66 protein-coding genes are annotated in these 53038 nt (G+C 61.8%); 34 read left to right on the top strand and 32 right to left on the bottom strand.

Annotated elements, in window-relative coordinates; all coding sequences use genetic code 11:
- Positions 1-43: 43 nt before the first annotated feature.
- Positions 44-307 (bottom strand): metal-sensitive transcriptional regulator, encoded by a 264-nt coding sequence (locus AC1Q61_RS23390; protein WP_042925979.1) that lies wholly within the window; start codon positions 305-307, stop codon positions 44-46.
- Between the two features lie 115 nt (positions 308-422).
- Positions 423-2603, bottom strand: a complete 2181-nt coding sequence (locus AC1Q61_RS23385; RefSeq protein WP_347873410.1) for an MMPL family transporter — start codon at positions 2601-2603, stop codon at positions 423-425.
- Positions 2604-2737: 134 nt separating this feature from the next.
- On the opposite strand from AC1Q61_RS23385, the gene AC1Q61_RS23380 reads away from it, so the two are divergent.
- The 3 genes from AC1Q61_RS23380 to AC1Q61_RS23370 are packed head-to-tail and all read left to right on the top strand — an operon-like array spanning position 2738 to position 4050.
- Entirely contained in the window at positions 2738-2983 is a 246-nt protein-coding gene (locus tag AC1Q61_RS23380; protein WP_347873411.1) for a YgaP family membrane protein, read from the top strand.
- Entirely contained in the window at positions 2980-3411 is a 432-nt protein-coding gene (locus AC1Q61_RS23375; RefSeq protein ID WP_347873412.1) for a DUF5313 family protein, read from the top strand. The genes AC1Q61_RS23380 and AC1Q61_RS23375 overlap by 4 nt, the downstream gene beginning before the upstream one ends.
- 3 nt (positions 3412-3414) lie before the next feature.
- On the top strand, positions 3415-4050 hold the full coding sequence (locus AC1Q61_RS23370; RefSeq protein WP_347873413.1) for a class I SAM-dependent methyltransferase: 636 nt from the start codon (positions 3415-3417) through the stop codon (positions 4048-4050).
- Here AC1Q61_RS23370 and AC1Q61_RS23365 read toward each other — a convergent pair.
- From AC1Q61_RS23365 to AC1Q61_RS23345, 5 genes are all read right to left on the bottom strand, one after another.
- On the bottom strand, positions 4029-5171 hold the full coding sequence (locus tag AC1Q61_RS23365; protein ID WP_347873414.1) for a site-specific integrase: 1143 nt from the start codon (positions 5169-5171) through the stop codon (positions 4029-4031). The genes AC1Q61_RS23370 and AC1Q61_RS23365 overlap by 22 nt on opposite strands.
- An 8-nt stretch (positions 5172-5179) precedes the next feature.
- Positions 5180-6346, bottom strand: coding sequence for a site-specific integrase (locus AC1Q61_RS23360; RefSeq protein WP_492651358.1), 1167 nt, complete (start codon positions 6344-6346; stop codon positions 5180-5182).
- Between the two features lie 207 nt (positions 6347-6553).
- A complete protein-coding gene (locus tag AC1Q61_RS23355; RefSeq protein ID WP_006898167.1) occupies positions 6554-7765 on the bottom strand; it encodes a TniQ family protein in 1212 nt (403 codons plus the stop codon).
- 17 nt (positions 7766-7782) lie between these two features.
- Positions 7783-8721, bottom strand: coding sequence for a TniB family NTP-binding protein (locus AC1Q61_RS23350; protein WP_094610788.1), 939 nt, complete (start codon positions 8719-8721; stop codon positions 7783-7785).
- Between the two features lie 4 nt (positions 8722-8725).
- Positions 8726-10405: a TnsB C-terminal domain-containing protein gene (locus tag AC1Q61_RS23345; RefSeq protein WP_006898165.1), complete on the bottom strand. Its 1680-nt coding sequence runs from the start codon at positions 10403-10405 to the stop codon at positions 8726-8728.
- A gap of 347 nt (positions 10406-10752) precedes the next feature.
- Here AC1Q61_RS23345 and AC1Q61_RS23340 point away from each other — a divergent pair, with 347 nt between their 5' ends.
- Positions 10753-11079, top strand: coding sequence for a hypothetical protein (locus AC1Q61_RS23340; protein ID WP_475845837.1), 327 nt, complete (start codon positions 10753-10755; stop codon positions 11077-11079).
- A 42-nt stretch (positions 11080-11121) separates the two neighbouring features.
- Here AC1Q61_RS23340 and AC1Q61_RS23335 read toward each other — a convergent pair whose 3' ends face one another.
- From AC1Q61_RS23335 to AC1Q61_RS23310, 6 genes are all read right to left on the bottom strand, one after another.
- Positions 11122-11841 (bottom strand): YwaF family protein, encoded by a 720-nt coding sequence (locus AC1Q61_RS23335; protein WP_475845835.1) that lies wholly within the window; start codon positions 11839-11841, stop codon positions 11122-11124.
- 88 nt (positions 11842-11929) lie between these two features.
- The gene (locus AC1Q61_RS23330; protein ID WP_475845833.1) at positions 11930-12349 is read right to left on the bottom strand and encodes a QcrA and Rieske domain-containing protein; all 420 of its coding nucleotides are present in this window, start codon (positions 12347-12349) and stop codon (positions 11930-11932) included.
- The gene (locus AC1Q61_RS23325; RefSeq protein WP_021334393.1) at positions 12346-13608 is read right to left on the bottom strand and encodes a ZIP family metal transporter; all 1263 of its coding nucleotides are present in this window, start codon (positions 13606-13608) and stop codon (positions 12346-12348) included. The genes AC1Q61_RS23330 and AC1Q61_RS23325 overlap by 4 nt, the downstream gene beginning before the upstream one ends.
- On the bottom strand, positions 13605-14672 hold the full coding sequence (locus tag AC1Q61_RS23320) for a multicopper oxidase domain-containing protein (RefSeq protein ID WP_003944615.1): 1068 nt from the start codon (positions 14670-14672) through the stop codon (positions 13605-13607). Before AC1Q61_RS23320 ends, AC1Q61_RS23325 begins: the two co-directional genes overlap by 4 nt.
- Before the next feature lie 240 nt (positions 14673-14912).
- Complete coding sequence (gene lspA / locus AC1Q61_RS23315) at positions 14913-15440, bottom strand: signal peptidase II (RefSeq protein ID WP_208722143.1); 528 nt, start codon at positions 15438-15440, stop codon at positions 14913-14915.
- Positions 15437-16357, bottom strand: a complete 921-nt coding sequence (locus AC1Q61_RS23310; RefSeq protein WP_003944635.1) for a cation diffusion facilitator family transporter — start codon at positions 16355-16357, stop codon at positions 15437-15439. Before AC1Q61_RS23310 ends, lspA (AC1Q61_RS23315) begins: the two co-directional genes overlap by 4 nt.
- 179 nt (positions 16358-16536) lie before the next feature.
- Between AC1Q61_RS23310 and AC1Q61_RS23305 the strand changes: the two genes are divergently transcribed.
- The 5 genes from AC1Q61_RS23305 (at position 16537) to ctaD (ending at position 22695) form a co-directional block, all read left to right on the top strand.
- Complete coding sequence (locus AC1Q61_RS23305; protein ID WP_064113082.1) at positions 16537-18468, top strand: bifunctional copper resistance protein CopD/cytochrome c oxidase assembly protein; 1932 nt, start codon at positions 16537-16539, stop codon at positions 18466-18468.
- A gap of 139 nt (positions 18469-18607) precedes the next feature.
- A complete protein-coding gene (locus tag AC1Q61_RS23300; protein WP_234552570.1) occupies positions 18608-19486 on the top strand; it encodes a M23 family metallopeptidase in 879 nt (292 codons plus the stop codon).
- Positions 19487-19518: 32 nt separating this feature from the next.
- Positions 19519-19878, top strand: a complete 360-nt coding sequence (locus AC1Q61_RS23295; protein ID WP_003944627.1) for a BlaI/MecI/CopY family transcriptional regulator — start codon at positions 19519-19521, stop codon at positions 19876-19878.
- On the top strand, positions 19879-20829 hold the full coding sequence (locus AC1Q61_RS23290; RefSeq protein WP_475845828.1) for a M56 family metallopeptidase: 951 nt from the start codon (positions 19879-19881) through the stop codon (positions 20827-20829).
- A gap of 117 nt (positions 20830-20946) precedes the next feature.
- Positions 20947-22695, top strand: coding sequence for an aa3-type cytochrome oxidase subunit I (ctaD, locus tag AC1Q61_RS23285; protein ID WP_475845826.1), 1749 nt, complete (start codon positions 20947-20949; stop codon positions 22693-22695).
- A gap of 701 nt (positions 22696-23396) precedes the next feature.
- Here the strand turns inward: ctaD and AC1Q61_RS23280 are convergent.
- The 3 genes from AC1Q61_RS23280 to AC1Q61_RS23270 form a co-directional block, all read right to left on the bottom strand.
- Positions 23397-23591: an antitoxin gene (locus AC1Q61_RS23280; RefSeq protein ID WP_021334386.1), complete on the bottom strand. Its 195-nt coding sequence runs from the start codon at positions 23589-23591 to the stop codon at positions 23397-23399.
- Between the two features lie 151 nt (positions 23592-23742).
- Entirely contained in the window at positions 23743-24405 is a 663-nt protein-coding gene (locus AC1Q61_RS23275; protein ID WP_475845825.1) for a vitamin K epoxide reductase family protein, read from the bottom strand.
- Positions 24402-25058, bottom strand: a complete 657-nt coding sequence (locus AC1Q61_RS23270) for a DsbA family protein (protein WP_021334384.1) — start codon at positions 25056-25058, stop codon at positions 24402-24404. Before AC1Q61_RS23270 ends, AC1Q61_RS23275 begins: the two co-directional genes overlap by 4 nt.
- 183 nt (positions 25059-25241) lie before the next feature.
- Here AC1Q61_RS23270 and AC1Q61_RS23265 point away from each other — a divergent pair, with 183 nt between their 5' ends.
- The gene (locus tag AC1Q61_RS23265; RefSeq protein ID WP_234552571.1) at positions 25242-25784 is read left to right on the top strand and encodes a copper resistance CopC family protein; all 543 of its coding nucleotides are present in this window, start codon (positions 25242-25244) and stop codon (positions 25782-25784) included.
- 40 nt (positions 25785-25824) lie between these two features.
- Positions 25825-26760 carry a cytochrome c oxidase assembly protein gene (locus AC1Q61_RS23260; protein ID WP_021334382.1) on the top strand — a complete coding sequence of 312 codons (936 nt, stop codon included), beginning with the start codon at positions 25825-25827 and terminating at the stop codon, positions 26758-26760.
- A 56-nt stretch (positions 26761-26816) separates the two neighbouring features.
- On the opposite strand, the gene AC1Q61_RS23255 is transcribed toward AC1Q61_RS23260, so the two are convergent.
- Genes AC1Q61_RS23255 through AC1Q61_RS23225 form a run of 7 tightly spaced genes read right to left on the bottom strand, consistent with a single transcriptional unit; the run spans position 26817 to position 33489 of the window.
- Positions 26817-27521, bottom strand: a complete 705-nt coding sequence (locus AC1Q61_RS23255; RefSeq protein WP_134771760.1) for a DUF305 domain-containing protein — start codon at positions 27519-27521, stop codon at positions 26817-26819.
- Positions 27522-27552: 31 nt separating this feature from the next.
- Positions 27553-28353, bottom strand: coding sequence for a thioredoxin-like domain-containing protein (locus tag AC1Q61_RS23250; protein WP_475845822.1), 801 nt, complete (start codon positions 28351-28353; stop codon positions 27553-27555).
- Between the two features lie 46 nt (positions 28354-28399).
- Positions 28400-30016 (bottom strand): apolipoprotein N-acyltransferase, encoded by a 1617-nt coding sequence (gene lnt, locus AC1Q61_RS23245; RefSeq protein WP_475845821.1) that lies wholly within the window; start codon positions 30014-30016, stop codon positions 28400-28402.
- Positions 30013-31644, bottom strand: a complete 1632-nt coding sequence (resB, locus tag AC1Q61_RS23240; protein WP_475845819.1) for a cytochrome c biogenesis protein ResB — start codon at positions 31642-31644, stop codon at positions 30013-30015. Before resB ends, lnt begins: the two co-directional genes overlap by 4 nt.
- On the bottom strand, positions 31641-32447 hold the full coding sequence (locus AC1Q61_RS23235; RefSeq protein WP_475845817.1) for a cytochrome c biogenesis CcdA family protein: 807 nt from the start codon (positions 32445-32447) through the stop codon (positions 31641-31643). Before AC1Q61_RS23235 ends, resB begins: the two co-directional genes overlap by 4 nt.
- Positions 32444-33088: a TlpA disulfide reductase family protein gene (locus AC1Q61_RS23230; protein ID WP_475845815.1), complete on the bottom strand. Its 645-nt coding sequence runs from the start codon at positions 33086-33088 to the stop codon at positions 32444-32446. The genes AC1Q61_RS23235 and AC1Q61_RS23230 overlap by 4 nt, the downstream gene beginning before the upstream one ends.
- Positions 33085-33489: a TlpA family protein disulfide reductase gene (locus AC1Q61_RS23225; protein ID WP_475845813.1), complete on the bottom strand. Its 405-nt coding sequence runs from the start codon at positions 33487-33489 to the stop codon at positions 33085-33087. The genes AC1Q61_RS23230 and AC1Q61_RS23225 overlap by 4 nt, the downstream gene beginning before the upstream one ends.
- A 366-nt stretch (positions 33490-33855) precedes the next feature.
- Between AC1Q61_RS23225 and AC1Q61_RS23220 the strand changes: the two genes are divergently transcribed.
- Positions 33856-34221 carry a DUF4229 domain-containing protein gene (locus AC1Q61_RS23220; protein WP_475845812.1) on the top strand — a complete coding sequence of 122 codons (366 nt, stop codon included), beginning with the start codon at positions 33856-33858 and terminating at the stop codon, positions 34219-34221.
- A 448-nt stretch (positions 34222-34669) separates the two neighbouring features.
- On the opposite strand, the gene AC1Q61_RS23215 is transcribed toward AC1Q61_RS23220, so the two are convergent.
- Genes AC1Q61_RS23215 through AC1Q61_RS23195 form a run of 5 tightly spaced genes read right to left on the bottom strand, consistent with a single transcriptional unit; the run spans position 34670 to position 38205 of the window.
- Complete coding sequence (locus tag AC1Q61_RS23215) at positions 34670-35008, bottom strand: alkylmercury lyase (protein ID WP_475845811.1); 339 nt, start codon at positions 35006-35008, stop codon at positions 34670-34672.
- A 9-nt stretch (positions 35009-35017) separates the two neighbouring features.
- On the bottom strand, positions 35018-35365 hold the full coding sequence (locus AC1Q61_RS23210; RefSeq protein WP_475845809.1) for a DUF3703 domain-containing protein: 348 nt from the start codon (positions 35363-35365) through the stop codon (positions 35018-35020).
- Positions 35365-35877: a signal peptidase II gene (gene lspA / locus AC1Q61_RS23205; RefSeq protein WP_475845807.1), complete on the bottom strand. Its 513-nt coding sequence runs from the start codon at positions 35875-35877 to the stop codon at positions 35365-35367. The genes AC1Q61_RS23210 and lspA (AC1Q61_RS23205) overlap by 1 nt, the downstream gene beginning before the upstream one ends.
- On the bottom strand, positions 35874-37832 hold the full coding sequence (locus tag AC1Q61_RS23200; RefSeq protein ID WP_475845805.1) for a heavy metal translocating P-type ATPase: 1959 nt from the start codon (positions 37830-37832) through the stop codon (positions 35874-35876). The genes lspA (AC1Q61_RS23205) and AC1Q61_RS23200 overlap by 4 nt, the downstream gene beginning before the upstream one ends.
- On the bottom strand, positions 37825-38205 hold the full coding sequence (locus AC1Q61_RS23195; RefSeq protein WP_475845803.1) for an ArsR/SmtB family transcription factor: 381 nt from the start codon (positions 38203-38205) through the stop codon (positions 37825-37827). Before AC1Q61_RS23195 ends, AC1Q61_RS23200 begins: the two co-directional genes overlap by 8 nt.
- A 427-nt stretch (positions 38206-38632) precedes the next feature.
- Between AC1Q61_RS23195 and AC1Q61_RS23190 the strand changes: the two genes are divergently transcribed.
- The 13 genes from AC1Q61_RS23190 (at position 38633) to AC1Q61_RS23130 (ending at position 44260) form a co-directional block, all read left to right on the top strand.
- Entirely contained in the window at positions 38633-38773 is a 141-nt protein-coding gene (locus tag AC1Q61_RS23190; RefSeq protein ID WP_475845801.1) for a hypothetical protein, read from the top strand.
- Positions 38774-38811: 38 nt separating this feature from the next.
- Entirely contained in the window at positions 38812-38955 is a 144-nt protein-coding gene (locus tag AC1Q61_RS23185; protein WP_020971538.1) for a hypothetical protein, read from the top strand.
- A 32-nt stretch (positions 38956-38987) separates the two neighbouring features.
- The gene (locus AC1Q61_RS23180; RefSeq protein ID WP_475845800.1) at positions 38988-39197 is read left to right on the top strand and encodes a hypothetical protein; all 210 of its coding nucleotides are present in this window, start codon (positions 38988-38990) and stop codon (positions 39195-39197) included.
- Positions 39198-39270: 73 nt separating this feature from the next.
- On the top strand, positions 39271-39525 hold the full coding sequence (locus tag AC1Q61_RS23175) for a hypothetical protein (protein WP_475845798.1): 255 nt from the start codon (positions 39271-39273) through the stop codon (positions 39523-39525).
- Positions 39526-39611: 86 nt separating this feature from the next.
- Entirely contained in the window at positions 39612-41171 is a 1560-nt protein-coding gene (locus tag AC1Q61_RS23170; RefSeq protein ID WP_475845796.1) for a ParB/RepB/Spo0J family partition protein, read from the top strand.
- 569 nt (positions 41172-41740) lie between these two features.
- Entirely contained in the window at positions 41741-41971 is a 231-nt protein-coding gene (gene nrdH, locus AC1Q61_RS23165; RefSeq protein ID WP_475845795.1) for a glutaredoxin-like protein NrdH, read from the top strand.
- A 33-nt stretch (positions 41972-42004) separates the two neighbouring features.
- Positions 42005-42325 carry a hypothetical protein gene (locus AC1Q61_RS23160; RefSeq protein WP_030537340.1) on the top strand — a complete coding sequence of 107 codons (321 nt, stop codon included), beginning with the start codon at positions 42005-42007 and terminating at the stop codon, positions 42323-42325.
- 6 nt (positions 42326-42331) lie between these two features.
- Positions 42332-42907, top strand: a complete 576-nt coding sequence (locus AC1Q61_RS23155; protein WP_172932388.1) for a DnaB-like helicase N-terminal domain-containing protein — start codon at positions 42332-42334, stop codon at positions 42905-42907.
- On the top strand, positions 42904-43149 hold the full coding sequence (locus tag AC1Q61_RS23150) for a hypothetical protein (protein WP_172932389.1): 246 nt from the start codon (positions 42904-42906) through the stop codon (positions 43147-43149). Before AC1Q61_RS23155 ends, AC1Q61_RS23150 begins: the two co-directional genes overlap by 4 nt.
- Entirely contained in the window at positions 43149-43316 is a 168-nt protein-coding gene (locus tag AC1Q61_RS23145) for a hypothetical protein (protein ID WP_166502855.1), read from the top strand. Before AC1Q61_RS23150 ends, AC1Q61_RS23145 begins: the two co-directional genes overlap by 1 nt.
- Positions 43317-43385: 69 nt before the next feature.
- Positions 43386-43604 carry a hypothetical protein gene (locus AC1Q61_RS23140; RefSeq protein WP_172932390.1) on the top strand — a complete coding sequence of 73 codons (219 nt, stop codon included), beginning with the start codon at positions 43386-43388 and terminating at the stop codon, positions 43602-43604.
- Between the two features lie 69 nt (positions 43605-43673).
- Positions 43674-44021 (top strand): hypothetical protein, encoded by a 348-nt coding sequence (locus tag AC1Q61_RS23135; RefSeq protein WP_030537346.1) that lies wholly within the window; start codon positions 43674-43676, stop codon positions 44019-44021.
- Positions 44018-44260, top strand: a complete 243-nt coding sequence (locus AC1Q61_RS23130; protein WP_030537347.1) for a hypothetical protein — start codon at positions 44018-44020, stop codon at positions 44258-44260. Before AC1Q61_RS23135 ends, AC1Q61_RS23130 begins: the two co-directional genes overlap by 4 nt.
- A gap of 130 nt (positions 44261-44390) precedes the next feature.
- Here AC1Q61_RS23130 and AC1Q61_RS23125 read toward each other — a convergent pair whose 3' ends face one another.
- Both AC1Q61_RS23125 and AC1Q61_RS23120 read right to left on the bottom strand, forming a co-directional pair.
- On the bottom strand, positions 44391-44966 hold the full coding sequence (locus AC1Q61_RS23125) for a hypothetical protein (RefSeq protein ID WP_172932391.1): 576 nt from the start codon (positions 44964-44966) through the stop codon (positions 44391-44393).
- A gap of 127 nt (positions 44967-45093) precedes the next feature.
- Positions 45094-46266, bottom strand: coding sequence for a hypothetical protein (locus tag AC1Q61_RS23120; protein WP_475845792.1), 1173 nt, complete (start codon positions 46264-46266; stop codon positions 45094-45096).
- Positions 46267-47132: 866 nt separating this feature from the next.
- Here AC1Q61_RS23120 and AC1Q61_RS23115 point away from each other — a divergent pair.
- From AC1Q61_RS23115 to AC1Q61_RS23105, 3 genes are read left to right on the top strand one after another with little or no spacing between them, the layout of a single operon-like run.
- On the top strand, positions 47133-47354 hold the full coding sequence (locus AC1Q61_RS23115) for a hypothetical protein (RefSeq protein ID WP_475845779.1): 222 nt from the start codon (positions 47133-47135) through the stop codon (positions 47352-47354).
- Positions 47351-48259: a Fic/DOC family protein gene (locus tag AC1Q61_RS23110; RefSeq protein WP_475845775.1), complete on the top strand. Its 909-nt coding sequence runs from the start codon at positions 47351-47353 to the stop codon at positions 48257-48259. The genes AC1Q61_RS23115 and AC1Q61_RS23110 overlap by 4 nt, the downstream gene beginning before the upstream one ends.
- Complete coding sequence (locus AC1Q61_RS23105) at positions 48256-48819, top strand: recombinase family protein (protein ID WP_475845773.1); 564 nt, start codon at positions 48256-48258, stop codon at positions 48817-48819. The genes AC1Q61_RS23110 and AC1Q61_RS23105 overlap by 4 nt, the downstream gene beginning before the upstream one ends.
- On the opposite strand, the gene AC1Q61_RS23100 is transcribed toward AC1Q61_RS23105, so the two are convergent.
- Positions 48788-49057 (bottom strand): HAD-IA family hydrolase, encoded by a 270-nt coding sequence (locus AC1Q61_RS23100; RefSeq protein ID WP_475845857.1) that lies wholly within the window; start codon positions 49055-49057, stop codon positions 48788-48790. The genes AC1Q61_RS23105 and AC1Q61_RS23100 overlap by 32 nt on opposite strands.
- A 147-nt stretch (positions 49058-49204) precedes the next feature.
- On the opposite strand from AC1Q61_RS23100, the gene AC1Q61_RS23095 reads away from it, so the two are divergent.
- Together AC1Q61_RS23095 and AC1Q61_RS23090 are read left to right on the top strand one after the other, a co-directional pair.
- Complete coding sequence (locus AC1Q61_RS23095) at positions 49205-49690, top strand: Het-E N-terminal domain-containing protein (protein WP_475845771.1); 486 nt, start codon at positions 49205-49207, stop codon at positions 49688-49690.
- Positions 49691-49872: 182 nt separating this feature from the next.
- Positions 49873-50355: a hypothetical protein gene (locus AC1Q61_RS23090; RefSeq protein WP_475845770.1), complete on the top strand. Its 483-nt coding sequence runs from the start codon at positions 49873-49875 to the stop codon at positions 50353-50355.
- A gap of 176 nt (positions 50356-50531) precedes the next feature.
- Here AC1Q61_RS23090 and AC1Q61_RS23085 read toward each other — a convergent pair whose 3' ends face one another.
- Positions 50532-51155: a hypothetical protein gene (locus AC1Q61_RS23085; RefSeq protein ID WP_492651359.1), complete on the bottom strand. Its 624-nt coding sequence runs from the start codon at positions 51153-51155 to the stop codon at positions 50532-50534.
- A gap of 216 nt (positions 51156-51371) precedes the next feature.
- On the opposite strand from AC1Q61_RS23085, the gene AC1Q61_RS23080 reads away from it, so the two are divergent.
- From AC1Q61_RS23080 to AC1Q61_RS23065, 4 genes are all read left to right on the top strand, one after another.
- On the top strand, positions 51372-51614 hold the full coding sequence (locus tag AC1Q61_RS23080; RefSeq protein ID WP_492651360.1) for a hypothetical protein: 243 nt from the start codon (positions 51372-51374) through the stop codon (positions 51612-51614).
- 279 nt (positions 51615-51893) lie between these two features.
- A complete protein-coding gene (locus AC1Q61_RS23075) occupies positions 51894-52145 on the top strand; it encodes an antitoxin VbhA family protein (protein ID WP_492651361.1) in 252 nt (83 codons plus the stop codon).
- Entirely contained in the window at positions 52142-52342 is a 201-nt protein-coding gene (locus tag AC1Q61_RS23070) for a hypothetical protein (protein WP_099699056.1), read from the top strand. The genes AC1Q61_RS23075 and AC1Q61_RS23070 overlap by 4 nt, the downstream gene beginning before the upstream one ends.
- Before the next feature lie 170 nt (positions 52343-52512).
- Positions 52513-53038, top strand: a 526-nt coding sequence (locus tag AC1Q61_RS23065) for a Fic/DOC family protein (RefSeq protein ID WP_492654905.1), incomplete at its 3' end; no start/stop codon positions are given.

Genomic DNA, 53038 nt, shown 5'->3' with positions numbered 1-53038 from the left:
CCGATCACCCCCGTACATCGATGCGGGGGTGATCGGACCGTTGTCAGGCGAGGGCGAGAAAGAGCTTCTCGAGCTCCGCTTCGGTCATCTTCTCCCCTGTTTCCGCTCCGGTGATGCACTCACGCAGTCCGGTGGCGACGATCTTGAAGCCTGCCCGGTCGAGAGCCTTCGACACCGCGGCCAGTTGGGTGACGACGTCCTTGCAGTCACGACCGCTCTCGATCATCGAGATCACTCCTGCGAGCTGACCCTGCGCACGCCGCAGACGGTTCAATACCAATGCGATGCTTTCGGTGTCACCGGTCATGTCGTTCAGTCCTTCGTTCGATGAAACTCCAGGTTACCCCTAGGGGTAAGGGTGGTCGTGGTGGCCGACGCCGGACGGTATCGGCCACCACTGTGTTGCTCGAGATTGCTGACACTCAGCTGTGCGAGAAGCCGATCTTGGGTAGTACTGCTCGTAGCCACGTGGGTGACCACCATGCGGCGTGGCCGGTCAGGCGCAGGAGAACCGGCAGCAGAACCAAGCGGATGAGAATGGCGTCCAACAGTACGGCGACACCCAGAATGATGCCCATCTCCTTGGGTGGCAGTGGTTCGGCGAGCGCGAACGAAAAGAACACCGCGATCATCACCGCTGCCGCCGCGAAGATCACCCGACCCGAATGCGCCATTCCGTCGACCTGAGAACCGTGCGGATCACCGGTGTTCTCGTAGTGTTCCTTGACGCTCGACAGCAGAAACACCGTGTAGTCCATCGCGATTGCGAAGATCATCGCGAAGAAGAACACCGGGCCCCAGCCGTTCAGGAATCCCTGCGGGGTGAATCCGAGTAGCGACGAGCCGTGACCGTCTTGGAAGATCAGCTTCGCCACACCGAATGCCGCTCCGGTGGACAGCAGGCTGACCACGGTCCCCAGCAGGGCGATCAGCGGTGCCTGTAGCGCGATCAGCAGCAGCAGGAATCCGAGTACGAGGATCACCGACACCACGATCGGCAGATACTCGTTCAACGCGGTCTGCAGGTCCAGGTTCTCTGCGGGTGCACCGCCGACGATCGCTCCCTCGGGCAGCTCGGCACGCAAGGCGTCGAGTGTGGTCTCGAGTGCGGGGTCCGACGGGTCCACGTTCGGGATGGCCTGCAGCATGACGAAGTCGGATCCGTCCATGGCGGGCATGGGCGGCGTCACCATCGATACGCCGTCGACGCTCGCTGCGATCTGCGCGGTCTGCTCCGCCTCCGATGTGGGGGCGATGATCTGCAGCATGCCTGGTGCACCTTCACCCATCTGTGCCTGCACCAATTCGTAGCCCTGCCGGACCGGAGCGTCCTCGGGCACAACCGAAATGGACGGCATGGCGACCTTGAGACCGAGTGCCGGAATCGACAGCGCCACCAGAATCAACAGCGAGCCGATGGCGAACGGCCACGGATGCTTGTGCAGCAACTGACCCCAGGACGCGAATTTCGGCGAACGGTGCACCTGACGCTTCGCGTACGGGAGGGAGCCGGCATTGACCTTGGCTCCGAGCTTGCCCAGCACTGCGGGGAGCAGTGTGAGGGTGGCCGCGAGCACGAACACCACCGCGAGCATGATGCCCACGGCCATCGTGCGTACCGCAGGTGCTGGTACGAGAAGCACGGCAGATAAGCTGATCAGCACGGTCAGACCGGACAGCAGGACTGCTTTGCCTGCCGTGTCCATAGTTTCTGCCACTGCACGCTGCGGGTCGATCCGTCCGGCGTCGATGGTCTTTCGGAGCGCATCCCGGAATCGAACGACGAGGAAGAGCGCGTAGTCGATACCGAGCGCCAGCGCGAACATCATCGCAAAGTTCATGGCCCACACCGAGATCGGCGTGATTTCGTTCAGCAGAACCAGGCCACCCGCGGATGCGACCAGACCGGCCAGCGTCAACAGCAGGGGCAGACCTGCCGCGACGAGGGATCCGAACGCGAGCACCATGATCGCCAATGTGACGGGCCAGGAGATGATTTCGGCCTTGATCATCGCGTCGTGGTTGGCCTTGTTGAAGTCACTCCACAGTGCCGATGCTCCGGTCGGGTAGACCTCGATCGAGTCCGTGGAGGCTGCGGTCAAGTCGCCCTTGAGATCGTCGACGGCCTTCACCATCTCGTCGGTCGTCCCGTTCGCTCCACCGATGAGGATTCCGGTGTGCCCGTCGGGACTGATCGACATCCCCGGTTGCGGGGCGATCACCTCGGAAATCCGCGAGTCAGCGGCCAGAATGTCGGTGACCTCGGAAATGACAGCCGCGACAGCGGGATCGGTCACCTGCTCGGTGTCCGAGTGCACGACCACCTGTATCGCGGCAGAAGAGTTCCCGCCGAAGTGCTCCTGTGCGAGTTCGCGAACCTGGACCGACTCCGATCCGTTGGATTGCCAACCGGCACCGGCGAGAGAGCCGAACACCGACGGGGCAAACGCTCCCAATCCGATGATGACCACGAGCCACGCGGTGACCACCCACTTGAAATTGCCTGCCATGCGCGCACCGAATCGCGCCAACGGCCCGCCGGTGATCCCTGGCGGCGAGCTGTCTGCAGAACTCTCGTCGGTTCGAACGTCCGTAGAACTCACATCATGTCCTTACTGGTCGGGAAGATGGAGGAACCCTAGCATGGTACCCCAGGGGGTATGCTGAATGTTGACACCTACCCCCTGGGGTATACATGTGGTGCCGCACCACACTCACAGAAGCGAGGATCTACCGCATGTCATGCACCGACACTCCCACCGGTCCTGGCGGACCGAGTATCGAACGCGCAGTCCCCGCCCTGGCGGGCACCATGGTCCTTGCCAGCCTCGCCGCCGGATCCCTTCACGACCGCCGCTGGCATGCCCTGACAGCATTCGTCGGCGGGAATCTGCTGCTGTACTCGGCAGTCGGATGGTGCCCGGCCAGCTTGGCAATGCGGCGGCTGGGGATGCGCCAGAGCACAATGACGCCGACCCGGTGAACCGCGACAGGACCCGCCCTACGCCGTGGCAGTGGGTCGGCTACGCCTTCGGCCGCACTCTGCCCTCGACCATGACGGACTGGGTGGCCCACGATCTGACGGGCGATCACGCCGTGGTTCGGCACCTGATTCGCGGCCAGGTTCCGTTTCTTCCCATCTACGCCGTGTTCATGTTCTTTCCGGGTGAACTGTGGTTGCGTGGTGCCATGGTGCTCCTGGCGGTCCTGCTCTCGGTGTTCTTCACCGCCTCGTACATGGAAGAGAATCGGCAACGACGCCTCGTACGGCACATGCTGCCGCGCGATCTGACGAACCCCCGCAAAGCGCAGGTATCGGAACTGGTCAAGAAGCGTTATCTCGCGGCGCACCCCGAGTCCGGGGCCTCACGCACCGCCGCGGCACCCATCGCTCCCGGCCGAGAGCACTGAGCGATGGTCGGCGATTCGACGCACCGTCTCGCCCGGTGGCAGCGATTCTGGGACAAGCAAGCGGCCGGTTACGACAAGCACATGACCTTTCTCGACCGAGTCCTTTTCCGCGACACCAGGTCCTGGATCTGCAGTCGCGCCCGAGGCCAGGTTCTCGAGGTCGCAGTGGGAACGGGACTCAATCTCGAGCACTACCCGGCAGGGACGTCGTTGACCGGAATCGAGCTAAGCCCGGACATGCTCGCGCAGGCGCATACTCGGGCCGCCGGCGTCAGACCCGACGCTCGCCTAGCTCTCGGGGACGCTCACGCTCTGGATTTTCCCGATGCATCTTTCGACACGGTGGTGTGCACGTTCTCGCTCTGCGCCATCCCCGCCACGGACATCGCGCTCGCGGAAATGTCGCGAGTGCTGCGTCCGGGTGGAACGTTGCTCCTCGCCGATCACGTCGCCTCGTCGATCAGGCCGGTTCGATGGATCCAACGCCTTCTGGAACTGGTGAGCGTCCCGGTCGGTGGCGAGCACTTTCTGCGCCGGCCCTCGATCGCGATCACCGGTGACGAGAGCTTCTCTATCGAGGACATCGACCGGTTCACTCTCGGTCTCGTCGAGCGTCTTCACGCCCGAAAGGTGTCCTGAACGGGCAAGGACGATGGCCGCGGCACGAGCGGCCGACCATATTCCGGCACTTCTGCCTCGACGAACTCGAGAAGCCGCTTCAGCAGTGCATCCGCACGGTCTTCGACGTCGTCGAGCGTTGAATCGACGCCACCGAGTAGCTCGTGCGCGTCCCGGCGTGCCCGGGTCCCGTATTCGTAGTATCCGGGGTCGAGTACCGAAGCCGAGGCGGGCTGCGGGACGAGATGTGCGCTCGGTTGCCGTGCCTGCACCGAGTGGAGTCGGTGCACAGGTGCTCGCCCGTCCAGGTGGGCACGAACGATGTCGGCGACCGCACGGGACGTCAGTGGGGTCGCAGTCAACGGGGTGTGGCCCCACCGGTCGATCGCAGTCGACAGCGGCTGTCGATCGGCCGGATCGACATACCGGTCGAATCCGCTGAGCCCGGTACCGCCCCCGGCATCGAGAGCGTCGGCGAGCATTCGGGTGCTCGGATACCGCGTGTGGTAGCCCAGCACCTCCAACCAGCGCTGATACACCATCCGCGGCGAGATACCCGCCCCCGTCAGTACGGGGGAAGTGACAGTGTGGACGCCGCGGCCTGTGTCGATACGAAGGGCGTCGATCCTCGGATCGGCGGTGACGTCGCAGTGCCGCAGGGCCGCGATCTGGGTGTACGGCAGACCGGTCGAAGCGAGGATCAGGACGAGGGCGTCTCGCCGCGCGAACAGTTCTGACGGCCAACCGGATTCGGGGAGGCGGGCGACGATACCGCCGATCACGGCTGCCAGCTCGTGCAGGCGCGCCGTACGCGCCACGTCCAGCGCAGCCCGAACGATCTCCGCACGCCCCGGAGGGGGTAACAGTTGCCGAGAATGGGCGGCGTCGATCACCGCGATCCGGCGGCGTTGGGTCGTCGACGCGGCGGGGTGCGCGTGGAGGAACCGAGCAAGTGACTCCGGAGAGGCCGCCAGTGGGGGTTCGTCATGGGCGGTGCACCAGTCCTCGAACAGAGACCACGTGTTCCGATCACGCTTCGGCACCGCCACGTTCGCGATATCCGCTGGTCGTCTCGAACCGGCGCGGTCGTCGTGGTCAGTATCTGCCCCGGTCGACCCGCCGCCGCTCACGGATGCAGTCACGTGCCCGGTCATAGACCGAGTTCGGTGACCGCGTTGCCGACCAGAGGAGCGTGCTCGCGGGCATATGTTTCGACCATTGCGGGTGTGGTGTGCCCGGTCTGGCGCATGATCGCATGTGCATCGGCACCGTTGCGGAAGGCTTGCGTGACGAAGCCGGAACGGAGGGAGTGCCCACCGAGTTGGGCGACGGTGTCGGGATCGTATCCAGCTCGAGTAGCTCGTCGACGGATCGCCGCATGCACCGCAGCTCCGGACAGGGCTGAGTCGGAAAGGTTGCCGTTCTTGCGAACAGATCGAAACAGTGGCGATCGTCTGTCGGCCGTAGGTAGAGTCCCCCGGCAGACATGAGAGTCGAAGTCTGTTGCGCGAGAGAGCAGTCGGATGACGGCGACTCTGCCGCCGGTGTCGAACGCGGCGACGACCTGCAGCCAACGTACCCACGCGCAGACCGGGCAGGATTCGTGGCGGCCGGTGAACGGTAGGGCTTTGACGGCCCCGACGCCGTCCTGATCGGTCTTCGACGCCCGAATCCGTACGTGCGCGCCGTCGAGACGGTCGCGGCGGACATCGCGGCATTCGAGCGCCACGAGTTCACTGCGACGAAACGCGCCGGTGTAGCCCATCAGCAGCAGCGCAGTGTCGCGGCGCTCGAGCACCGCAGACGCCCACCCGACAGCACTGCGGCGCGCGTGGTCGACGATCGTGGTGATGTCGGAAGTCAACAGAGGTGCCCGCGGGTTGCGGGGCCGCTCCCCCGCTGACGCATAATCCCGACGAACACCTGCCAGAGTCGCTCTCACCATTTCGTGTCCGCACGGATTGTCGTAGCCGGCGCTGCGGTGGCGGTCGGTGATCGCTGCAATCCATTTGCCGAACGTCGCCGGCGCGTACGCCCGCGTGCCGTCGACGGTGAGTGTGTCGGCCGCGGCGACGAGGTATGCCGCCACCGTCGCGGGGTGCGCCGGTAGCGGGATCTGTCCGGTGGCGGTGCACCAGGTTTCGAAGCGTCGCCACGCCGAGCTGTAGGCCCGGCGGGTACCGGCGGACCGCGATGCAGCCATCGACCGCTCGATCCGAGCGGCAACCTCGGGTGTCAGGTCCGGAAACACCGCAGCGCCACCCGACACGACAGCTGGGACAGCGTTCGAGCCGGCTGTTGGCTGGCGTTCTGTCATGGGATGGACTGTATCGGGCAGCTCCGACACATTTCTGGATTCGAAACCACGCTCAGCTGGCGGTTTGCGGGTCTACGGTGCGGGAAGGAAAATTCTCGTCGGTCACCGCACAAATAACGTTGGTGACTGTGACACCGCCGCCAAAACGGGCCTTGTCGGCCATCGCCGCGTGTGCGTCGCGGACGACCCCGCTCCATCGGGCGAGAACTACGTCGGCGGATGTTGCAGCGGGATCCCGTGGTCGACGAACAGTCGCACCGTCTCATCCAGCTCCGCTGCGGTGCGGCACCCCCAGCGCAGGAAGTTGTACAACGAACTGGCGGATGCGGGATCGACGCGCGCTGCCTCGATGGCGGCCTCGGCTGCAGCGTGCGCGTCAGCCCATAAATCGCGCTCGGGTGCGGGATAGGACGAGCGCGTCGGAGGTGTCCCGGGATCGACCGGCTCATAGGGTCGTGGGCGCAGCAGAGATGCGTGCGCACCGCCGGCATTGATCTCACCGCTCTCGACCATCGCGATGCCGATCGCTGCGGCCTCGAGGACTTTCGCCTGCTCGTCCCAGTGCAGGTCCTCGAACGGAACCCACGCGGTCCGCAACGGGCGAGAACGACCGGCGGCCCTCCATATCGCAACGAGTCTCGTCGCCCACCGTCCGGTGCGAACCAGTGGCGAGGACACTTCGTCGACGACGGTGCGCAGAAGCCGGAACCACACTGCGGCATGTACCCGGCCTGAGCCGAGTTCCACCCATCCCGTCGTCAGAGCCTCGGTGCTGCGCCGATCGAGGTCCGTGACCGCTGAAGAAACCGGAACGGGCGAGACCCGTTCGTCCGAACCGAACCGGACCTGATCCCAGAAGATCGCATGACCAGGGAAAGCAGAGCAGGGTTCGAGTCGACAACGGTGGTCGAGGCAGCTGCTCAGCACCGGATATTGACGCAGCAGAGTCATGTTGATATCAGCAGTGGATTCGAGGCTGTCGACACATGCCGGGCATGCCCGACTGCGCGGAGTGCTAGCCCACGGCAACCATGCCTCGCTCGTGGGTGTGCGGCGTCGTCGATCCTCCCTCGCGAGGTCGGCCGGTAGCAGGATCGAAAATTGGTGGACGTAGGTGTCGAAGTCGCAGTCGGCGGGGTCGGTGCTGTCGAGCAGCCACGGTGTCCACCCCGCCAACGTCATCATCCGTACCCTCTCTACCGGAACTGCGCCGCGAACGGCCAGCTCGGCAAGTATCGGCTCCGGTGTGTAGCGGTCGAGATCCTCGACAGCACAATCGATATCGAGGTCTGCGAGCAGGTCAGAAGGCCTGATGTGCGGATACAGCTCGCATATCCGGGCCAACCAGGACGAGAGGGCCTCACCTGGCAGTGGCTGCGGGTGCAGCGGCCACGGGCGAACGTACGCATCATCGGGCATAGGTGCGAGCCGCGCGTTCATGCGAGGTGGCGCTCGAACTGGCGGCGGCGCTCCGTGGGGCCGACGTACGGAGTGCGCGTGAGCACCGATGAGGTGATCGCTTCCTCTCCGCTGTCGACGGCGGTCACTGCTGCGGCAGTGAGCAGCGTTGTCAGTTCACCGATGGTGCCCTCGGAGCGAGTGAGGAGGTAGTCGGTCATCTCCGGTGATGTCAGGTGCGAGGGTTTGCGGAGGGGGAAGCTCGTGGTGAAGCTGGCCAGCAGTGATCTGGCGTCGGCCGTGTTGGTCCAGACCGGCAAAGTCATGGGGTGGAATCGGTTCTCCAGCTGAGGATCGGTCCGGATGGCGAGGTAGGCGTCGCGGGTTCCGACGGCGACAAGAGGAATGCGTAGTTCGTTGCCCAGGAATCGCAGCACGTTCAAGAATTCGCGGCGGACGTTGTCGCGGCCGGCGAGAACATTGTGGAGCTCGTCGATGATCAACATCCGTACGCCGGTGGCGCGGAGCAGCATCAATGCTTGCTGTTCGAGTTCGTGGACCCGATTGCGTGGTCGGGTCGGTGTTCCCAACGCTGTGAGCAGTGCGAGGTAGAACCGGCCAGGTGACGGGTCCGGGGGCATCTGCATGCACAACACCGGTATCTGCTCGCGGTCGGACAAGCTGATCGGCGGATGAGTGCGCCGGAACTTTTCGATGATCATCGACTTGCCGTTGTTCGTCGGACCGAGCAACAGTAGGTTCGGCATACGCTGCCGGTCCGGCCACGACAGCAACGTCTCCAGATGGTCGATGACCGTACGAGCCTGCGGATACCCGATCCACCTCTCCGACCGGATCAACCGGATCCGCTCCGCATCGTCGAGTACGGTGAGCGGTCGAACCGACTCCCGCAGGTGCCCCAAACCCTCGCCGGACGACTCGGTGGGTTCGTCGCTGCTTCCCATCGATGCGGTCATCGCCTCACCATTCCTCGATGTCGCTGAAGACCGGCGTTGCGGTGCCGCCGTCCGCTCGAGGCTCCTCCGGCGGGTGAATCGCCGGGATCGGTGCAGACGCGACGCCGGTGAGATGCATACGGCGGGCACGGTTGCGCCGGGCTTTGCGGGTAGCTTTCTGCGAGCGGTCGGTGACCTCGCGCATCTGCTCGATCATCGAAAACAGTGCGCTCTCATCGACGTTCGACCGACCTTGTTCGCGGAGACGAGTGATAGCAGCTCTGTGCTCCCACAGTGTCACCGCGGGATGTGACATCGTCCGATACGGCACCTCGACATAGCCGGCACCCTCTGGTTCGAGGACCCAGATTCTGCTCAAATCGCGTGGGTCACGTCGTATCACGAACCGCCCCAAATCCTCTCGCCGCGCAACCCACGGTTTGAGCGCGTTCGAGAAGTAGTGCACGTGATCGAGAACGAAGCCCGTGCGCGTCAGACGTCGCCGGATGACGGGAAGAAAGTCCACCAGGAACGCGGTTTCGCCGAGCACCACACGAGGGGCATGACCAACTGCGGCGACCGCGCCGGCCCACACGGCGGCCGGAGTGTTCCCGATCCCTGTGTGAACGCTCGCGTGATACGAGGCTATGGCCAGGACCAGCCAGCGCTCCAACTCACGCAATGTCAACGCCGCGTGCTTGTCCGAGTCGTAACTTCCTCGGTCCGCGGGGTTCGAGAAGGTGGTCCCAGGCAGCTCGTGCACCGCCGTCATCGCCGTTCCGATGATGCGTTCGACGATCCCGCCGTAGTGCGGTCGGCCCGGAGGACGGTATTCGAGTGTGATCGCGTGCTGGGCGCATCCGCGACGCAGCGCTTCGCTTTTGAACTCGGAGGCGTTGTCGAGATACAACTGTTTCGGCTTCCCTGCCATCGGCCAGTGCACCTGCTCCGCGAACTCGCATGCCTCCAGCCATGTCTGTTTCTCGCAGCACACGCGGCCCAGGCACAACCCGACCGATATCGACGACGGCGGCTCCAGAGTGACGACGAACCCAAGTACGGAACGGCTGAAGACATCGATGGCGATCGTCAGGTAGGGGCGGCCGATCGGTTGCCGCTCGTACTCGTCAACGACCATCAGATCGACGACGGTGTGGTCGATCTGGACCTGATCGAGAATCCCCGACACCGTCGGTGGACTGTCGCCGGCGGACTGACGTGGGCGGGCGGCATCGGGTCCTCCGCGTGACCTGGCCACCGATGCCGGATGGAGCGCGGCGATACGCGCGGTGACGGTATTTCTGGCCGGCACAGGCAGACCCGCGCGGTGGCACGCCAACGCGATACGTCGATGCAGCGCAGCGACACTGAGCTTCTGACGGTGAAGAAAATATCGGGTGAGATGATCGCCGATCACGTCCTCGACCTCGGCCGTTACTCGGCTGCGGCCACGCCCACCCGACGAGACCTTCGTCAGAAGATCGGTGACTGTCCCCGTCCCGTTCCTGAGCCTGCCGACCAACGTGTAGACCTGCCGCCTGGACAATCCCAACCGCTGCGCGGCATCGTCGACCGCTTCCGAACGCACCGGATGCATCTCCAGCAAGGGAGCCAGGACAGCGAAACGGGTCTCGGCCTGGGACCACCGCTCCCCCGACGCGGTCAGCACACCGGTCTCCACGACGTCGAGCTTGTCAGGGTCCATCACAAGCCTCCCTGTCACCGAGAGCCGAACGTGCGACCGTGCACCGCACTTCTGACATCAGGATGTCAGAAGACCACTGCACTCACCCTCGAAACACCTGCAAAGAGTGCAGCCGTCTTCTGAAATTGACATCAATCTCACGCAGAAGCCCGTTTGTGATCGTCCGGTATGACGATGGTCAAAACGCACACCCAAACCCGCAGGAAGCCGATCAGGCGGTTTCCGGAGAACTCATCGGGATCGAACTACTCGGCCAGTCGAACTAGGAGAAGATGGGGCCGGCGCGACCAGAATGACACCACCGACGAAGGGCAAGATGGGCAAACTGGGTTCTTATCAGGACATCGGTGACCGCAGCCAAGCAAGCGGGCAGCGTTGAGAGTCTCATCAAGATGATCGAGAAACCGGCTGTATCGAAGGCCGCGCCTGCCATCTACGCGAAAGGCCTCGGCACGAGTGCCGCGCTCGCCAGCGCGAATGCCGTGCTCGCCAGCGCGAATGCCGTGCTCGCGGTCAGCGGTGTAGGTGCGGGCAAGAAGTACTTGGACCAGCAGAAGGCCGACCAAAAAGCTGCCGAGAAAGCAAAGACGCAGCTGGCCTCGGAGATCGCAGTGCCAGCTGGAGAGGTTGGGTCTCGCGGCCAGGGCGGGACTCTGTGCAGATTGTTGTTGTGAAAGCAGTCCAGTACCAGGGGCGCGGAGGTCGAGCGGGGGCGGCTAGTCCATAGGTTGATCCGCGGCATCCTTGTCGAGACTCCCGTCTCTCTCCCACGGCCACGTCATCAGAGCCCAGATGACGAATACGATCGTCATCCCAGAAAACAGGTACACCGGCCACGGACCCATCAGATCCAGCAGCGATGCGGTGGAAGGTTTGGCGTTGAGAAAGCCGTAGTTGGTATCGGCGACGCGATTGAAGATGAAAGTGACTATCGCCCATGTGAGCGTGACCAGCACCGCGAGGCGGTAGCTGCGCCATGTAGGTCGCATTCTCCGGCCCCACGTGAGATAGATCGCGGCCCAGACGACAAACAGGTGAATCGCCCAGAAGGCAAGAAACTCGTAACCGGGGAAGTCTGGCCCGGCCAGAGCCGGTGAAATCAACGCCTGCGTACTCAATACAAGCCCCCAGTAGTAGGTGAGGGCGAACGGCCAATGTCGGTGCGACCACAATGCGTAGATCGCGGACACTGTCGCGAGATCGGTGAGTTGTAAGGGTACGGATCCTCCTAGCGTGGGCGAGGACAGCGAGTAGAGCACCGCCGAGCCGTATATCACCGCCAGTATTCCGCCGAGGACGCGGCTGAGGTGGCGAGCTTGCACCTCGGTCTGTCTACGTCCCGCCCAGATCAGAAACACAGAACCCACGACAAACAGAGCGATGACGGCCCAATGCGATAGGCCGTACGCCGAAAACTCGGGTTGCGCAGAGTACACATCTCTCACTTCCTCGGCGCCGCCGAACGCACTGCTCCGTGACAACCTTCGCAGATGGCTGTTCCAGTTCGGAAGTGCCGTTCTCCGGTTAGTTGACGATGATCGTGTCCCCAGTGAGAGAAAGGGGGTAACTGTGTAGGGACTTCTGAGCAGGTCTTTGCACGACCGAGCCATCGACGATGGAGTATCGGCTGCCATGACATGGGCAGTTGATCGTTCCATCGCTGACCTCGGAGACTACGCATCCCTGGTGGGTACATACCGCAGAGAAGGCTTGGAACACGCCTTCCTGCGGCTGGGTTATCACGACTTGCTCGTCCGCCAGAATGACTCCGCCGCCGACAGGAACCGCTGATATCGGAACCTCGGCACTGCCCAGGGTTACGCCGGGTGCCTTGCTGTTGTTCTGGGTGCTACATCCGGCGACGGCGAGACAAGTTGTTGCGCAGGCTGTGAGGAGGACCGTTCGGCGCCCGACCTTGATGTCGGATGGATCGATCGTGCTCATGCGGGGACCACCAAACCAGTGAGAAACATCAGGAGTATTCCGACGCCGACGCCGACGAGGACCATCGGATCCAGGTCCGAGCGGCCTTGTGTGCGCAGGGACGGTGCAATTTGGATGACGACTTGAATGATTGCCCCGACGCCGACTCCGAGCAGCAACGCAGATACTTCACGGTTGTCGACGCCCGCCCCGATAACAGCACCGAGGATTGCCGGCGCACCCGCGATCAATCCCAACCCCAACAAGGTCAGCAGGGGGGTGCGTCGCCGAGCCAACGGTGCGATGATCGCGAGCCCCTCTGTTGTGTTGTGCAGGGTGAATCCGATAACGAGGAACGCGCCGAGCGCAAGCTCACCTACCGCATACGCGGATCCGATCGCGAGGCCTTCTCCGAGATTGTGCAATCCGATGCCGATGGAAATCATCAGTGCCAGTCTGAGTTCGGATGCGCCTGTCGTACCGGCTGGGCGTCTTCCGCGCAGGTATCGGTCGATGCACGTGAGCGTCAGGAAGGCGATCGCCGCGCCGAGAACGACGAGAGTGCCGCCGCCGAAGGCTCCGCTCGAGGCTGCTGCCAGTTTGAACCCCTCGCTCGTGCCGTCGAAGATCAAAAAGGCGAGCAGACCGACCGTGACGGCCAGCACGAATCTGACTGCCCTGACGCCGGCGCCCCGCATCACAGGCAGCAAGAGCATCCCGAGCAGGACCGGGATGACTCCGACGTATGTGCCCAAGAGAGCCATCAAGCCGAAGAACGCCACTCCCGGGGCGGGAGTTGCTACGGCAGCGGGAATTTCGTGTTCGATGACCAACCCTGTGGAGGTGAGCATCGAGACGAGGTACGGCTGTCCGGTGATCCACGGGTAGTCGAGGGTGATCGTCTGGGACTCGAGTCTGCCGATGGGATCTGCAGCTCCTACCAAATCGACGAATGTGTCGTTCACGGCAACTTGCGCGACGGTCACCGCGTCGGGGCCGGTGTTGCGTAGCGTCAACGTGATTCGGCCTGGTTCGAGGGCAGTTCGTTCGACGGAGATGTTCTCGATCGGTGGGCCGGTGCGTTCGGGGAGACTTTGTCCTGCGAGCATTGCCAGCGCAGTCAGGGCGATGACGATGATCGCGAGCACTGCGGCGCCTCGGAGCCAAAGGCCGGTGCGCGATGCGTCGCTTTGAGCGGACCCTGTCTGCGCGGAACCCGCAGCGCCAAGGGAATTCTCATGAGTGCTCGTCGGAGAGGGAGGATCAGGGGTGCCGGTCATTCGGTCACCTCGAAGAATCCCATCCAGCCCAGATCTGCGAATTCGGTTTTGTGGGCGTGGAACATGTACTTGCCCAGGTAGGGAAAGCGCAGTTCGCATATTCCGCGCTGACCTTGGGCCTGGATGATCGTGTCCGTGAATTCGCTGGGCTCGAGGCGTGTTCCGGTCGGGTAGTAGTCGAAGAAGTTTCCGTGTAGGTGGAAGCTGTTGATCGGGTCGTATTCGAGGATGTTGACCAGGTAGATGCGAACCAGTTCGTCTCGTTTCACCTGTACAGGTTCGTGCATGTAATGGAACGGGATGCCGTTGACGGCGTAGAGCTGGTTTCCTTGCCCGTCGAATGTGGTGTTGTAGCCGTGCATCACCATCACCATTTCGTCGGCCGCAGGGCGCCCCTGAGCTGGATCGACGATGAACGTGCCGTACATGCCGCGGGCGATGTGCTCTGCCAGTGGATTGACGTGGCAGTGATAGAGATGCAATCCGAAAGGGATGGCATCGAATTCGTAAGTGAATGATTCGCCCGGCTCGATGATTCCCCGCCCCACCCCGGGAATTCCGTCCATTTCAGCGGGATGGATTCCGTGAAAGTGCATCGTGTGTGGGTGCGCGGAGCCGTTGACGAACTTCACTCGGAGCCGGTCTCCCTCACTGCATCTCAACGCGGGACCCGGAATGCGGGAGTTGAAGGTCCACGCCGGAAAATAGACTCCTGGTGCTACCTCGATCTCTTCGTCGGCTGCGAAGATCTCCCACTCGCGTAGCGTTCGACCGTCAGGCAATTCGGAGGTCGTCCCGTAGTCGAAGTCCCGCAGCAGTGCCGTGGGATGAAACCCGTTGGCAGTGTGGTTCACCTGCTGACCGGCCCGAAAGGTCGCGCCGCTCGTGCCGCCGTGACGGACTCCGCCGTCTCCGTCAGGTGCGGCGGTACTCGGGTTGGTGTTTCCGGGATGCTCGGTAGGCGATGCGCCCGCAACTCTTCCTGCGTTCATCATGAGTCCGGCTGATCCGGCGAGCGCCCCACCGATCAACAATTGTCGCCGCGACGGTGCGCTCATGGCCACCCGACCGAAGCATCGACATTCCTGACAGTCACGAGAGTCACACCTCAAAGTTTGTCATGCCAAACTTTATTTTCATAGACACCAAACTATCCGAACGCATTCGACCGAAAACAGGCGGACCACGCGAATTTTCGACGAGTGGGGGCGTCGTGGTTTCGCCACCTCGAACCGCAGAAGTTCGCAGAGATGGACTGCTTCCCTGCTGACAGCGCTCCGCCTCCCTCCTCGCTCCGAGTCAGGTCACACGGATTGCGGACGCTGAATCTCACGTTCGGACCCGCGCGAGGATTCGACCAGCAGCGACACGACGACCAGGATGAATCCACAGGTGAGGTAGGTATCGGCAAGATTGAAGGTGGGCCACCAGCCGGTGTGGAAGTAGTCGGTGACCTTCCCGTCGAGGGCTCGGTCGACCACGTTGGAGGCAGCTCCGGCGACAATCAGAGCGAAACCGATCACAGCCACCCCACGACTTTGCGGGACACTCCGCCAGGCGTATACGGCGATTCCCATGGTGGCGAGGCCGGTAAAGGCGATGATGACGGCACTCGGCAGCTGATTACCCAGACTGAAGGCGACACCACTGTTGTATGCCAGCCTCAAACTGACGACGCCCAGATCCATCTCGTTGACCCCGGACAGGTGCTTCCGCGCAACGGGCTCAATCGTCAGGGCGACGACGACCGAAACGAGTACCGTCGTAGCGAAGAGAATTCGTTTCTTGTGATGGGCGGATTTGTCGTTCGTGGTCACCTCGTTGGTACTCACCACGGAAGCTCCTGGCAACGCCCGTCACCCGCGGCGGGTTCTACCTGCAGGGTCGCGTGAACGAGATTGAACTGGGTGGCCAACAGATCCTGGGCAGCAGCGAGAACCTTGGTCGGATCGGACTCCTCGTCGATCGTCAGATGCGCCGACGCAACTTCCATGCCCGATGTGAGCGTCCAGATGTGAAGGTCGTGGGCGTCCTTGACCCCGGGGATCCCCTGCAAGGCTTGCGTCACCTCGGTGATGCTCACGCCGGCGGGGGCGTGCTGGAGCAGGATCCGCAGGGCATGGCGGCCGAGATTGTAGGCACGCGGTAGGACGAACAAGCCGATCGCAACACCGATCACCGGATCCGCGTACCGCCATCCGAAGATCAGTGTGACCAATCCGCTGATCAGGACTCCAACGGACCCGAGCATGTCAGCCATGACCTCGAGATAGGCGCCCCGGACGTTGATGCTTTCCTTCGCCCCGCTGCGAAGCAGCAAGAATGCCGCGATGTTCATCACGAGGCCGACGACAGCGACGATGCTCACCGGGAGTCCAGGGACCTCAGGCGGATCGGAAAGTCGACCGAGAGCTTCGTAGAGAACCCATCCGGCGACACCGAACAGGAGTAGGGCATTGAACAAGGCAGCGAACACCTCCGCCCGGTACATACCGAACGTGCGATCCGGGCGCGATCGCGCTCTTTGCGCAAGCAAGATAGCGGTCAATGCCATGAGGATGCCGAACACATCGGTGAAGACGTGTGCGGAGTCGGAGAGCAGGGCGAGCGATGACGTGGACAACCCCACGATGACTTGCGTGACGAACGTGACCAGACCGAGCCCGACGGCTATCCATAATTTGCGGACATGTTTACCCGATGCACTCGCAGCTTGTTCCGCAACGCCGTGCCCATGGCCGTGACCCATCTCGATATGCCCTTCTCGCCTATGACTGGAGCGTCGTATTCTCATATGCGCATATTTGCCAACGAGAGAGTTTCAGTAAACCCTGGCTGAAGCACCCATGCAACTATCCGTCATAGTATTTTGGTCCGGAGCACCGATCGCGCGGGCGAGATCCACAATGCTGAGAGGTCCACCCGCAAATGATCGAAACCGAACCGTCCGGCGCCGATACCCTCGTCGTCGGACGACCCATACGGAAAGTATTGGGATGGGGTGTCATAGCTGCAATCACTGCGGCGGCATTGGCGCGCGCATCAACTTCCGAGGCGCTGCGATTGCTCGGACTTCCAGATCCGGGGCCCTTGACGATTTACGGACTCCCGGCGGTGATGGCGTTCGGCGAGGTTGCCGCCGTGATGACCGTAGGCAGTCTACTTTTGGCTGCCGTTCTCGTTCCGCCTCAAGCCTCAGGTGTACTCGATGTCGACGGATATCTGGCGCTACGAACCGCAAGCGTCGCCGCCGCTATCTGGGCGGTATGCGCGGCGCTGCTCGTTCCACTCACCCTCTCGGACAGTTCAGGCCAACCTCTCTCCGTCGTGTTCGCCGATCCAGGGCTGTTCGCTCGCGCGATTTCGGACATCGATGTCACAACTGCATGGGCATGGACCGCAGGGCTCGCACTCGTGCTCGCGATTGCGTGTCGTCTGACCCTGCGATATTCGTGGACACCGTTACTTCTCGCATTCGCTTTGTTCAGCCTGCTCCCCAGGGCATTGTCGGGTCACTCCTCTTCGGGTGGATCCCACGACATCGCCACGAACAGTTTGGTTCTGCATATCCTCGCGGCGTCGATTTGGATGGGAGGAATAGCGGCTCTCGTGTTGCATGCCCGCAGAAAGGGGAGCTATCTCGACTTCGCCGCGCGCCGCTTCTCGGCCGTGGCACTCATGGCGTTCGTCGTCATAGCGATCAGCGGTGTGGTCAACGCTGCCGTGCGGGTGCCGCTCACCGCGGTGTGGAGTAGCACCTACGGTGTCTTGATTCTTGCCAAAGTCGCCGCCTTGGTCCTCACCGGACTGGCAGGTTGGCGCCAACGGAAAATCGCGATCGCCGAACTGACGAAGGATCCTAGCGACGGTCGCACCTTCATTCGTCTGGCAGTGGTGGAGTCGGTGGTTCTCGCAGTAACCGTCGGTATCGCCGTCGCCCTGGGCCGCACGCCGCCCCCGGCGCCCACGGAGCGACAGGATCCGAGCAGAGTCGAGGAGGTGCTCGGGTATGCGCTCGATGGCGTACCGACTGCGGGCCGCTTGCTCGTCGACTGGCGATTCGATCTCATTTTCGGAACTCTCGCCGTGGTGTTGGCTGCGTGCTACGTCGTCGGCGTTTTTCGCCTCCGACAGCAGGGCGTGCAGTGGTCGACGTTCCGATCGGTCAGCTGGGCTCTGGGGTGCCTGGTGTTGCTTGTCGCAACATCATCGGGAGTGGGTAGGTATGCACCTGCAGTGATGAGTATGCATATGGCGGCAACGTCCGCCGTGGCGGTCCTTGCTCCACTCTGTCTGGTCCTGGGCGCCCCGTTCACGCTGTTCAGGCTCTCCGTTCGGCGATCGTCCGGAGATGCGCCGGGGCTGAGGGAATGGGCGCAAAGCGTGTACAGAGGCTCCTGGTTCCGATTCATGTCCCAGCCCTATGTGATCGCTGTGATTTTCGCCGGAGCCCTGCCTCTCCTTTACCTGGGGGGGATGTACAGCGCTGTCGCCGGCTCGCACGTCCCCCATCTGGTGATCAACGGAACCCTGCTGATCTGCGGTTTCATGTTCTTCTGGGTCATGGTCGGCGTCGATCCCTTGCCGAGGCGAGCGAGCGCCGCGATCAGGACGACCCTGCTCCTGGCGGCGTTCTTGGCCTACGGGGGCCTCGCAGCAGCACTGATCGCCACTGACACGGTGATTGCCGATCAGTACTTCGCGTCGTTGCAGCGCGGCTGGCTCGACGACTTCTCGCGAGATCAACGGTTCGGTGCCGGACTGATAATCGCGATCGGAGCAGTGCCCCTGGCAATCGCGACAGGGTTTCTCCTCACCGCGTGCTGCTCGCCGAGATGCCACCGCGCGGCACATGAGTAGGAGAAGGTGCATTCGCAGCGGGGCGGTCTGTCGAGATTTTGAATTTTGTCAACGCTCGCCCAAAAACTATGCGAAATAGTAGTACGCTGTCTGGGACCGTCACCATTCTGTGACCTTCCGCGACGCAAGGAATGCGATCTTGGCCCGACACCGCAAGCCCGACACCGACGATCTCGACTGCCCACTTCGGGAAAGTTATCTTTTCGGCACGCCACACAGCGATCGAGACCTGCCAGTCGACACGATGTATATCTCCACCGCATCTGCAGTCGACCGGGAATCCGTCGCTGGAAGCGTTCAGGCGCGACGCGGCGGCGCTCATCGCCGACAGTCCCGCAGTCGTCCTGGTGGACGGGCTTTGGTTCTCTCTGTCGCCACCGGCGCTTTGCTTGCCGCCGGCACATCCGCCTCACATGCATCGACGGGGAGCGTCAGTGCTCCCGTCGAGCTCGACCAACAACCGCTGGCACCTCTCGACCAGGCACTGGCATCGGCTCCGGAAATTCTCCAGGTTCCCAAACTGGCCGACCTGGGGAGGCTGGCCGAACAGTTGGCTCGAGGCACCGAACGCGACACCGATCGCGCGTCGAGAGAGGCAGCTGCACGCCAACCGCTGACGATGGCTCCTGTCAGCGGAACATTGACGTCGAACTACGGGCCGCGTTGGGGGTCGACTCATTACGGGTTGGACATTGCCAATGAGATTGGTACACCTATCGTGTCCGTGACCGACGGTACGGTACTCGAGTCCGGACCTGCGTCGGGTTTCGGACTGTGGGTCCGTATCCTGCAGGATGACGGGACAATCGGGGTCTTCGGACACATCAACGAGACTCTGGTAACCGCGGGTCAAAAGGTGCGTGCCGGAGAATTGATTGCGACGGTAGGAAACAGAGGACAATCAACAGGGCCACATCTGCATTACGAGGTGTGGCAGGCAGACGGCCAGAAGGTCGATCCCATGGCATGGTTGGACGCGCGTGGGGTACAGATCCAGCCTCCGGCCATCAGTGACTGACGCAATCGACGATTTTCGAAGGGGGAAGGAAGATGAAGAGGCTCGGCGGGCTCGAATCCGAAGTGATGGATCTCCTGTGGGATGCAGAAGAGCCGCAGTCTGTGCGGGATCTGGTCGACCGCTTCGAGGGCGGCGCCCCGAAGGCATACACCACGATCTTGACCGTCGTGACGCACCTTCACGAAAAAGGGTGGGTACAGAGGGAAAAACGAAGCCGCGCGTACATCTATTCGCCATCGCGTAGCCGCGATGAAGCGACCTCACTGGCCATGCGTGAATTACTCGACAACAGCAATGACTCTGTTTCAGCGCTTCTGCACTTCGCGCAAAACGTCTCGGATGACGAATACGAGGCACTGCGGCGAGCACTGGATCACGGCAAGGTTCGGTAGATGACTCTCGCCGCAGTCCTCTTTCTCGGGGCCGTGCTCATCGGAGCGTTCATGCCCAAGGTTTTGCGGCGTTTCGAATCGACCACTCTGGCTCCTGCAGCGATTCTCGCGGCATGGATCGGCAGTATCGTGGGTCTGGGATTCCTTGCCGTATCGGCAGTAGTGATCCTTCTGTGGCCGAGCCATGCACCAGCGGAAGGACTCTCCGAGGCCCTTGTGCGATGCTTCACTGCCTTCCAGCACGCGATGGCTCCCTGGATCGGGGAAGCGCTCGCTGTCGGCGGAGTTGCGGTTACCGCGCTCATCGCCGCTCGGAGCCTGTTCTTGGCTCATCAGCAACATAAGGGCCGAGCGAAGGTCCGCGACTACCACCGTGATGTCGTATCGATCATCGCCCGCGCAGATCCGGCATCGGATGATGTTCTCTGGCTTGATCATCCGATGCCGATGGCCTACAGCGTCGCTGGACGGCCGGGATTCGTCGTAGCGACCAAAGGTCTCTCCGATTGCTTGACCGCCTCCGAGCGCGAAGCGGTGATCGCGCACGAGCGGGCACACTTGCGAGGGCAGCATCACCGGATCATCAATGTGTGCGAAGTCTTCGCGAAGGCGCTGCCGGTGATCCCGCTGTTCAAAGCGGCTCCCGCTGCGGTGCGGCGGCTGGTCGAGCTCGCTGCCGATGATCGGGCCGCACAGGCCACCAGCCCCGATGCCGTCAGGTCGGCGTTGCGCGTGGTGGCGACGTCGCCGCTACCTCAGCCGGTGTGGACTCTCGGGCTCGGTGACGACGAGATCTCGGTGCGCTTGGTCAGGCTGCAGGCCGATTCCCGGATTCGCGGCACCAAACTGGTCTGCATCTCTGCTGCGATGCTCCCGATGATCGTTCCCGTCATCGCCGCGTTGACCACCATGGTCGTCTTCTCTGCGTCCGCTCATGCCCTCGTGACCTGACGGCAGTCGGAAAGGGTGGCCGAGGCGCCACCCGGACCCAAAAACTATGCAACGTAGTATTTGGGTTATGCTTCTGTCGCACACTCTATTTGCGTCTCGACAGGAAGCGGGCTGACTATGACCGCAATTGCATCACCCCCGATCCCCGCCCGGCCGTACCCCGCGCGACGGGCGCCGAAGGGATCGGTGCTGCGGAACCTTGTGACGACGACCGATCACAAGACGCTCGGCTTGATGTATTTGGTGACTTCGTTCGCGTTCTTCCTCATCGGCGGGCTCATGGCGCTGATCATGCGCAGCGAACTGGCGATTCCGGGCATGCAATTCCTGTCGAACGAGCAGTACAACCAACTCTTCACCATGCACGGCACGATCATGCTGCTGCTGTACGCGACGCCGGTGGTGTTCGGATTCGCCAATTTCGTTCTCCCCCTGCAGATCGGTGCGCCGGATGTCGCCTTCCCGCGACTGAACGCGTTCAGCTACTGGCTCTACCTTTTCGGTGCTCTCATCGCTACGGGCGGGTTCGTCACTCCCGGAGGTGCCGCAGATTTCGGCTGGACGGCCTACACGCCTCTGAGTTCGGCAGTCAGCTCACCTGGGGTCGGTGCGGATCTGTGGATTGTGGGGCTTCTCGTCTCCGGTCTCGGCACGATTCTCGGCGCGGTCAACATGATCACCACCATTGTCTGCTTACGCGCTCCCGGTATGACGATGTTCCGCATGCCGATCTTCACGTGGAACATCTTCATCACCTCTGTCTTGATTCTGTTGGCCTTCCCGCTGTTGACCGCCGCACTCTTCGCACTGCTTTACGACCGTCGCCTCGGTGGCAACATCTTCGACCCCGCGAATGGCGGAGTCCTGCTGTGGCAGCACCTGTTCTGGTTCTTCGGCCACCCCGAGGTCTACATCATCGCGCTGCCCTTCTTCGGTATCGTCTCGGAGATATTTCCGGTCTTCAGCCGCAAACCGATCTTCGGCTACAGCGGCCTGGTCTACGCGACGCTCGGTATCGCGGCGCTGTCGATCGCAGTGTGGGCGCATCACATGTACGCGACGGGCGCGGTTCTCCTGCCGTACTTCTCGTTCATGACGTTCCTGATCGCCGTGCCGACGGGTGTGAAGATCTTCAACTGGATCGGCACGATGTGGAAGGGACACCTGACGTTCGAGTCACCGATGCTGTTCTCTCTCGGATTCTTGATCACCTTCCTCTTCGGTGGTCTGTCCGGTGTGCTGCTGGCGAGCCCTCCGCTGGATTTTCAGGTCACGGATACTTACTTCGTGGTCGCCCACTTCCACTACGTGGTTTTCGGTACGGTCGTGTTCGCGACGTACGCCGGTATCTACTTCTGGTTCCCGAAGATGACCGGTCGCATGATGGACGAGCGCCTTGGCAAGTGGCACTTCTGGACCACGTTCGTCGGCTTTCACATGACGTTCCTCGTTCAGCACTGGCTCGGTGCCGAGGGTATGCCGCGTCGTTACGCCGACTACCTACCCGCGGACGGGTTCACCACACTCAATACAGTCTCGACCATCGGTTCCTTCATTCTCGGAGCCTCCACTCTCCCGTTCATCTGGAACGTCTTCAAGAGCTACCGATTCGGCGAAGTGGTCACTGTCGACGATCCGTGGGGCTACGGAAACTCGCTGGAGTGGGCAACGACCTGCCCGCCGCCGCGTCACAACTTCACCGAGTTGCCGCGCATCCGCAGCGAGCGTCCGGCCTTCGAGTTGCACTACCCGCACATGGTTGCTCGGATGCGGGCAGAAGCACACGTCGGGGCCGGGCATCGATCGGAGTCGAGTTCACCGGGATCGGAAAAGTCGCTGACTGCATCCACGTCCGACAGTGACTAAGAGAAAGGAATTTGGTTCCGTTCGAGGACCTAGAACAAGACGATGTCAGCACGAACAATGCCCGTGGTCAGTGTCCCGGCAACAGATACCGCCGCCGCACTTCTCGCCGATTGGTTGATTCGAGATGCACTGCCGACTGCTCTCGACGGCGGAGCGGCGCACCATGCAAGCGGCTGGTTGCGGACTTTGCCCCCGATATCTCATCGCCACATCCGACATCCCCGAAAGCTGCGGGTTCACGCCCGTCGAGTAAGTGAAACGATCGCTGCAATCGAACATCAACTCCGGACCGAAGCAATTTTCGTGGACTCAGCGCACGCTTTCTCTAGACCCATCACGGCCCTTCCTGATCCCGTGTTGAACGCCGCAGCCAGTATCGGAGGCACAATGATGGATATCGGGAGTTCCGCGGCGGCATTGGCGAATCGCGCGCTCCTTCTCGTTCCCGTGACCATCGAGTCGGCAGAAGCGGCGATATCAACTCAAACGAGGGTAACCGATTCCTATTGCGCCCTGCTTACGCGGCTGTGGCACAGCGATTTTCACGCAAGTATCGTCATTCCTCCGCAGGTCGAGCACTGAGCCCATCTTGCTTCGGTGTGTTGCTATGAGGGGCACCGAAGCAAGATGGGCTCATCGGCGTCTGTTCTTGCCCGAGCGGATTCGCAACCGAAACGCAAACGGTCGGCACGACAGGGCGGCTACTGCTGCTTCGGCGGGATCGTTCTCTTGGCCGCAAGCGCGGCCCTCTGGATCTGACTGGTCAGCTTTCCACCCGTCCTGGCTTCGGCAGAAGCGGCGGTTTTGTCGATCGCGCCTTCGATCTTGTCGGCGTTCTTCGAAGCAGCCTCCTTGCCCTTGTTGACCAGAGTCTTCACTGCACCCATGAGTTTCATATTCGTTTCCTACGCCTAGCCGCCATCGCATCTGCTCGGGACAACCACGGAACTAAAAACTAAGCTCCATAGTAGTTGAAGATTGGTTCGTTCTGCGAAGCAGGCAACTGCCGGGGAGGCGGGCTGGCATCGGCAAGCTTTCCTCGTGCTCTCAGGCCAACGTCGACCAGTAGTCCCAGAACGCGCTGACGATCAGGCTCGCGACGGACAGGATCCAGATGGTCGGTATGAGTGAGTGATTTCCGGCGCCGAGGGCAACGATGTTCTTGACGGTTCGTGAAGAGGCCGACAGGCTACGAGCGCCCAGATGCAAAGTGGCGTACCAGAGGGCTGTCATCGTCACCACCCACACCACCATGCAGTACGGGCACAACGCCTGGATTCTGTACAGGCTTTGGAAAATCAGCCAGTGAACCAGCACTGCGCCTGCGAACAATCCGATGACGAGACAGCGCCAATACCATCGAGGCAGTGCCTTTGCCTCGATGAGTGTCACGATTCCCGTGGTCAGCAGGACAGTGAATGCGACCACGCCGAGGATCGAATTCGGAAAACCGAAGAGCGACGCCTGCGGAGAACTCATCACCGATCCACAGCTGAGGACAGGGTTGATGCTGCAGGACGGGCGATACGAGGGATCTGCGAGAAGCTGAAACTTCTCGATGGTCAGTATCAGAGACGCAGCCAGGCCGAGAGCGCCGCCACCTGCGAGAATCCATCCGACGACATAGGGGGAACACACTTTCGGAGACGATCCGACAGTCGGAGGTGTACCGGTATCGACGTGGGCACCGCGCGCTCCCGTTGATGTCATTGGGCCAGCGCAGCGTCGATACGAGCGGTGAGATCGTCATATGTCGGCATTGATGGCAACTGGACGCCGTTGAGGAACAGCGTCGGGGTGCCTTGTACTCCCAGGTCGATACCTTCGTTGAAGTCCCCTTTGACACGCTCTGCGACTGCGGGATCATTCATATCTGCCTCGAAGGAGGCCATGTCGAGTCCCAGATCCTGGGCGAACGTACGAAAGAGGGCTTCTTGAGACTCCGACGACTCGCCCCACTGGGTCTGCGTGTCGTACATCCGCTGGTACATCTCCACGAACTTCCCTTGCCGAGACGATGCTTCGACGACTCGCGCAGCGAGTCCACTGTTCGTGTGGCTGGGAATGGGAAAGTACCGTACACCGAAGGTAATGCGGTCAGCGTACTCAGCACGTATCCGCTCCATCGTCGGATACATCGCCAGACATGCCTCGCACTCGAAGTCGAGGAACTCGACCAGCACCACGTCGTTGTCCGGCGCAGTGGACAGCAGATGTGTGTCGTCGCGGAGAACCGATGCCTCCGAGACGCCGGCGCTGGTGCCCTCCGTCCCTCTGCGGTTACCGAGCAACAGCGCGCCGAGGACGACAGCGAAGACAGCTACCAGGGCTATCGAGAATTTCGCATTGGTGGTCAACTTCATGGATCCGCCTACCTGGTAGGTGCTTGTCGATGTGCGCAGCCTTCCGACCGCCACACACCCTGACTACTATGCAACATAGTAGTCGGAGGTATTGTCTCAACGAGGTGCCGGTGCGCATCGATCGCCGTACTCCGCCACTCGATGGTGTGAGCCGAGTAGGAGGAACAGATTTTGAGGCGTGCAATGGTTGTGCTGCTGGTGGCTGCGGGGTGTGCGCTCATCGGCGCAGGCACCGCGCAAGCCCACAGTGCACTGGTCGGATCGACTCCGTCCGCCGACGCGGTTCTCGACACTGCGCCGAGTTCGGTGGAATTGGTTTTCAACCAGGAAATTCAGACGAGTTTCGCGAACGTGACCGTCAGTGCGGCCGACGGGATGCAGGTCGGAGCCGGGGAGCCGTCGGTACAGGGAGAGCGAGTTTCTCTCGCGACGACCGGTCAGATACCTTCCGGTACCTACACCGTTGGATATCGGGTGATCTCCGAGGACGGACACCCGATCACGGGGTCGTACTCCTTCACCTTGAACGCGGCGACGAACAATGCAGCGCCGTCTCCTGCAGGTGCAACGCCTCCGGTAACTATTGCGCCCTCGGCGGCAACCGGCGATGCCGACTCCGACGACGGATCTCCACTGTTGTTGCCGATTCTCGGTGGCGCAGTGGCAATTCTGTTCGTAATCGGGATGATCATCGTCCTGCGCGGAGACAAGCGTTCGAAGCGCTGAGCTTCGCGCCACGGTAGAGCGGGGAGGGACAACGTAGGCGATGGACTGGATACGTTTGCCCGAGGCAGCGCCTTCGTTCGGAGCTCTGGTGGGATGGGCTCCGCAGCCACTGCCCGTTCTACCGCTGATCGGAGTCCTACTGGCAGCGTGGTACTGCTGGGGTGTTTGTCGGGTGAAGTCTTCCGGTCGGGTGTGGCCGTGGACGAGGACCGCCAGCTTTCTCTTCGGCTGTGTGTTGCTGATCCTGGTGACGGGCCTCGCCATCGAGGGCTACGGGTACGAACTGTTCAGTATCTGGATGTTCCAGCATTTGACCTTGTCGATGGCGATTCCGCCACTGCTGGTTCTCGGCAGTCCGGGTCTGCTGCTGCTGCGGTCCACGCCTCATGCAGGTTGGGGAATTCCGATCCTCACGCTTGCATTGACGGCGCTCAGAAGCCGAACCGCGAAGATTCTGCTGCACCCCGGTGTCACGATTCCGCTGTTCTTGTTCAGCTACTACGGCATCTATCTCTCTCCGATGTTCGACCTGGTGGCATCGTCCTGGGCCGGCCACACAGGCCTGGAGGTCTTCTTCCTGGCCACTGGAGTGTTGTTCATCGTTCCGGTTCTCTCATCTGGTCCGTTGCCCGTCAAGCAAAGCAACCTGGGGCGATGTTTCGACCTTTTCGTCGAAATGCCTCTCCACGTTTTCATCGGCGTGATCCTGATGATGGCGACCTCACCGCTTCTGAGTACCTTCAGCAATCCGCCGACGTCTTGGAACGTGGATCTGATGGCTGATCAACAAATGGCGGGGGCCTTGGCGTGGTCGTACGGAGAACCGGTCGCGTTGATCATCATGGTGGTTTTCGCGATGAGGTGGAACCGCGACGAGTCCCGCACCAACGCCGTCGTCGACAAAAAGGCCGCCAGGGACGGTGACGTCGACCTCGATGCCTACAACGAATTCCTCAAAACTCTTCCACGTCGGTGAATATCGCAGAAGCCGGTACGACGGTTCGGCGGATGCGAAGGTGCCGGAGGAGAGTGTCAGTTCATCGGGATCGGTTGGGCGCCTCGCATTGCGAGCAGTTCTCGCAATGCGGTCGATTCGGCTTGCTGTGTGGCGGCGATCTGTCGAGCAAGATTTGTCACGACGGGGAGATCGGCATTGTCGGCGGCGTATTGGGCCATCGGAATTCCCCCTTGATGGTGGCGCAACAGCAATTGCAGATAGCGAATTTCGAATGCCGGCCCTGTCAGCGCGCGTAGTTCCGCGAGTTCGGCAGGAGAAGCCATGCCGGGCATCACAGCTGACGAATTTGTGCCGGAATCATTTTGTCCGGTGCTCATGCCGGGCATCGAGTGATCCATCGCCGAGGTAGTCGAGGGCATCCACTCCATGTATTCGCCCGTGCCCCGGGCCGGTCGATCCCAGAGGGACAGCCACCCCTGCATCATTCCTATCTGACTTTGCTGAGTAGTGACGACGTCGTAGGCGAGCGTACGGATAGCAGGGTCGGCTGTGTTCGTCAGTGCGAGGGATGACATCTCGACCGCTTGCCCGTGGTGAACGGACATGTCCTGCGCGAAGCCGACCTCTACTGCGCCGACGGCTGGGGCGCTCTCCGAGGTGTTTTCGATTCGTCCCTTTGCCCACAGTCCGATGACGATTCCGACCAACAGGGCGATGACAACACCGAGAACCAACGCTGTGGGCCTCGTGTCACGGCGTTTGCCCGATGAATCGGACATCGACTCGGACTCAATGGGTACCGGAGCGTGTTCAACCATTGCTGCGTTCTCCCGTGATCGCGGGCATCGGTGTGGCCGTTGCCCCGGGGAGACCAGTTGCTGACTGCTCCGATGCTGCGGGAATCGCATCAGGGCCTGGCGGAGATGCGTCGAAGGGGGAAGGAGCCTTCGGGTCGAATCCGCCGGGGACGGTTGCACAGCTGGCCCCGACCTCTGGATGGGTGTTCGGGTTCTGTTTGAGGGAAGTGACGAACTTTGCGATACGGGGGTCGTCGACGCTGTCGACTTTGAGTTGGTGCCCCCACGATTGAATAGAAACAGGTGAATCGATGCCGGGGAACGGTGACATCAGAGAATACGGTTCACCATCTACTTGGGAGGCAAGGGCATCGACGTCGGACGAGTTCAAGGAGTCAGGATCGTAGGACACCCAAACCGCGCCGTGCTCGAGTGAATGCACCGCATTCTCTGTGCGAATCGGCTCCGGGTAGACGATGCCTGTGCACGTTGCCCAGTACTGATCATGCGCTCCGCCCAAAGGCGGAGTTTGATCGTATGCCACACGCTGAGGCGCTTGGATATGATTGGCGGCAGCATATTCGATTTCGGTCACCCCCTCGATCGACTTCGACGGGTCCGGGTTGTCCGCGCTCGGAGCGTATTTTTGCGCTTCGGTTCTCTCGATGGCTTTGGGCACCATGTTGTAGGCGATGACCGAGACCAGGCCGGCGATAATCAGGACTGCTATCGATATCGACCACGGAAAACTTCGGCCACCAGGCACCCCACCGCCGCGGGGGAGAGGTGTGTTCTTCTTGCGGTTCTTCGACATTGGCGGACTCGTTCCCTAGTGCGTTGGCACCGACACTGAATTACTATCAATCATAGTAATTCATGGTTTTGTTCCTTCTGCCGAGACAGAAGCGGTACGCGCCCCCGAAGAGAGGTGCGGTGGCGAGGGAAAGGACGATCACTGCCAGGGCGATCTCGGGAACCGCGCCCAGACGTGTTGCCGGTGTGAGATCGGAACGCAGGGCGACCTCGTCGGTCAGTGCCTGTGCTGTGAAGATCTCGCTCTGTTGGCGTACTTCCCCCGTCGGCGTGATGATCGCACTGACACCGCTGGTCGCGGCGATCAACACACTGCGGCCGTGTTCGACCGCCCGCACCCGCGACATGGCCAACTGCTGAAAGGTCATCTCGGTCCGGCCGAAGGTCGCATTGTTGGTGGGAACCGCGATGACGGTGGCTCCCGCCTGGACCGACTCGGTCACCAGATCGTCGAAGGCCACCTCGTAACACGTGGCAACAGCTACCTGAACTCCGTTGAGGCCGACGACACCGTTCCCATTCCCGGCAACGAAATTGCCCGCAGAATCGGCATATGACGACACCGCACTAACGATCGATCGGAGCGGCAGGTACTCCCCGAAGGGCACAAGCTGCCGCTTGATGTGTTGCTGCCCAGGGCCATCCGTGGGATCCCACACCATGACACTGTTGACCGAAGTACCCGCCTCACCTACGAGAACCGTACCGACCAGGATCGGGGCCCCGATCGAACGGGCTGCTCGGTCCAGTCGATCCGCAGCATCCCGATTCACCAAAGGATCTATATCCGAAGCATTTTCGGGCCAGATCACCAGTCGGGGCCGGGCTACGCGGCCGGTCACGACATCAGCTGCGAGCTGCTCGGTGCGGGCAACATGATTGTCGAGCACCGCTCGGCGTTGGGCGTTGAAATCGAGGCCGAGTCGCGGCACGTTGCCCTGAACGACGGTCGCAGTGACGACCTCGTCAGGGGCGGCACCTGGAGAACCGGTCACCAATGCACTCACAAAGATGAGGACGATGCAAGCGCCACCTTTCGCCAATGCTTGCCATCGAACAGTCAAGGGCCCGGCCAGTGACCAGGCGATGAGTGTTCCGATCAGTGCAGTCACGAAGGAAAGACCTGGCGCCCCCGCGATCGAAGCCAACGGCAGCAGCGGACTGTCAGCCTGCCCGAAGGCCAAACGCCCCCACGGGAAACCGCCGAACGGAACTCGGCTACGAAGTGCTTCTGCGGTGACCCATGCACCCGCAATCCACACCGGGGAAAGCGGAGCGCGACCGACGGCCACCGCCAGTACGCCGAACACGCCGAACGCGAGCGCTTCAATCGCCGCCAACGCCAACCAAGGCGTTGCACCTACGTACGCTCCGACCCACGGCAGCAAGGGAACGAAGAATCCCAGTCCCGCGGCATAGCCGAATCCGAAACCCGCACGGAGACTGCGCCCCTGGAGAACGGCGGTCAGCAGGGCGATGGCTACAGGGGCGAGAAACCACAGCGTGCGCGGCGGAAAGCTGAGAAACAGCAGCCACCCAGCGCCCACCGAAAGCGCGAGAGGCAAAGCGATCCCACCGCGGTGCCGTTTGGGGCGACCACTCTTCAGACATGCATCTAGTTCACCGTCGGCAGTGATTGCACGGTCGACCGAAAGGACCCTCACAGGCCCGCTCTCGTAGAAGGAGAACTGTGCTGGTCCGCCAACAATTTCTCACAGAGATCGTCGAATTCGCCGCCCCATCCGGCGTGGTCGGTCCGCGCCAGTCCACCGAGTTCGAGATCGACCTGCTCCGGTCCCGTCCCCGGGCGTAGGCGGATCCACACCCGCCGCCTCCTGATCACGAGCGAGATCAACAGTCCGAGCATCATCGTGATCGCAAAGACGAGAACCCACTGTTGCACAGGGTCGTACGACACCTGCAGATTGGCGAATTCCTTGGCCCCGTCGAACCGAACCTGTGTTCCATCGGTGAGAGTCCGCGTCTCTCCCGGGCGAAGGTTCACACGATCTTGTTTGACCAGCCTTCCTTGGTTGATCATTTCCTTGTTCAACGTGAAGATCGATTGCGGGATGCCGGTATCCAGACCCGTATCGCCCTTGTAGATGTCGATCGCGACCGCAGGGTCACGCGCGTCGGGAAACGACGAAGTCAGGAGCGTCCCGCTGAAGGCCGCGGTCGGTGCGAAGAGTCCCTCGATGGCGATCTGATTCTTCCGGCGCTCGTTCGGATCAGGGAACGAACCGCCGGGTGGATCGAACCGCAACGCCCCACTGCTCAGGAACGTCACCGCGTCGTCCGGTTGAAACTGCATTGTCTCGGTACGGGATTGTCCATCGGGGAATGTGACCGTGAACTGCGGCGCGTACCCGTGGCCGGTCAGATAGACGCGGGCGCCATCGGTACGCAACGGTTCGTTGACCCGAAGGCGATAGTCCTTCCATGTATTGGTCGCGATGTCCTGCCCGCTCTGGTACGAGATGTTCGAGGTGAACATTTCGGCCTGACCGGTATCGAGATAGTCCGCGGAGAAGTCGTTGACCTTGATGCAGAACGGTGCGAGACCCGTTCCATCAGTTGCACTTCCAGCCCGAAACGAGTCGTACACGGCGGGTGACGTGTTGCAGAATCCAGGGCCGCCGTCGGCAATGACGATGACCGAACCCTCATACCCGACCAGCTTGCCAATGGCGACGGTGACGAGCAATCCGATCAGCGAGAAGTGGAACACCAGATTCCCTGCTTCTCGCAGATACCCCTTTTCCGCGGAAACCGTTACCTCGGAATCTTTTTCGGGCCTGATCGCTACCCGCCAGCCCTTGAGCGACTGCCGCACTCTGGTGAAGGCCTCGTCATGCGAGATATCTAGAACGCCGCGAAAATGGTGAGGCAACCTGGACAGATTCCGAGGCGCTCGCACAGGTTGGCTCCGAAGCGCGCCGAGATGCGCCTGTAAGCGTGGAATCAGACAGCCGATGAGAGAGAGAAACAGCAGGACATAGATCGCAGTGAACCAGAAGCTGGAAAAGACGTCGAACAACTCCAGCTTGTCGAACAACGGGCCAAGGGTTGGTTGGGCCGCGATGTACTGGGACACTTTTTGTACGTTGAGATTTCGCTGAGGCAACATAGCTCCGGGAAGTGCTGCGAGCGCCAAGAGGAACAGAAGCACGAGCGCGGTACTCATCGATGTCAACCTGCGCCAATTCTGGCGCAGTAGCCGAATGCTTTCTCGGATCATCAGTCTCGGGAGGCGACGGATGCGAGCTCCCGCGGTGGCGTTATCGGTCATATCGGTAACACGACCGAACTGACGAATTCGTTGCGCAACCAGCCGATGAACACGCCCCATACGCCGGTGACCAGGGCCAGGCCGACAACGACGAGCATTATTCCGCCGATGATCTGAATCGTCCGTGAATGGCGTTTGAGCCATCCGACACCGCGGAGCGCTTTTGCGGACCCGAATGCCAGCACGATAAACGGCAGTCCCAATCCCAGACAGTAGGCGACGATCAGTATCACCCCACGCGCTGCTGTGGTGCCTTGAGTTCCGGCCGCAACCGAAATAACCCCGGCGAGAGTGGGCCCGAGACACGGTGTCCAACCCAACGCGAACACACCCCCCAACAAGGGTGCGCCGGCAAGGGAGGAGATGCGCCGTGGGGCGAACCGTGCGTCTTTCTGCAGGGCAGGAATGAAGCCGATGAACGTCAACCCCATCACGATGGTGATCACACCACCCACGCGTTGGAGCAGTTCTTCGTTGATGCGCAGGGTGCCGATCACCCCGAATACCGACGCCGTGGCGAGAACGAACACCACCGTGAATCCCGCAACGAACATCGTGGCCGCCCCTGTCACCCGCCATCTGCCTGCGGGTTGTGCATTCTCGCCACCAGGGGTCACCGCCGGAGAATCAGCTCCGGAAATGCCGGCCAGATATGACAGGTATCCGGGAACCAGTGGCACCACGCACGGCGATGCGAAAGACACCAGACCGGCCAGAATGCACGCTGCCACGGCGAGCAGCAACGGACCGCTCGAGGCGGCGGTCTGGAAGCTGGACCCGACGCCTTGGGCGAGTTCGTTCACTGTTCGGCCGCCACACGCTCGATGACAGGTTGCAGATCCTCGGTGAGAAGTGCGCGAAGGAATACGGCGGCGACGCGCTGCTGTCGATCCAACACCAGCGTGGAGGGAATCACGCTTGTCGGGTAGTTTCCGCCGAGTGCTGTCAATGTTCTCATCGACGGGTCGTAGATCGAGGGGTAGCTCACGTTGTTGTCGACGACGAAGTCCTGGGCCTTGTCACGCTGAGGATCTCGAACATTGATCCCGAGAAACTGAACACCGAGACCTTTGGTCGCTTCGTACGCGCGCTCGAGATCATCGGCCTCGGACCGGCACGGGGCGCACCATTGCCCCCACAGATTGATCACGACGACCTGACCTGCGTAATCAGTCAGTGAAATGTCGCTACCGTCGGTCATGAGGTCAGGTCCGGCCAATACGCCGATCATGTTTCGCGACTCGGGTGGGTCGTACAAAATATCGGTTTGCCCTCCCGGTGAGACGAAATCGAAATTCGCACCCGAAGCGACTGCGTCGGTGCCGGTCGCGCACCCGCTCGCGGCGACGACGATCGCGGTGAGAATGGCGACGAGTGAGAGGGCGCGGGTGGGTGTTCCGAGTGCACGTTGTCTCGGTCTTCGAGGGAGCGTGGGGGCGGTCATTTCATCAACTCACTTACAGCGGAGCGTATTTGGTCAGTGTTCTCGAAAACCATGGGGGTTGTAACCTGGTCGACGGACCCGTCACGTTGGACGAGAAAGCTCAGAGGTAGAACTGGCGGCGCCGACAGCGCAATTCCGATGTCGTCGACGGCGGCGAACGAGGGATAGCGCACGCCTATGTCCGTGAGAAGTGCCAGTGCTGCTGACATGTCGTCCTGGACGTTGATTCCGACTATGCGGATGGCGCCCGGAGTACCTGCATAGTCATTCAGTACCGGGATTTCCGATCGGCACGGCCCACACCACGAGGCCCAGAGGTTGATCAAGGTAGGTTCCCCGGACAACGCTGCACCGAGGTCGACTTCGGTGCTCTCGCCAAGACACCTCGCTTTGATTCCCAAGAGTTCTCCGTTTACGGGCGGTAGTGCCGGGGCCGCAGGACAGGAAACGCCCGCTGCCGCGGACGACGACGAAACCCCCGAGTCGGAAGCTAATTCTTCCCCTTTTGATGCGGCCGGGGGCACTTGCGGCCGGGTCGAGGTGTGGGCTTCGGTTGACGTGGATCGAGGCCAGATCGCCACGACAAGGAGGGCGATCACGACCAGGAAGAACAGGAGCCATCGAGACCGTGCCTGCATGCACTTCCTCCAAGCGTGGTGCGGTGAACCGGGAACATCACTGAACTACTATTGTGCATAGTAGTTATGTGGTTCGTCCGTCGCCCCCCGCCAAACAGAGGCGGGATCCGAACCCGAGAATCGAGCATCGTGAAACGCCAGTCCGCTCCGAAGGGCCGTCCCAACCCACCAGTCAGCCCAAGAATTGCGGTACTGGATGGACACAAAGCGCCGCAGACGCGCCTGGCGCGAATCAACCGTGTGGCACGTTCAAAGCTCGTGCGCCTGATGATGTACTACACCGCGGCCCGGCTCGCCTTGATTGCCGGTCTCACAGTGATCATCATGGGAATCAACGCCATATTCGATCTCGAAATCCCCGGCGTCTTGGCACTGTTCGGGGCCGTGCTGCTCGGATTCGCCATCTCCGCGATCATATTCCGGTCGTTGCGGCGCCGGATCAATGAAGAAGTGATGGTCGTAGATGAGAAACGTCGCGCAACACGTACTCAGTGAGGAGTTCCCTCCGGCTTGACTCGCCTAGAAGCCGGCAAAGTCACACGCCTGAAACCCGCTGCGACGAGGGATAATTTCGGCGGCACCCGCAACTCCCTGGTCGTTCTACCAACTCGTCCTGGCGCTTTCGCGCGCCTTGTCCTTGTCCTGGTCGTGGTGATCCAGGCGCTTGTCGAGCTTGCAAACGAAGAACGAACATGCACCGATAAGCACTCGATGTAGACCACAGCAGTTCAGGGTGCAAGTGTCCGCGTGAACTGTGATTGCGATCGGTGCCTGATACCGGATCGTCGGCGAGGTGCCGCGCTCCGCGAAGCCACCCTGGGGGATGGCCTACTTCACCGCAGTTTCCGCGGGTCCGATTGGTTCAGCTCGATCTTGTGAGGACTCCATCGCTGCCGCTGGAGACGAACCTGTTGAGACGCAGCTGTGGGTGTGATCGATGCTTTCACCCATCGCCCTCTACATCAGCGGTGTGTGAAGCCGTACCGAAAGCACTCCTCAGTGCAGCAACGGTAGGAGCGCCACCGGGCGCGCCCGTGGCATCTCGGTAGAGCCTGCAGGACACGTTGGGGAACTGATCCGGCTCGGCAAAAGGATCGCGGCCGTCGACGAGCAACGTCGGAGACCCGGTCATGCCCGCACGTTCTGCGGATCGAGGATCGTCGACGATTACGTGGCACAGTTCCCATTCGATCGACTCATCTGCGAGAACGTGCTCGATCCGTTGTTCGAGGAGTTGAACGTTCGGACAGTCCGGGACCTGCAGAATTTCAAGATGCATCATGGTGTTCCTTCAGGTGCTGCGAGAGATGGTCTCGGCGAGATCGTCAGGTATCGGCATCTGTGTCATGAGGCCGACACGAGTACGTCCGGTGTTGCCCTCCGGATAGCGTCCCAGGGCGGACCCCGGTGCGGCGACCATGATGCGAAGAATCTGTCCGAGTGCTTCGCGGCGATCACGCTGACGAAGGGCGAGGCGGAGCATGGCGAGGTGGTTGTGGGTGTGTGGCCATGGATAGGGCTGGGAGATGACATGTGCGCGTTCGAGGTGATGCCAACGCATGGTGTCGTCGCCGGTGCGGCGAGCTGCGGCCATCTCCGCGGTGTAGGTACTGCGCAACTGTGCGGGCATTCGGTTCATCAGATGTGTTCCCTGCCGGTGGATTCGAGGAGCAGCCCGCCGATGACGAGGACAACGCCGCCGGTGATGTAGGTGTCAGCGAGGTTGAACGTGGGCCACCATCCGGTATGGAAGTAGTCGGTGACTTTGCCGTCGAGAAAGCGGTCGACGACGTTGGCGGCGGCACCGGCCGTGATCGCGGCCAGCCCGATGGTCTGGAGCACGGGACGCTCAGGTGCTGTGCGCCAGGCGAACACACCGATCGCGGCGGTGAGGGCAGCGGTGCCGGCGAGAACGACGACTGCGGGGAGCTGGTCACCGAGGCTGAACGCGACACCACTGTTGTAGGCCAATCGCAGTTGCAGGACCCCGAAATCGACTACCTGCCCACCGGACAGCGCGCCACGTGCCACCGGGTCGAGGAGCAGCGCGACCGCCGCCAAGGCACCCACGAGTATGACGAGAACACCCCGGCCGCGACGCATTCCGGCCACGGACACCGACGATGACCCGGAGCTGTCGGCAGATGTCATCGCCGTACTCCCGCGGCCGGCTCGGACGCCCTGGTCGACTGCGATACAGCAGCCAGACTTCGGGTACGCCCGGCGCGCACCCCGTTGGCAATGACGACGATCTCGGCGACCTCGTGGACGAGCACGACCGCAGCCAAGCCGAGCACACCGAACAGAGCCAGAGGCATCAGAACGGTGATAATCGCCAAAGACAGGCCGACGTTCTGCAACATGATCGACCGCGATCGTCGCGCATGATGCAGAGCCTGAGGAAGATGCCGCAGGTCCTCGCCCATCAAAGCGACATCGGCGGTCTCGATGGCGACGTCGGTTCCCATCGCACCCATCGCGATACCCAGATCGGCGGTGGCCAGGGCGGGGGCATCGTTGACACCGTCCCCGACCATCGCCGTCGGTCGGCTCGCACGCAAGGTCTCCACAATGCGCGCCTTGTCCTCCGGGCGCAGATCGGCGTGCACGTCGTCGATGCCGACATCGGTGGCCAGAGCACGGGCAGTGCGCTCGTTGTCGCCGGTGAGCATCGCGACGGTGTAGCCGCCGCGGCGTAGTTCGGTGACAACTTCACGTGCTTCCGGCCGGAGTTCGTCGCGGACGGCGACCGCCCCGATCACGGTTCCGGCGCGTTCGATCAGGACCGCAGTGGCGCCGGCGTGCTGCATTCGTTCGATATCCCCGGTCAGTGGCCCCGGGTCGATCCAGCCTGGCCGACCGAGCCGGACGGGGATGCCGTCGATGTAGCCGGTCAGGCCTGCACCGATGACTGCGTCCGCGTCATCAGCGGGTGTGTAGTCCTCGACGGCGGCGAGAATCGCGCGAGCGAGCGGGTGCTCGCTGCGTGCCTCCAACGCTGCGGCCACCGCGAGAACGTCACCGCGGTTGGCGCCGTTCGCGGTCGCGACGTCGATCACGGCAGGTTGGTTGCGGGTGAGGGTGCCGGTCTTGTCCAATGCGATGGTGCGGATCCGGCCGAGCGCTTCGAGTGCTGCGCCGCCCTTGACCAGGACACCGAGCTTGGATGCCGCGCCGATTGCGGCGACGACCGTGACGGGTATCGCGATGGCCAGCGCGCACGGGGACGCGGCGACCAGTACCACCAGGGCTCGTTCGATCCACACCAGCGGATCACCGAGCACGCTGCCGACCGCGGCGATAGCCGCGGCGACGATCATCACGCCCGGAACCAGAGGTTTGGCGATCTTGTCGGCGAGGCGTTGCGCCTCGCCCTTGCGGGACTGCTCAGCTTCGACGATCCGTACGATCTTCGCCAGCGAATTGTCCTGCGCCTCTGCGGTGACCTCGACTTCGAGGACGCCGGTGCCGTTGATCGACCCGGCGAATACCTCGTCACCGGGACCGGCTTCGACGGGCACCGATTCTCCGGTGATCGCGGAGGTGTCCAGGGCGGTGCGCCCGGCGCGAATGACACAGTCGGTGGCGATCCGCTCCCCGGGCTTGACGATCATGACCTCACCGAGCTCGAGGTCCGAGGGTGGGACGGTTTCCTCCCGGCCGCCGCGGAGCACTGTCGCTGTGTCCGGGACCAGGGACAAGAGGGCGCGCAGGCCCCGGCGGGTGCGGGTGACCGCGTACTCCTCAAGTCCCTCGCTGATCGCAAACAAGAATGCGAGCATGGCTGCTTCGCCGACCTCGCCGAGCAGTACCGCGCCGACGGCCGCGATCGTCATCAGGGTGCCGACCCCGATTTTGCCCTTGGCCAGGCGTGTGAGGGTGGACGGTACGAAGGTGTAGCCAGCAATGATCAGCGCGGCCGCTTCGAGGCCGATCCCGAGCGCATCAGGTCCGCCGGTCAGCCTGACTGTCAGAGCCGCGATCAGCAGCACGCCCGCAGTTGCAGCCGCCCGGATCTCGGTAACCTGCCACCACTTTTCGGGCCCGTGTTCTTCCTCGCCCTCGGCACGGGGTTCGTCGTGGCCGCAGCCGCACGCGTCACTCACGGCTATCTCCGATGTCGGTGCCGTAATTCGGGCACAGGGCAACCGCGTTCCCTGTCGCGGCAAGCAGCGTCTCCGCCGAGGCGAGTAGGTCCATCAACTCCGGCCGGGCCAGCGAGTAGAACACCTGCCGACCTTCTGGTCTGCCGTCGACCAAACCGCAATCACGTAGGCATGCGACATGTGCGGACACCGTCGACTGGGCGAGGCCGAGTTCGCCAATCAAATCCGCAACCCGCGCTTCTCCTTCGGCGAGACGGCGCACGATCGACAATCGGGTGCCGTCCGAGAGACTGTGGAACAAGGCCACTGCCGCATCCAAGCTCGACCCGCTGCCGGTTGCGGCGAGGCACCCCGACTCGTTATTGATCGTCATATAACGATGATAGCGGTAGTTGGCGATTTAAAAAAGGTGCGGATATACGGGACTTGAGACGGTGTGGTGAGTCGTCGGTACCTTGTATCGCCAAAGCTGCCCGGCGCGACTCTCGGGCCTGCGTAGCCTTCGGCTCCGCCTGATGGGAACGGCCTACGGCCGCACTGTTGACAAACCCTATTGAGATTCTCCTTCTGGCCTTCCGATTTTGACCGGCGGTGACCTGCGCGCAACCGCTGACTCCGCTTCGCTCCGGCCTTCGGCTCGAAAGACTTTTTCAACCCGCACTCGCAGGCTCGCAGGAAAACTCTTCCGCTCACCAGTTGCACTCCGGCCCCCTCATGCCGGTCCAACTCTCCTATGCCAGAAGGCGAAAAAAATTGGCGGGGCACGGGATTGGTCCCCAGCCACGAACGGAAGGTCACCGATGAGCGACGGCTACGACTACACCGAGGGCGGCGACTACAGCGCGGCAACCAGCCACTACGCCGGACTCAGTTGCGGGTGCGGTGACTACTCCTGCCCTCGCATGCACGACGACGCCGCACAGTGCGTCAACGCCGAGTAACGACAACCACCCACCAATCTCGAGCAAAGGAAAAAACGATGAGCAACGAGACGAACTGCGACTGCGGCCAAACCTCCTGCCCTGCAATGACAGACGACACGCAGATGTGCATCTACCCGGACCCCGGCGACTACGCCTGCACTGCGCAACGATCCGGCGACGAGGACTGCATCTGCGGTTGAGCGACCCACCACCCACCACAAAGGAGCCCCACATGAGCACCGAAACCGACACCCTCGCACCCGCGCTCGTCGCTGTTGTCGAGGCGACCGCAGCGCTCGATGCAGCGATGCTCGACCGCAGCCGCGAAGGGTTCATCGACGTCACCGCCCTGGTCGATGCCTTCGCAGCCGCCCGCGCCGCAGCCCGCGACGCCGGACACACCGAGGAGGACATCGACGCCGCCGCCACCCCCACCAACTAACCACCCACCCATCCGTCACACGCAAGGACGCGCAGCATGACCGACCACAACCGCCCGACCGAAGGAGAAAACGATGTACGGCTACGACCTGCACAACATCTGCGAGAAAGCAGATGCCTGGGCGAAGTTGTTCGAGACAGCCGAGTATCGGGGCAGCGTCGTCGAGCACAACTGCTGTTCGGAAATCGACGCGTTCGTGGAGCTGCTCATCGCGCTCGACTACCACGGCCACGCCTCCGACCTGATGGACGCACACATCGAAGCCGATAGCTGCCGAGACCGTCACCCCACGGCCGATCAAGTGATCTTGGAACCGGCCACCGCTTGAGATCGAAAAACCTACGGAAACAACACAACACCGGGCAGCTGTTACCTGCCCGGTGTCGTGTCCCGAAGTCTACGAGAGGCAACACCGTGACCGCAACACACACCGAACCCGCCGCAGCACTCGAGGTCGCGCAGCTGCACCCCGACGCCCTCGACATCGGCGAGAACGTCCGCGACAGCGTCGATCTGGCGCAGACCCCCGACTTTGTCGAATCTATCCGCGAAAACGGAGTGCTCGAAGCGATCAGCGCCGTACGAACCGCAGACGGAACGATCGTCGTCCGCGACGGCCAGCGCCGCACCCTCGCAGCCCGCGAAACCGGCCTGACCAGCATCCCCGTCGTGATCTGCCCCGACGCCGCAGGCAGTGACAAGGCCCGCACCATCGACCGGATCGGCAAGCAGATCACCGCCAACCGGCACCGCGAAGGGCTGACCGCAGCGCAGCACACCCGAGGAGTTGCGCAGATGCTCGAATTCGGCGCATCCATCACGAAGGTGTCCAAGACCCTCGCGATGAACAAAAAGGACGTGAAAGCCCAAGCAGCGGTAGGAAAAGCCGAGGCAGCCCGCACCGCCCTCGACGCCGGACAGCTCGACCTTGCACATGCGGCAGTCGTGGCCGAGTTCGAGGAAGCCGGAGACACCGAAGCCGTCGAAAAGCTCCTGACCACGAGGTACTACGACTTCGACCACGTAGCGGAGCGACTACGCGGGTTGCGCGAAGAACGGGAGGCATACGCCCTCGCCGCAGCCCCGTTCGAGGAGAAGGGATTTACGATCCTTCCGCACGATCACATCAGTTTCGGGGAGGAGGTGCCGTCCCCGTCCGACCTGGTCACCACAGACGGCGACGAGGTCACCCCGGACATGATCGACGCAGCCCCGCAGTTCTGGGCAGTGTTCCTGGGATTGAACGACGCGTTTTTCGACAAAGCCACCGGCGAGCGCGTCGACTACGACGATGTCGATTGGGACACCGAGGACGACGATTCCGGCGTACCCGACGAAGGGCTACGGCACGCCGACACCGTCGACTACCGGCCCGAATACCTACCGGAATACTGGTGCATCGACCAGGAAGGCGCAGGACTCGAACCGCGCCCGATCATCGACGCCGTTCCCGCCGCCGCCAGCGGAAACGACCCCGCCGAGGCAGCTCGGGCAGTGCGCGAGCAGGAAGCGAAGGACAAGCAGGAACGGCGACGAGTCCGCGAGTTGAACAAGCAGGCCGAGGCCGCGACCACCGTCCGCCGCGAGTTTCTGCGCACAACCTTGCTCGCCCGCAAGACCCCGCCGAAGACGGCAGCGACCTACGTCGCGACCACCCTCGCCCGCGATCCCGGACTGATCTCGGAATACAAGGCAGCGGAATCACTCGGTGAGCTGCTCGGATTCAAGGGCTACTACCCCGGCCGAGAGTTGGCCGAGCACGTGGCGAAGGTGTCCGAAGCTCGCGCCCAGGTTCTCACCCTTGCGCTGGTGCTCGCCGCGCAAGAGTCCCGCATGGTCAAAGACGCATGGCGCGCCAAGCCCAAGAACGCCGACCAGTACCTCAGTTTCCTGATGGAACAGGGCTACACCCTCGCAGCCGTCGAGGAAATCATCACCGGACAGCTCACATTCGACGAGGTCGCGATCGACTGACCCGATGTTGCGGCGATCCCCAGCCCGAAAGGGTTGGGGATCGTCCGCCCTTCCGCCCCGCACCTTCCGCCCCCGGCCGGCGGTCAGAGCCACCGGCGGACCGGAAGGGCGGAAGGCGGACACCACCACAGACACGCAAGAAATCACCCGGCCGCCGGCCACGAACCACGATAAAGGCGCAAGGAAAAGGAATCGACCCGCCCCGGTGTGAACATTCTTCTATCCCGACACTCGCACATCAAGGCCGCTCCGAAAATAATATTCGTACGCGCCACTCGCACGCTCGAACAAAGGCGCTACGATATTTTTTCCTCCACTCACCTTGACCCACTCCCGCCGAGACCAGAATATCGGCACATGCCGGGGGAGGGGGGAAGGTGCAGGTGGAACGCATGAAAGTAGCTGCGTATGTCACGGTTCAGCATTAGAGAAAGAATGCGGAAAATGATTGAAGATGTCATTAACTAAAGCGGAAACTAATCGAAGAAATACCCGCGAAAGTATTGGTTTATATTGCATTGTTCGATAGAATGAAATCAATAAAGAATCACCGACGAGGGGGAATGAAAATGGCGATCACCGTATATGCCAAGCCCGCATGTGTGCAATGCAATGCCACGTACCGCGCACTCGACAAAGCGGGAATCGAATACGACGTCATCGACATCACCGAAAACGCACAGGCCCGCGATTACGTCATGAGCCTCGGATACCTGCAAGCCCCCGTCGTCGTCGCAGGAGAAAACCACTGGAGCGGATTCCGCCCCGACGAAATCAAGAAGCTCACCCCGGCCGCCTAACCACGCACTTTCGCCAGCGAAACGAGGACCACGATGACCGCAGCAGCATTCACCTTCACCCCCGACGCAGACTTCGTCGACCGCGCACTCGACGCCGAGCTCCGCCGCGACAGCGAATCCGTCGACCGCAAACTCCGCACCATGCTCGCCGCCCTAGACGACTCCCTCGCCGGAATCAGTGACGCACGCGAAGAACTGCACACCCTCTACACCGCCCCCGACACGGAAATCGCCGAAGGCGTTGCCGCCCATGACCAGGACATCGCCACTCACCTCGCCGATGCAGCCCGCAACCTCCGCGCGGCCGCCGAGATCCTGCGCAGCCACCGGCAACTCACCTCACCGCGACCCTGACCTCCCATGCCCACCGGCGACAGCAAGGACCCCGACGTGACACTCTCACTGGCCACCGTCCCCGACTTCGACGACCTCACCGACAACGAAGCCGAGATCGACGAATACAGCACCGCCCTCGACGTCGAAGCTCAACTCCTGTGCTCGCTGCTCTGGGCGCCGGCCGAAAGTGCGAAACGTGCCGTCACAGCCTTGACCAGCGCAGACTTCTACCGGCCCGTGAACGCGGCACTGTTCACCGCCATCGAGGAGCTAGTCACCGCCGGCAAACCTCACAACAGTGCCCACGTCTTCACCACCTTGCAGCAAGAAGGACGCACCAGCGGACACCTCGGGAAACAACTCACCAAAGCACTCACCGACATCACCACCATCGGCGTCCCCTCCGCCGAACTCGAGCACAACATCGCCGCCGTTCTCACCCAGGCCTACCGGCGCGGATTCCGCGAAGCAGCACGATCCCTCGCCCAAGCCGCCGAAGAACTCCCCGAAGACCAACTGTTCGAGCACCTGCTCAGCATCGGCCGCGAACGCCGAGCCGCCTCCCAACGCCTCGCCGTCATCCGCGAAGGCAGGCCATGACCGACACCCAGTCGCAGTCGAAACACTGTGCCAGGTCAACACATTTCATCGCCAACATCGCCCTCGGGATCCTCTACCTGGCGCTCGCAGTATTCGTCCTGACCGTCGCCGTCACCGGCACCACCGACGGCCCCGTCCTCGCGGTACTCGCCGGAACAGGGTTGGCCGCGTTGGCATTTCACTACTTCATCGCGGCTCGCACACTCCGCCACACACCCTCAGTGAAAGGTGAACACCAGTGATGAACGACGACGAACACGACGCCTGGCAACTGCACGACCACGGAGCCAGCTGGGAAGACATCGGCATCGAAATGGGATGCAGCCCCACCGCCGCGCAAACCCTCGCCGCCGCCTACGAGAAACGCACCGACAGCGCTGCAGCCCTCACCCAAAACGCCCTGTTCTGACCGGTCGAGACTGCAATCCCTGTCGGACCTACACGGCACACTCACCGGAAAACGCAGGAGGGAACGCTCATGAACAAGGAGATCACCAACATCCTTGCCCCAGTCGCAGGAGTAGGTGCCGTGGCAGCAGGTGCCGGATTCGTTCTCGGAACACTGATCGGCTGGCTGTTGGTTCCCGACGCAATGAGACCGTGGCAATTCGGCATGATCTTCGCGTTGGTTTCTTTGTTGCTGGTTCTCCTGTGCGCCGCCCCTTACGTATGGCGCCGGTACAGCGGGCAAAGCTAGCAGCGCACTCTTCGGCGCTCGACCACTACGAACCACACCCGAATCACCCACGAGAAGGAGGACAACCGCATGGCTATCGCCGCGATCATCGCCGTAGCAGCACTCTTGATCTGGGGATTCGGATCAATCATCGCCCGACTTGCAGGAGCGATCGCAGTCTTCGAAGGTCTGCTCCGCATCGGCTTCACCGGAAGCACACCCACCGCCTACGCCATCCTCACCGCCGGCCTCGCAATCTGGATGACCGGACACTGGATCTGGGCGTTCAAACACAAAGCCTGGCGCACCCGACTGGCGCTGACCGCCTACAGCCTCCCCGGAATCCACCACCTCGCGCCGATCCCCACCAACCGCACCACCAAACAGGCGCAGCGCACCGCTGTATGGCCGAACAATCACACGGAGATGAACCGATGAGCGAGCAGACCCAAACAACACTCAAAGGCGCCATCAATCAGATCGCTCCTGTCATCGACCTCGGCGAACTACTCGGCCGCCAACGCACGTTGAACACGCCGACGAACGTCGCGGACGCGCAGACATCCTTCACCGCCCACCTCGTCGAAGATGTGATGGGCGGCGCACTCACCGGCGAGGAAAATCGGATCCTCCTTACCGGGATCGAATCGACCCACAGCAAAAGCCCCCGGCCGTGAACATTCTCGAATTCGAGATGAACGAACTCTCGATTTCCTCACGTACAAAAGAGATCTCGCTCCGAAATGTAATTTCATTCCGGAGCGAGATCTAGGCCGATCTGCCAGTGCAACGGCGCGGAGGTTGTCCTCAGCGGGTAGGGGTTGGTGTCACTGTGGTCGTAGGTGGAATCGAGGATGGAACATCGTGGCCACCGTCGGGTTCAGAGTTCACTGGGGGGAGATCCTCGCCGGCGTCCGGAACCTTCCCCTCTGCAATGGCGTCACGCATGTGAGCGACTCCCGCAGGTTCTTCCTGCGGAGCACCGCGCGATCTGCTGTTGTTTTCGAGAACTGACACCTCGTCATCGGTGATCAGTTGGTGCCCCGAATGCGGCACGACGGTGTACCACCCCTCCGACGGTAGATAGCCGGTCGCGAACAGGTAAGACTGACCGACTGTCACCATCTCGTCGTCGTCCAAAAGGACCATCGTTCCGTCCGGTTGCAAACCGCCCTGCTGGTTCACCGTGATGTCTCCACTGACATCGCCCTTCAACACTCCGCCGTCAGCGATGCGAACAAGGAACTGGGTTTCGGGAAACTTGCTCAACGCTTTGGTTCCCGTTTGCTCGATCACCGTACCGACGAATATGGCGTCGGACGCCCCTGCCAACAGCGCCGGATCGGTGATGTCGAATGACCAGCTGGCATCTGAAGACGACATCTCTGGAGCAGCTGAAGGAAAGGAAGTTGGAGTGGCTCCAGGGTCTGACGAACACGCGGATATGGTCAAGGCCGCGAGAGCCATGGCCGAGAATAGGAGACGCTTTCTGTTTCTAATTGGCTTCATCTCAATACCCCCACCGTGAATGGTACGCTTCGCTGTCCATGTTTTGCGGTAAAAATACTGAACTATTGCTGCGCGGGTCCATCAATTGAGACTGGCAATTATGTTCGAAACCCAACGCGTGCCCCATCTCATGGGCCATCACATTTCGCGCATTCGCCGCAGAAACAATTGTCCCTGTGTTCATCTGTAGTGTATCGACGCCGAGGGGATCCCAGTGGTGCAGCCCAGCCCATTTCAGATCCGGGCGATTGGTATCGGATATTTCCAAAGAGATATAGGACGGATTCAGCGGATCGTTCGGCTTAATTTTGATCGGACCTTGGTTTGCCCACGCTGCTATGGCTTGATCAATCTGGGTGGTATAGCTACTTGTCGATACGAAATTGATCGAGCCGGCCACGACGGAATCCTTTCCTGCGGGCATAGTCGGAGTCCGTCGACCTGAGGTCAAGTACTTTCCGTTCGAAAAGTTTTGTCCAGAAGCGCCATAGAGTTCCCACGCATTGTCCGAGTCCGACTGGTTCTGGCACAGATACTCGTCGCTGGTCGGGAACCCGTAGTTCCCGGTCTCCCACCCTTGTGCTCCCCACTGGTTCCGGATGTCTCCCCATGTCGCGTAGGCCGATGTGGCACCAAACTTGTAGGTGATTCCGCCGCCTTGGAAGTTGTTGTATCGGCCCCCGACCGCAGGGAGCTCGCGCGTGACCGGATAACCCAAGCGACCACGTTCGTCGTTTCGCTTCTCTGAGAGCGTCGGGCCGTTCTCATATTCTTTATAGTTTCTCGGGGGAAGTGTCAGGTACTTGTTCAGAATGAGACCGCCGACCTGACGCCCCTTGTTCATATCAACATTCGGGCTCCACAGAATCCGGTTTCCGTAACCGAATTCCTGCCAGCGCCCCTCACCGTTGACTCCCGCAAGAAGTTCATCGCTCGTCGGTTCACCGATGCTGGACTGATTCTGTGCGTTGAGGAAATCAAGAAATTCCCGTTCGATGGAACCAAACACCCAGTGGCCATTTCGGAACTGATCGGCGTTTGCAACGCCGGGAGTTGAAGCGATGAGGCCGGCCAGCCCAGACGCGATGACTACCGTACGGGCCAGATTTCTCACCTTTCGGAAATCTCGTCCAGTTTTTCTTCGACGCCGTGAGAACCTTGAAATTTCGCGCACGTGCCCTCCTGTCGAAATCATGAATCGATCAGAACGAGTCGACGCTAACCGACCGAAGGCGACTTCAAACCAAACGGATGGTCACATTTTGACGACAAATCAGACTGGTCCGTATCTACCGGGAGGGAGAACGTACGCTGTGCACATGAATCCATCCGGGGGTGTAGGACGAGGTTTCTTCAATGCCTCCTCCTTCGTGCTGGCTATCGGCATACTTGGATTGATCGTCAGTTTCGGTGCGACCTCACGGTGGGGGTTCCCAGCCTCTGCGTCAGAGCTCTGCCGAGCAAGTTTGTATGCAAGCGGCACACTTGAAGAAGCGGGGTGGGCATGGATCCCATTTCCCGTAGCCTCTTGCAAGACAGTGGATTTCGATACATCCGCGAATTTCTTCGCACTCGGATGGGGTAACTCGATCACAGCAGCGGTATCGCTTGCAGTCATTGTTGCGGCCATGAAGGTCAAGCTGAGCCGCGGGCCTGAATCGAAACGACCTCAGTAAGGGGTTCACCCCATCTGTCAGGAGCGGCACCGCTGGCGACGTAGCTCTTAGTGGTTTCCGGGTGCTTTCCAGCGCAACGCCGATCACCAACTTCGATCCGAGGCATGACCGGAAACGAACGTATTCGGTCCACGAATCGACCCGAATCGGTGCTATCGAGCGATCACGCGAAATCGTCGACCGAAACTCATGACCGAAACTAGATCGACCGAAACGGTGGAGTAGACCGTTTTCGGTCGGTTCGATAGCATCACTCTCAACGCAGAACGACGAATGTGCCGCCAGTGACCTCCGACAGTGGGTCGGCGGCGTCGAAACCGCAGAAACGCGTACAGCCGCAGAACGAGAACCGGGGGACTAGACCATGACGAATCCAGACGAGATTGCGCGTAAACCCACCCGTGTCCTGACCGCAGGTGAGATCGAACGGGAAATAGCAGGCATCCGCGCCGGCCTCGAAATGGGTGGAGTCCCCTTCACCGCGGAAGCGGAAGCAGCAGCCAGAGCTGTCCTCAACGGCGAGATCACCGGAGACGAAGCGATCGCCCGCGGACTCGCCGAACTGAACGCCCGCACCGCTCAGTGAGCAACGACTACCACTATCCGGGCACCACGGTCCTACGAAACCGACTCGGATACAACGACCCTCACACGCTCGCACAGGCCGAAGCTCTCATCGCCGCAACACGAATGGCGGAGTTGGCAGCGAACCCGATCGACGGACACTTCGACTTCGCGCACCTGCAAGCAATCCACCGACACCTACTCGGTGACCTCTACGACTGGGCCGGTGAAATCCGCACCATCGACACCGCGCCAGGCGATCTCGGCATCCTCCACGACCCACCCGCCGCCATCCCAGGCGAACTCGACCGAGTGTTCACCGACATCAACAGCGGCGTCTACGTCAACCACCACAGCCACGAAGCGTTCGTCCAGGATCTCGCCGGACACTGGGGAGACCTGACCAGCGTCCACCCCTTCGTCGACGGAAACTCCCGCACCCAAAGGGTTTTCTTCGACCAACTCGCCCGCGACGTCGGATGGGCCATCGAATGGCGCGAACTCAGCGTCGACGCCGTCCAAGCTGCCCGCAACTTCGCGTACATCGATGGCGGAACCATCCTCGCCGACGTCCTAAGGCCCGCGATCAAACCCGTCACCGAAGTGCCCACGGACTCCATCGCCACATCACCCCGCGGTGCCACCATGACCTTCCCCGCACACTGGCAGTCCATGATCGAGCACTACGACACCATGCCCGAACAGACCTATACCTGGGCGAGCCAGATCAAACACGAAGCACCACAACATGAACCAGAGTCGACCGAGATCCGGCCAACACTTGAGCCCGTCGCTCCGGAGCGGGAACTAGCCGACCTCGACACCACCAAGTTCCACACCCACTGGAGCCCCGAGGTCGACCACCAACTTATGAACAGCCGCACCATCCCACAACACAGCAGCAGACCAGAAGGACCGAGACTGTGAGCATCATCGGATACGCCCGAGTCTCCACCCTCGAACAAAACCCCGAACTGCAGCAGCACGCCCTCCGACAAGCCGGCGCAATCCGCATCTTCACCGACTACGAATCCGGCTCCAAAACGCAGCGCCCCCAGCTCACCGAGTGCCTGAACTACCTACGCGAGAACGACGGCGATGTCCTCGTCGTCTGGAAACTCGACCGCCTCGGGCGATCCGTCCGCCACGTCATCGACACCGTCCACAACCTCGGCGAACGAGGCATCGCATTCCGTTCCCTCACAGAAGGATTCGACACCACCACCGCAGGCGGTGAATTCCTCTTCCACATCATGGCAGCCCTCGCCCAAATGGAACGCCGCATGATCGTCGAACGCACCCACGCCGGCCTCGAAGCCGCCCGCCGACAAGGCCGACACGGCGGACGGCCCACCGTCATGACACCCGAGCGCACCGAACTCGCCCGCACCCTCCGCGAACAAGGGAAGAGCCTCGACGCCATCGCCAAGGCTCTCGGAGTCGGCCGATCCTCCGTCAGCCGTGCACTCCTGACGGCTGCTCAATAGCTCGATCGGTGTCGACAATCAAGTAAGTGAGCAGGGTATCGAGCTGGGCGATGGTGGAGCGGGTGTCGTGATGCAGAACTGTCGTCATTCTGACAGCGGCCGCGCCGTCGACGGCGATCTGTGCGTCGTCGACGAATGCGGTCCGTGTGGGGTCCACGTCGAGCCGGCGACATGCCAGCATGTATATCTCGGGATCGGGCTTGGCTATGCCAACCTCGTGTGAGTAAACGACCTGAATTCCCGGCGGTCATTCAGCACTTCATGGCGCTCGAAGCAGCCGCCACGCCGAGCTGGCGTCCTTCCTGGGCAAGTGGTGTCGGTGCCGACCGCTAGATTTGGGGCGGCCCGGCATGACCGTGCAGGACCACATCGCAGGAGGTGTTCGATGGAGCCCGTAACCCTGATTGTCGCGGCGATCGCACTCGGCGCGTCGGATGGCGCGCGCGAGACCACAAAACAGGCAATCGGCGACGCCTACACGGCCGTGAAGGGCTGGATCACGAACCGGTACAGCTCCGTGACGGCGGAGATCGAGGGGCTGGAGCGGGAGCCGGAGGAAGAACTCCGCCGCGCACTTCTCGCGAAGAAACTCGATCAGGCGGGTGCCGGAGACGACGTCGAGCTGCTTGGTCTCGCGCAAGCTCTCCTGGTAGCTGTCGAGGATCAGGCTCCCGAGTTGCCGGCCACCGTCGGCGTAGTGATCCGCCGCGCATCGGTTGGAGGCGACATCGAGGTCGAAGACGTGGCTGTCGACGGCGGGAGTGGAGTTGTCGCCGAGGACATCGCAGCTGCAGGCGATCTGCGGATCGGCCGAGTCGCAGCGCGTTCCCATCGGGAGCCGCCAAACCCTACCCAGGCGCGGGAACAGTAGACGGATCGTCCGTTTCCGCGCACAGCTTCACTTCGACCCAGCGCAACGTCATCGCTGGCCGGGACAACAACACATACTATTCGGTCGGCGGGACCGAAACGGGAAACAGCGGTGGCCGTATCCGCGCAGTAACAGCGTCCATCAAGCCGCTGCCAATCGGTCAGGGGCTATGGACCGTCACCGTGAACAACGCAAGCTCGGGTCCGATCACGGACCTCGAAGTCGATGTATATGCCGTTGATGGGGACGGCAACCGACTCGAGGATGCGTGTCGCCCGGCGAAGGAGAAGATCTCAATACAGGGGATCTTCCGGGAGCTCTTGTCGGGCGGGATGAGCGGAACACTCGATGCCATTGGCTCCCAAGCTAACTCGATGTACCCGCGGGGGATGTTCGGTGTGCCGGCCAACCTCGGTTCCTACGGAGGGATGTTGTCGGGTCAAATGATGAATGTTCCAGGCCTCTCCGCGCTTCTGCAAAACTTCCAACAGCAAATGGTCGACAAATACCCGCAAGTGATCTCACGAGACCAGTCAGTCGAGGTCGCCTACAGCGCCTCCGGAGCGGCCGAGGTGCGGGTCGATCTCCAGTTTGCCGACGACATGGGCAACCTATGGCGTCGACGGCACGGCCAGCAACCTGAACCGGTGATGGAGGGTGAGTAGCCCGAACCTCAGTCAGGCGGTGGGTTGAACGCAGCCGGTGAATGTGTCGGCTACGCCTTATCGATAACGAAACTTGCGCCGATAACATAGATTATGTCATCCTGTCGATGAAAAGCGCTGCACCGCAATGAAATACATTCATATTGAATGTGTATGCGTCAGTATCGGCGGTGTCGCTACCAGAGTGAGAGCGGACGTCCTGCGGCCTCGGCCGCAGCGATGCGCTCGTCGATGCAATCGACTCCTACGTTCTGCTCGATCCCGGTACGTATCGCGGCGGCGATGGCGCGAGTGCGACCTGCGGGTCCTCGAACGTCAGCGAGTGGACTGGTGATGTTGCGTCGCCGGAGCTCGTATTCGCTGCGGTTGCTGCGATTGGTTCCCAACTGCATGTGTGCCGGGTTGGTGCAGCCGGCGAAGTCGCATTGATGGCACAGCACCGCGTCGTCGGTGCCCGACCAGCCCAACCTCGCGATGACACCGTATTCGAGCTGGTACGCGAACAAATGCGCCGGTACAGTCCCGCGGCGGGACGGCCCGGGCAGGCTCGCCGCACGGAAAGAACCATGCCCGGTCGAGGACACACCGCCGATCCAGGGCCAGCACTGATTCCGGCGGCGGTAACGCTTGGACTCGAACCGGGAAACGACGGCAGGATCGTCGAGCCAAGAACGCCACAGACGCTCCGGAATGCGTACCGGCTGGGGTTGCCCGATCAACGTCATCTGGAACGCCGGCAGCGCGGGAGCACTGTCGGGCATGCCGGGCAGCGGCAATGGAGCATCGCCCACGAACGTCATCGCCTGCTCCTGACACTCGATCCGGACTGTTACCCGAGCTGACTGTAAGAAGATGCACCGACAGAACCTTGTCCCAGAGTGGTATCCGGGGCGAGCGCCGGTAACACCTCAGCGAGGAACAACGGCATCCATCAGACCACCCAACTGCGCTCACAGCGGTGAAGGCCAAAGTCCGTTGACCGGTTGCCATGAGGTCGCTCTGCCAGAATCGGGCAGATGACCGACAAAAACGGCAAAAGTGAAGGCATGGCCGCAGTGGGTTCGCGAGTGCGAATCACGGTGCCGGGTGCCGATGGCACAGTGACATGCACAGGTGTGGTGATCGAGGACTACGAGGATATGGTCATCGACTCCGGATCGGTGGGACGGGACTGGGCTCCGGTGCATCGATGGGCGATTGCACTCGACGACGGGCGACTGATCTTCGCCAACGACGAAGATCTTGCCGCTGCAGACTAGAAGCCCCTCCGTGTCGCGTACTCGTTCATCGAGAGCGGACTCGACACTGGACTCCCGAATCGGGTAACAGCGCCAGAGCGCAGATGTGGGCATCCCATCTGCGCCGTGAATCATGCGGCAAGGTTCGGGCTTAGTTCGCGGAGAACGTCGACTTCCGTGCTCCGTTTTGGCACTGTTCCGGTGGTCGTCCATCCTCGAAAACCGGCAATGATCAGGTAGAATGGATAGGGATGTGCACGTCCCGTGCCAACAAACTTTCGAGACGCTGAAGGAGCGCTGGTGACCGACTCTCACCTCACCACACGTCCCTCATCGCTCATTCCGCAATCGCGCCTGACAGAAGCTGAAATCGATCGTGCACTTGCCGCAGCGACCGCCGGTCACCGTATGGCCGGTATGGAACCCACCGCCGCTGACCTCGAAATCGGCCGTAGGCAATTACGCGGAGAAATCACCGGAGACGAAGCCGTGAGCCTTGCCATCGCTGCAGCGCTCACAGCACGAAACCAACGCAAGGAGCAATGCTCATGACCACAGCACGCAAAGTCGTCGACGAGCACGCGGGCGCTCGCAGCATTGAAGAATCTGTGCAGTTCGCCACCGCCGGCGTTCGACTGGCCGGCGGTACCGTCACCGAAGAAAACGAAGCCGCGACCCGCCGAGTGCTCACAGGCGAGAAAACAGCAGAACAAGAGCTGTCCGCGCTGCGTCGCACACTGGGGTACTGACGACCCTTGCCGCCGAAAACTTCACAGTTCCGTTCCTGGGATGACTACTACATCCCAGGAACAACTGTTCTACGCAACAAGCTGACCAGCACAGCTGAACCGTACGGAACAACGGATCCTGACAAGCTCCGCAGCTCCGCAGCTACGAAGAAGCTGCCACCCACATACGCATGGGTGAACTGGCCCGTACGCCGGTCTCCGGAAAGTTCGACTACAACCACCTCAAAGCCATCCACCGGGCCCTGTTCCAAGACGTCTACGACTGGGCCGGAGAAGAACGTACCGGCCCACTCAACCAGATGAGTAAAAGCGGACCCGACGTCGTCAATTATCCCCCCGGTGATCCCCACGCCCCCACGGTCAACTACGGCTACTACCCAGCCCCCGCCATCGCCGACGCCGCCAACCTCCAATTCCGCCGACTCGCGAAACAAGACCTCCTCCGCGGCCGAGGCCGCGAAGAATTCCTCACCGGTCTCGCTGAACACTGGGGCGAAATCAACACCATCCACAGCTTCCGAGAAGGAAACACCCGAACACAATTCGTGTTCTTCTCCGAACTCTCCCGCCATGCCGGATACGAACTCGACATCGCACAATTCGCCGAAAATGCGCCGCTATGTCAATGGCCACGAAGTTCTCCCCGTAGGCGGCCAGTAGTTCTCCCCGCTGGTGGCCACGGGTTCTCCCCGGTGG

This window comes from Rhodococcus sp. MPR-R1B, from assembly GCF_058793255.1.
Note: the sequence above shows the minus strand (reverse complement) of the source record. Positions and strands in the feature narration are given on the sequence as shown.

Bases quoted from the DNA above. Each gene is read 5' to 3' on its own strand.
- AC1Q61_RS23390 (WP_042925979.1), bottom strand. From the start codon at position 307: ATGACCGGTGACACCGAAAGCATCGCATTGGTATTGAACCGTCTGCGG.
- AC1Q61_RS23380 (WP_347873411.1), top strand. From the start codon at position 2,738: ATGTCATGCACCGACACTCCCACCGGTCCTGGCGGACCGAGTATCGAA.
- AC1Q61_RS23370 (WP_347873413.1), top strand. From the start codon at position 3,415: ATGGTCGGCGATTCGACGCACCGTCTCGCCCGGTGGCAGCGATTCTGG.
- AC1Q61_RS23360 (WP_492651358.1), bottom strand. From the start codon at position 6,346: ATGACAGAACGCCAGCCAACAGCCGGCTCGAACGCTGTCCCAGCTGTC.
- AC1Q61_RS23355 (WP_006898167.1), bottom strand. From the start codon at position 7,765: ATGCCCGATGATGCGTACGTTCGCCCGTGGCCGCTGCACCCGCAGCCA.
- AC1Q61_RS23350 (WP_094610788.1), bottom strand. From the start codon at position 8,721: ATGACCGCATCGATGGGAAGCAGCGACGAACCCACCGAGTCGTCCGGC.
- AC1Q61_RS23345 (WP_006898165.1), bottom strand. From the start codon at position 10,405: ATGGACCCTGACAAGCTCGACGTCGTGGAGACCGGTGTGCTGACCGCG.
- AC1Q61_RS23330 (WP_475845833.1), bottom strand. From the start codon at position 12,349: ATGAGCACGATCGATCCATCCGACATCAAGGTCGGGCGCCGAACGGTC.
- AC1Q61_RS23325 (WP_021334393.1), bottom strand. From the start codon at position 13,608: ATGACCGGCACCCCTGATCCTCCCTCTCCGACGAGCACTCATGAGAAT.
- AC1Q61_RS23310 (WP_003944635.1), bottom strand. From the start codon at position 16,357: ATGGGTCACGGCCATGGGCACGGCGTTGCGGAACAAGCTGCGAGTGCA.
- AC1Q61_RS23305 (WP_064113082.1), top strand. From the start codon at position 16,537: ATGATCGAAACCGAACCGTCCGGCGCCGATACCCTCGTCGTCGGACGA.
- AC1Q61_RS23295 (WP_003944627.1), top strand. From the start codon at position 19,519: ATGAAGAGGCTCGGCGGGCTCGAATCCGAAGTGATGGATCTCCTGTGG.
- AC1Q61_RS23290 (WP_475845828.1), top strand. From the start codon at position 19,879: ATGACTCTCGCCGCAGTCCTCTTTCTCGGGGCCGTGCTCATCGGAGCG.
- ctaD (WP_475845826.1), top strand. From the start codon at position 20,947: ATGACCGCAATTGCATCACCCCCGATCCCCGCCCGGCCGTACCCCGCG.
- AC1Q61_RS23280 (WP_021334386.1), bottom strand. From the start codon at position 23,591: ATGAAACTCATGGGTGCAGTGAAGACTCTGGTCAACAAGGGCAAGGAG.
- AC1Q61_RS23275 (WP_475845825.1), bottom strand. From the start codon at position 24,405: ATGACATCAACGGGAGCGCGCGGTGCCCACGTCGATACCGGTACACCT.
- AC1Q61_RS23270 (WP_021334384.1), bottom strand. From the start codon at position 25,058: ATGAAGTTGACCACCAATGCGAAATTCTCGATAGCCCTGGTAGCTGTC.
- AC1Q61_RS23265 (WP_234552571.1), top strand. From the start codon at position 25,242: ATGGTTGTGCTGCTGGTGGCTGCGGGGTGTGCGCTCATCGGCGCAGGC.
- AC1Q61_RS23260 (WP_021334382.1), top strand. From the start codon at position 25,825: ATGGACTGGATACGTTTGCCCGAGGCAGCGCCTTCGTTCGGAGCTCTG.
- AC1Q61_RS23255 (WP_134771760.1), bottom strand. From the start codon at position 27,521: ATGTCCGATTCATCGGGCAAACGCCGTGACACGAGGCCCACAGCGTTG.
- AC1Q61_RS23250 (WP_475845822.1), bottom strand. From the start codon at position 28,353: ATGTCGAAGAACCGCAAGAAGAACACACCTCTCCCCCGCGGCGGTGGG.
- resB (WP_475845819.1), bottom strand. From the start codon at position 31,644: ATGACCGATAACGCCACCGCGGGAGCTCGCATCCGTCGCCTCCCGAGA.
- AC1Q61_RS23230 (WP_475845815.1), bottom strand. From the start codon at position 33,088: ATGACCGCCCCCACGCTCCCTCGAAGACCGAGACAACGTGCACTCGGA.
- AC1Q61_RS23215 (WP_475845811.1), bottom strand. From the start codon at position 35,008: ATGATGCATCTTGAAATTCTGCAGGTCCCGGACTGTCCGAACGTTCAA.
- AC1Q61_RS23210 (WP_475845809.1), bottom strand. From the start codon at position 35,365: ATGAACCGAATGCCCGCACAGTTGCGCAGTACCTACACCGCGGAGATG.
- lspA (WP_475845807.1), bottom strand. From the start codon at position 35,877: ATGACATCTGCCGACAGCTCCGGGTCATCGTCGGTGTCCGTGGCCGGA.
- AC1Q61_RS23195 (WP_475845803.1), bottom strand. From the start codon at position 38,205: ATGACGATCAATAACGAGTCGGGGTGCCTCGCCGCAACCGGCAGCGGG.
- AC1Q61_RS23190 (WP_475845801.1), top strand. From the start codon at position 38,633: ATGAGCGACGGCTACGACTACACCGAGGGCGGCGACTACAGCGCGGCA.
- AC1Q61_RS23185 (WP_020971538.1), top strand. From the start codon at position 38,812: ATGAGCAACGAGACGAACTGCGACTGCGGCCAAACCTCCTGCCCTGCA.
- AC1Q61_RS23180 (WP_475845800.1), top strand. From the start codon at position 38,988: ATGAGCACCGAAACCGACACCCTCGCACCCGCGCTCGTCGCTGTTGTC.
- AC1Q61_RS23175 (WP_475845798.1), top strand. From the start codon at position 39,271: ATGTACGGCTACGACCTGCACAACATCTGCGAGAAAGCAGATGCCTGG.
- nrdH (WP_475845795.1), top strand. From the start codon at position 41,741: ATGGCGATCACCGTATATGCCAAGCCCGCATGTGTGCAATGCAATGCC.
- AC1Q61_RS23160 (WP_030537340.1), top strand. From the start codon at position 42,005: ATGACCGCAGCAGCATTCACCTTCACCCCCGACGCAGACTTCGTCGAC.
- AC1Q61_RS23155 (WP_172932388.1), top strand. From the start codon at position 42,332: ATGCCCACCGGCGACAGCAAGGACCCCGACGTGACACTCTCACTGGCC.
- AC1Q61_RS23150 (WP_172932389.1), top strand. From the start codon at position 42,904: ATGACCGACACCCAGTCGCAGTCGAAACACTGTGCCAGGTCAACACAT.
- AC1Q61_RS23145 (WP_166502855.1), top strand. From the start codon at position 43,149: ATGAACGACGACGAACACGACGCCTGGCAACTGCACGACCACGGAGCC.
- AC1Q61_RS23140 (WP_172932390.1), top strand. From the start codon at position 43,386: ATGAACAAGGAGATCACCAACATCCTTGCCCCAGTCGCAGGAGTAGGT.
- AC1Q61_RS23135 (WP_030537346.1), top strand. From the start codon at position 43,674: ATGGCTATCGCCGCGATCATCGCCGTAGCAGCACTCTTGATCTGGGGA.
- AC1Q61_RS23130 (WP_030537347.1), top strand. From the start codon at position 44,018: ATGAGCGAGCAGACCCAAACAACACTCAAAGGCGCCATCAATCAGATC.
- AC1Q61_RS23125 (WP_172932391.1), bottom strand. From the start codon at position 44,966: ATGTCGTCTTCAGATGCCAGCTGGTCATTCGACATCACCGATCCGGCG.
- AC1Q61_RS23115 (WP_475845779.1), top strand. From the start codon at position 47,133: ATGACGAATCCAGACGAGATTGCGCGTAAACCCACCCGTGTCCTGACC.
- AC1Q61_RS23095 (WP_475845771.1), top strand. From the start codon at position 49,205: ATGGAGCCCGTAACCCTGATTGTCGCGGCGATCGCACTCGGCGCGTCG.
- AC1Q61_RS23085 (WP_492651359.1), bottom strand. From the start codon at position 51,155: ATGACGTTCGTGGGCGATGCTCCATTGCCGCTGCCCGGCATGCCCGAC.
- AC1Q61_RS23080 (WP_492651360.1), top strand. From the start codon at position 51,372: ATGACCGACAAAAACGGCAAAAGTGAAGGCATGGCCGCAGTGGGTTCG.
- AC1Q61_RS23070 (WP_099699056.1), top strand. From the start codon at position 52,142: ATGACCACAGCACGCAAAGTCGTCGACGAGCACGCGGGCGCTCGCAGC.